General features: G+C 66.7%; 52 protein-coding genes and 2 pseudogenes (2 of these 54 cut by a window edge). 23 read left to right on the top strand and 31 right to left on the bottom strand.

Features of this window, described 5'->3' with window-relative positions; genetic code table 11:
- Positions 1-282, bottom strand: the 5' end (the start) of a protein-coding gene (locus tag KXV01_RS06285) for a M3 family metallopeptidase (protein ID WP_263467602.1). 1749 nt of this gene lie to the left of the window's left edge; 282 of the gene's 2031 nt are visible here — the first part of the coding sequence; it begins with the start codon at positions 280-282; the stop codon falls past the left edge of the window.
- Between the two features lie 164 nt (positions 283-446).
- Between KXV01_RS06285 and KXV01_RS06280 the strand changes: the two genes are divergently transcribed.
- Positions 447-851: a hypothetical protein gene (locus tag KXV01_RS06280; protein ID WP_005419475.1), complete on the top strand. Its 405-nt coding sequence runs from the start codon at positions 447-449 to the stop codon at positions 849-851.
- A gap of 47 nt (positions 852-898) precedes the next feature.
- On the opposite strand, the gene KXV01_RS06275 is transcribed toward KXV01_RS06280, so the two are convergent.
- Positions 899-2011 (bottom strand): PLP-dependent cysteine synthase family protein, encoded by a 1113-nt coding sequence (locus KXV01_RS06275; protein ID WP_263467601.1) that lies wholly within the window; start codon positions 2009-2011, stop codon positions 899-901.
- A 127-nt stretch (positions 2012-2138) separates the two neighbouring features.
- Between KXV01_RS06275 and gloA the strand changes: the two genes are divergently transcribed.
- The gene (gloA, locus tag KXV01_RS06270) at positions 2139-2657 is read left to right on the top strand and encodes a lactoylglutathione lyase (protein ID WP_049411085.1); all 519 of its coding nucleotides are present in this window, start codon (positions 2139-2141) and stop codon (positions 2655-2657) included.
- A 125-nt stretch (positions 2658-2782) separates the two neighbouring features.
- Entirely contained in the window at positions 2783-3211 is a 429-nt protein-coding gene (locus tag KXV01_RS06265) for a VOC family protein (RefSeq protein WP_005419481.1), read from the top strand.
- A gap of 67 nt (positions 3212-3278) precedes the next feature.
- On the opposite strand, the gene KXV01_RS06260 is transcribed toward KXV01_RS06265, so the two are convergent.
- Together KXV01_RS06260 and glmS are read right to left on the bottom strand one after the other, a co-directional pair.
- On the bottom strand, positions 3279-3710 hold the full coding sequence (locus tag KXV01_RS06260) for a CBS domain-containing protein (RefSeq protein ID WP_005411115.1): 432 nt from the start codon (positions 3708-3710) through the stop codon (positions 3279-3281).
- A 447-nt stretch (positions 3711-4157) separates the two neighbouring features.
- Positions 4158-5996: a glutamine--fructose-6-phosphate transaminase (isomerizing) gene (gene glmS / locus KXV01_RS06255; protein WP_134709721.1), complete on the bottom strand. Its 1839-nt coding sequence runs from the start codon at positions 5994-5996 to the stop codon at positions 4158-4160.
- 203 nt (positions 5997-6199) lie between these two features.
- On the opposite strand from glmS, the gene KXV01_RS06250 reads away from it, so the two are divergent.
- From KXV01_RS06250 to KXV01_RS06220, 7 genes and pseudogenes are all read left to right on the top strand, one after another.
- Entirely contained in the window at positions 6200-7477 is a 1278-nt protein-coding gene (locus KXV01_RS06250; RefSeq protein WP_049411094.1) for an efflux RND transporter periplasmic adaptor subunit, read from the top strand.
- A 35-nt stretch (positions 7478-7512) separates the two neighbouring features.
- On the top strand, positions 7513-8235 hold the full coding sequence (locus KXV01_RS06245; protein ID WP_049411097.1) for an ABC transporter ATP-binding protein: 723 nt from the start codon (positions 7513-7515) through the stop codon (positions 8233-8235).
- Positions 8236-8245: 10 nt separating this feature from the next.
- Positions 8246-9544, top strand: a complete 1299-nt coding sequence (locus KXV01_RS06240) for an ABC transporter permease (protein WP_005419489.1) — start codon at positions 8246-8248, stop codon at positions 9542-9544.
- A gap of 20 nt (positions 9545-9564) precedes the next feature.
- A complete protein-coding gene (locus tag KXV01_RS06235; protein WP_049411099.1) occupies positions 9565-10782 on the top strand; it encodes an FtsX-like permease family protein in 1218 nt (405 codons plus the stop codon).
- Between the two features lie 16 nt (positions 10783-10798).
- A complete protein-coding gene (locus KXV01_RS06230) occupies positions 10799-11179 on the top strand; it encodes a PDZ domain-containing protein (protein ID WP_192839722.1) in 381 nt (126 codons plus the stop codon).
- A 123-nt stretch (positions 11180-11302) separates the two neighbouring features.
- Entirely contained in the window at positions 11303-12649 is a 1347-nt protein-coding gene (locus tag KXV01_RS06225) for a sigma-54 dependent transcriptional regulator (RefSeq protein ID WP_049411106.1), read from the top strand.
- Positions 12574-13998, top strand: a pseudogene (locus KXV01_RS06220) (ATP-binding protein); the annotation flags it as partial. The gene KXV01_RS06225 and the pseudogene KXV01_RS06220, both read left to right, overlap by 76 nt.
- 56 nt (positions 13999-14054) lie before the next feature.
- On the opposite strand, the gene KXV01_RS06215 reads toward KXV01_RS06220, so the two are convergent.
- Both KXV01_RS06215 and glmU read right to left on the bottom strand, forming a co-directional pair.
- Entirely contained in the window at positions 14055-14588 is a 534-nt protein-coding gene (locus tag KXV01_RS06215) for a GNAT family N-acetyltransferase (protein ID WP_263467600.1), read from the bottom strand.
- Entirely contained in the window at positions 14557-15924 is a 1368-nt protein-coding gene (gene glmU, locus KXV01_RS06210) for a bifunctional UDP-N-acetylglucosamine diphosphorylase/glucosamine-1-phosphate N-acetyltransferase GlmU (RefSeq protein ID WP_049411114.1), read from the bottom strand. Before glmU ends, KXV01_RS06215 begins: the two co-directional genes overlap by 32 nt.
- Before the next feature lie 83 nt (positions 15925-16007).
- Between glmU and KXV01_RS06205 the strand changes: the two genes are divergently transcribed.
- Positions 16008-16391 (top strand): GtrA family protein, encoded by a 384-nt coding sequence (locus tag KXV01_RS06205; RefSeq protein ID WP_049438999.1) that lies wholly within the window; start codon positions 16008-16010, stop codon positions 16389-16391.
- Between the two features lie 215 nt (positions 16392-16606).
- Here the strand turns inward: KXV01_RS06205 and KXV01_RS06200 are convergent, their stop codons facing one another.
- The 9 genes from KXV01_RS06200 to KXV01_RS06160 all read right to left on the bottom strand — a co-directional run bounded on the left by KXV01_RS06200 (position 16607) and on the right by KXV01_RS06160 (position 23823).
- Entirely contained in the window at positions 16607-17029 is a 423-nt protein-coding gene (locus tag KXV01_RS06200; RefSeq protein ID WP_005419509.1) for a F0F1 ATP synthase subunit epsilon, read from the bottom strand.
- Positions 17030-17142: 113 nt separating this feature from the next.
- Complete coding sequence (gene atpD / locus KXV01_RS06195) at positions 17143-18549, bottom strand: F0F1 ATP synthase subunit beta (RefSeq protein ID WP_005419510.1); 1407 nt, start codon at positions 18547-18549, stop codon at positions 17143-17145.
- A gap of 37 nt (positions 18550-18586) precedes the next feature.
- Positions 18587-19450 carry a F0F1 ATP synthase subunit gamma gene (gene atpG / locus KXV01_RS06190; RefSeq protein ID WP_005411129.1) on the bottom strand — a complete coding sequence of 288 codons (864 nt, stop codon included), beginning with the start codon at positions 19448-19450 and terminating at the stop codon, positions 18587-18589.
- Between the two features lie 97 nt (positions 19451-19547).
- Positions 19548-21095 (bottom strand): F0F1 ATP synthase subunit alpha, encoded by a 1548-nt coding sequence (atpA, locus tag KXV01_RS06185; protein WP_005419511.1) that lies wholly within the window; start codon positions 21093-21095, stop codon positions 19548-19550.
- A 44-nt stretch (positions 21096-21139) separates the two neighbouring features.
- Positions 21140-21667 (bottom strand): F0F1 ATP synthase subunit delta, encoded by a 528-nt coding sequence (locus KXV01_RS06180; RefSeq protein ID WP_005411131.1) that lies wholly within the window; start codon positions 21665-21667, stop codon positions 21140-21142.
- A gap of 2 nt (positions 21668-21669) precedes the next feature.
- Entirely contained in the window at positions 21670-22140 is a 471-nt protein-coding gene (locus KXV01_RS06175) for a F0F1 ATP synthase subunit B (protein ID WP_005419512.1), read from the bottom strand.
- A gap of 106 nt (positions 22141-22246) precedes the next feature.
- Positions 22247-22552 carry a F0F1 ATP synthase subunit C gene (gene atpE, locus KXV01_RS06170; protein WP_005411133.1) on the bottom strand — a complete coding sequence of 102 codons (306 nt, stop codon included), beginning with the start codon at positions 22550-22552 and terminating at the stop codon, positions 22247-22249.
- A gap of 73 nt (positions 22553-22625) precedes the next feature.
- Positions 22626-23426: a F0F1 ATP synthase subunit A gene (gene atpB, locus KXV01_RS06165; RefSeq protein ID WP_005411134.1), complete on the bottom strand. Its 801-nt coding sequence runs from the start codon at positions 23424-23426 to the stop codon at positions 22626-22628.
- Between the two features lie 31 nt (positions 23427-23457).
- Positions 23458-23823, bottom strand: coding sequence for a hypothetical protein (locus KXV01_RS06160; protein ID WP_014648497.1), 366 nt, complete (start codon positions 23821-23823; stop codon positions 23458-23460).
- 456 nt (positions 23824-24279) lie between these two features.
- Between KXV01_RS06160 and KXV01_RS06155 the strand changes: the two genes are divergently transcribed.
- Entirely contained in the window at positions 24280-25098 is an 819-nt protein-coding gene (locus tag KXV01_RS06155; protein ID WP_010481314.1) for a hypothetical protein, read from the top strand.
- A 444-nt stretch (positions 25099-25542) separates the two neighbouring features.
- On the opposite strand, the gene lpdA is transcribed toward KXV01_RS06155, so the two are convergent.
- From lpdA to KXV01_RS06140, 3 genes are all read right to left on the bottom strand, one after another.
- Positions 25543-27351, bottom strand: a complete 1809-nt coding sequence (gene lpdA / locus KXV01_RS06150) for a dihydrolipoyl dehydrogenase (protein ID WP_099495706.1) — start codon at positions 27349-27351, stop codon at positions 25543-25545.
- 106 nt (positions 27352-27457) lie between these two features.
- Positions 27458-29170, bottom strand: a complete 1713-nt coding sequence (gene aceF, locus KXV01_RS06145) for a dihydrolipoyllysine-residue acetyltransferase (protein ID WP_111096761.1) — start codon at positions 29168-29170, stop codon at positions 27458-27460.
- Positions 29171-29337: 167 nt separating this feature from the next.
- The gene (locus KXV01_RS06140; RefSeq protein ID WP_049413246.1) at positions 29338-29853 is read right to left on the bottom strand and encodes a DNA-deoxyinosine glycosylase; all 516 of its coding nucleotides are present in this window, start codon (positions 29851-29853) and stop codon (positions 29338-29340) included.
- A 186-nt stretch (positions 29854-30039) separates the two neighbouring features.
- Between KXV01_RS06140 and KXV01_RS06135 the strand changes: the two genes are divergently transcribed.
- From KXV01_RS06135 to glpK, 3 genes are all read left to right on the top strand, one after another.
- Positions 30040-30675, top strand: a complete 636-nt coding sequence (locus KXV01_RS06135) for an OmpW family outer membrane protein (protein WP_005419535.1) — start codon at positions 30040-30042, stop codon at positions 30673-30675.
- 210 nt (positions 30676-30885) lie between these two features.
- Positions 30886-32370, top strand: a complete 1485-nt coding sequence (gene glpD / locus KXV01_RS06130) for a glycerol-3-phosphate dehydrogenase (RefSeq protein WP_099485365.1) — start codon at positions 30886-30888, stop codon at positions 32368-32370.
- A 137-nt stretch (positions 32371-32507) separates the two neighbouring features.
- Positions 32508-34007 carry a glycerol kinase GlpK gene (glpK, locus tag KXV01_RS06125; protein ID WP_049413243.1) on the top strand — a complete coding sequence of 500 codons (1500 nt, stop codon included), beginning with the start codon at positions 32508-32510 and terminating at the stop codon, positions 34005-34007.
- Positions 34008-34184: 177 nt separating this feature from the next.
- On the opposite strand, the gene KXV01_RS06120 is transcribed toward glpK, so the two are convergent.
- Positions 34185-34979 (bottom strand): MetQ/NlpA family ABC transporter substrate-binding protein, encoded by a 795-nt coding sequence (locus KXV01_RS06120; RefSeq protein ID WP_049413241.1) that lies wholly within the window; start codon positions 34977-34979, stop codon positions 34185-34187.
- A gap of 26 nt (positions 34980-35005) precedes the next feature.
- Positions 35006-35977 carry a YafY family protein gene (locus KXV01_RS06115; RefSeq protein ID WP_005419539.1) on the bottom strand — a complete coding sequence of 324 codons (972 nt, stop codon included), beginning with the start codon at positions 35975-35977 and terminating at the stop codon, positions 35006-35008.
- 80 nt (positions 35978-36057) lie between these two features.
- On the opposite strand from KXV01_RS06115, the gene KXV01_RS06110 reads away from it, so the two are divergent.
- Positions 36058-36660, top strand: coding sequence for a hypothetical protein (locus tag KXV01_RS06110; RefSeq protein WP_099485363.1), 603 nt, complete (start codon positions 36058-36060; stop codon positions 36658-36660).
- A gap of 106 nt (positions 36661-36766) precedes the next feature.
- The gene (locus tag KXV01_RS06105) at positions 36767-37543 is read left to right on the top strand and encodes a DUF481 domain-containing protein (RefSeq protein WP_049413237.1); all 777 of its coding nucleotides are present in this window, start codon (positions 36767-36769) and stop codon (positions 37541-37543) included.
- A gap of 117 nt (positions 37544-37660) precedes the next feature.
- On the opposite strand, the gene hemC is transcribed toward KXV01_RS06105, so the two are convergent.
- The 5 genes from hemC to mdoH all read right to left on the bottom strand — a co-directional run bounded on the left by hemC (position 37661) and on the right by mdoH (position 43633).
- The gene (gene hemC, locus KXV01_RS06100) at positions 37661-38572 is read right to left on the bottom strand and encodes a hydroxymethylbilane synthase (protein WP_111096195.1); all 912 of its coding nucleotides are present in this window, start codon (positions 38570-38572) and stop codon (positions 37661-37663) included.
- Between the two features lie 636 nt (positions 38573-39208).
- Positions 39209-39940 (bottom strand): LytTR family DNA-binding domain-containing protein, encoded by a 732-nt coding sequence (locus KXV01_RS06095; protein ID WP_111096733.1) that lies wholly within the window; start codon positions 39938-39940, stop codon positions 39209-39211.
- Positions 39941-39950: 10 nt separating this feature from the next.
- A complete protein-coding gene (locus tag KXV01_RS06090) occupies positions 39951-40994 on the bottom strand; it encodes a sensor histidine kinase (RefSeq protein WP_181452450.1) in 1044 nt (347 codons plus the stop codon).
- A 3-nt stretch (positions 40995-40997) separates the two neighbouring features.
- The gene (locus KXV01_RS06085) at positions 40998-41657 is read right to left on the bottom strand and encodes an alpha/beta hydrolase (RefSeq protein WP_263467599.1); all 660 of its coding nucleotides are present in this window, start codon (positions 41655-41657) and stop codon (positions 40998-41000) included.
- Between the two features lie 50 nt (positions 41658-41707).
- Positions 41708-43633 (bottom strand): glucans biosynthesis glucosyltransferase MdoH, encoded by a 1926-nt coding sequence (mdoH, locus tag KXV01_RS06080; RefSeq protein WP_111096734.1) that lies wholly within the window; start codon positions 43631-43633, stop codon positions 41708-41710.
- Positions 43634-44129: 496 nt separating this feature from the next.
- Between mdoH and KXV01_RS06075 the strand changes: the two genes are divergently transcribed.
- A complete protein-coding gene (locus KXV01_RS06075; protein WP_111096735.1) occupies positions 44130-46178 on the top strand; it encodes a TonB-dependent receptor in 2049 nt (682 codons plus the stop codon).
- A gap of 60 nt (positions 46179-46238) precedes the next feature.
- Here the strand turns inward: KXV01_RS06075 and KXV01_RS06070 are convergent, their stop codons facing one another.
- Entirely contained in the window at positions 46239-46409 is a 171-nt protein-coding gene (locus tag KXV01_RS06070) for a hypothetical protein (protein WP_005419553.1), read from the bottom strand.
- A gap of 214 nt (positions 46410-46623) precedes the next feature.
- Here KXV01_RS06070 and KXV01_RS06065 point away from each other — a divergent pair, with 214 nt between their 5' ends.
- Positions 46624-47010, top strand: a complete 387-nt coding sequence (locus tag KXV01_RS06065; protein ID WP_049415323.1) for a DUF2628 domain-containing protein — start codon at positions 46624-46626, stop codon at positions 47008-47010.
- Between the two features lie 77 nt (positions 47011-47087).
- Here the strand turns inward: KXV01_RS06065 and KXV01_RS06060 are convergent, their stop codons facing one another.
- The 3 genes from KXV01_RS06060 to KXV01_RS06050 form a co-directional block, all read right to left on the bottom strand.
- Entirely contained in the window at positions 47088-49619 is a 2532-nt protein-coding gene (locus KXV01_RS06060; protein WP_099494901.1) for a methyl-accepting chemotaxis protein, read from the bottom strand.
- Between the two features lie 212 nt (positions 49620-49831).
- On the bottom strand, positions 49832-50725 hold the full coding sequence (locus KXV01_RS06055; RefSeq protein ID WP_049411964.1) for an NAD(P)-dependent oxidoreductase: 894 nt from the start codon (positions 50723-50725) through the stop codon (positions 49832-49834).
- A gap of 98 nt (positions 50726-50823) precedes the next feature.
- Positions 50824-51735: a S41 family peptidase gene (locus KXV01_RS06050; RefSeq protein WP_099494900.1), complete on the bottom strand. Its 912-nt coding sequence runs from the start codon at positions 51733-51735 to the stop codon at positions 50824-50826.
- Positions 51736-51785: 50 nt separating this feature from the next.
- Between KXV01_RS06050 and KXV01_RS06045 the strand changes: the two genes are divergently transcribed.
- The 3 genes and pseudogenes from KXV01_RS06045 to KXV01_RS20005 form a co-directional block, all read left to right on the top strand.
- A complete protein-coding gene (locus KXV01_RS06045; protein WP_049411958.1) occupies positions 51786-52250 on the top strand; it encodes a MarR family transcriptional regulator in 465 nt (154 codons plus the stop codon).
- A gap of 314 nt (positions 52251-52564) precedes the next feature.
- Positions 52565-52870, top strand: coding sequence for a KGG domain-containing protein (locus KXV01_RS06040; RefSeq protein WP_111096736.1), 306 nt, complete (start codon positions 52565-52567; stop codon positions 52868-52870).
- Positions 52871-53053: 183 nt separating this feature from the next.
- Positions 53054-53179: pseudogene (locus KXV01_RS20005) on the top strand (TetR/AcrR family transcriptional regulator); the annotation flags it as partial.
- Between the two features lie 15 nt (positions 53180-53194).
- Here the strand turns inward: KXV01_RS20005 and KXV01_RS06035 are convergent.
- Positions 53195-53545, bottom strand: coding sequence for a VOC family protein (locus tag KXV01_RS06035; protein WP_049411953.1), 351 nt, complete (start codon positions 53543-53545; stop codon positions 53195-53197).
- 104 nt (positions 53546-53649) lie between these two features.
- Entirely contained in the window at positions 53650-53850 is a 201-nt protein-coding gene (locus KXV01_RS20000; protein WP_049411972.1) for a hypothetical protein, read from the bottom strand.
- A 399-nt stretch (positions 53851-54249) separates the two neighbouring features.
- Here KXV01_RS20000 and KXV01_RS06030 point away from each other — a divergent pair, with 399 nt between their 5' ends.
- On the top strand, positions 54250-56612 hold the 5' portion of the coding sequence (locus KXV01_RS06030; protein ID WP_099494899.1) for an autotransporter serine protease. It continues 988 nt past the right edge of the window; the window shows 2363 of its 3351 coding nt (coding positions 1-2363); it begins with the start codon at positions 54250-54252; its stop codon lies off the right edge, out of view.

Raw genomic sequence — 56612 nt, 5'->3', positions numbered from 1 at the left:
CACCCGCGGCAGATTGCTGTTGTAGGCCTCGCGCAGCTCCGGGGTGTTGACCACGCCCTGCAGGTGGCCGACCAGGCCCCAGGCGCGCCACAGGCGCTCGGTGGCATCGTCCAGCGGGGCGACGAAGGTCTCCCAACGCACCGGCTGCACCTGCTCGGCTGCGCTGACGGCGGCTTCGGCCTCGGCCAGCAGCACATCCAGCGCGGGCGCCACGTGCTCGGGGCGGATCGCCTCGAAGCGCGGCAGGCCGGAAAAATCGAGCAGGGGGTTGGCAACGGTCACGGCAGGTCTCCAGGGTACGGGCCCGGCAGGCGGGCAGCCCGGTAGATATGGCGCTGCCAGGCATCGCTGACAAGGGGCACGGCATTCACATCGGCCTTACGCGCGCCCCCCGAAGCTCTGGATGCGGGGGAGTCCGCAGCGACACGTACCGAACGAGGCCCCACATGGAAGGTCTGGCTGCAGTTGCATCCGCCTCACCGGCGCGGTCGCTGGCACTGTCTGCCAGCGCGGCCGAACTGGCCTGGATCGCCGCGCTGTGCGATGCCGGCGACGACGCCCCGCGCCACCTGCAGCAGTTGCAGGCGGTGCTGCAGCAGGGCGGCACGTTCAATGAAAGCCAGGAGTGGTACCCGTTCGAAGTGGTCGAGCGCGGCGCCAGCCAGCTGCAGTTGGGCCATGAGCGCGAGTTCGTGATCTGCGTGCTGCTGTGGTTGCAGGCATTGGCCCAGGGCCGCGCCAGCATCCTGGATCCCACCCTGCACCTGGATGACCGCGCGATGGACATCGAGGCGTTGCCCGATGCACTGCGCGACGCGGTGCTCGACGCCTTCACCGCGGCGGGGTACTGAGACACCGTCGCGGACGCCGGCATGGCCCGGCGCGAGCGTCGTCCGTGCTACAGCGCTTCCAGGCTGCACCACGGCAGCTCGGGCAACCCCTGCCCGGCCACCGCAGCGGCCAGCTGCGCATCGGCGGCGTCGACATCGATGCCCTGGCGCGCATACCACGACGGGTCGTAGTAGCTCTGTGCGTAGCGCTCGCCGCTGTCGCACAGGATGCTGACGATGCTGCCCTGGTGCCCCGCCTTGCGCATCCACTGCGCCGCCTGCAGCACGCCGATGAAGTTGGTGCCGGTGGAGCCACCGACGCGGCGGCCGAGCTGGCGGCTGACATGGCGCATCGCGGCCAGGCTCAGCGCATCGGGCACCTTCACCATCGCATCGACACTGGTCGGGATGAAGCTCGCCTCTACCCGCGGCCGGCCGATGCCATCCACGCGCGAGCCACCGCTGCAGGTCAGGTCGCGCCAGTCCTGCTCACCGGCCACGGCGGCTTTGTAGCCATCGAAGAACACCGACACTTCCGGGTCCGCGCACAGAATGCGTGTGTCATGACGGCGGTAGCTGACATAGCGCCCCAGCGTGGCGGCGGTACCGCCGGTGCCGGGACTGCACACGATCCATTCCGGAACCGGGCTGGGCTCTTCGGCCATCTGCTTGAAGATGGACTCGGCGATGTTGTTGTTGGCACGCCAGTCGGTCGCGCGCTCAGCGTAGGTAAACTGGTCCATGAAGTGGCCACCGGTTTCACGGGCCAGCTTTTCCGAATCACAGTTGAGGTCGCAGGCACGTTCGACCAGATGGCAGCGGCCGCCTTGGAACTCGATCGCGGCGATCTTTTCAGGCGAGGTGGTGGCCGGGATCACCGCAATGAACGGCAGGCCGAGCAGGCGCGCGAAATAGGCTTCGGACACCGCCGTCGAGCCGCTGGAGGCCTCGATCACCGGTCGCCCTTCACGCAGCCAGCCATTGGCCAGCGCATACAGGAACAGCGAGCGCGCCAGCCGGTGCTTGAGGCTGCCGGTGGGATGGCTCGACTCATCCTTCAGGTACACATCGATGCCCTCGAACCCGGGCAGCGCGAGCGGGATCAGGTGGGTATCGGCGGAGCGGTTGAAATCGGCTTCGATCTTGCGGATGGCGGCGGCCACCCATTCACGCTGCGACATGGCGGGCAATCGTTGTCAGGACGGAACGGTGCGATCCGGCCATTGTACGTCGCGGTGCCGTCAGGTGCTGGCCGGTAGAATGCCCCCATCCGGCCGGCAACGGCCCTGTCTGAAGGACCTCCCCCCCATGACCATTCCCGCCCTGCGCGATGTCCCCGGCGTCGCTGCCCAGGCCCCGGCCGAAACCACCGGCTTCGTGTTCAACCACACCATGCTGCGGGTGAAGGACATCACCGCCTCGCTGGACTTCTACACCCGCGTGCTCGGCTACCAGCTGATCGACAAGCGCGACTTCCCCGAGGCCCAGTTCAGCCTGTACTTCCTGGCCTATGTGCCGGCGGGCGCGGTGGTGCCGGAAGACGACAGCCAGCGCCGCGTGTGGATGGCCGGCCTGCCGGGCGTGCTGGAACTGACCCACAACCACGGCACCGAAACCCAGGACGGCGCGGTCTACCACGACGGCAACAGCGACCCGCGCGGCTTCGGCCACATCTGCGTGTCGGTGCCGGACATCGAGGCGGCCTGCCAGCGCTTCGAAGACCTCGGGGTGACCTTCCAGAAGCGCCTGACCGACGGCCGCATGAAGAACCTGGCCTTCATCAAGGATCCGGACGGCTACTGGGTCGAGATCATCGCCAACGTCTGACCCGGAAAGGGGCACAATTCCGGTAGCGCCGGGCCATGCCCGGCGGCCTTGAGCAGGCCGCGCTGCGCGCTCGCCGGGCACGGCCCGGCGCTACCGACTCCGTCCCCTTTTTCTGTGAGGTTCGTATGGAAACGATGGAACTGCACCGTGGCCGCCTGATCGACCACATCCAGCTGGTGGTGCGTGACCTGGCCGCCAGCCGCCGCTTCTACCAGGCAGTGTTCGATACGGTCGGCATCCCACTGGGCGGCGAAGGGCCAGACTTCTTCTGGGCCGACGAGCTGTTCATTTCCAGCGCCAGCAGCCGTGCCGCCGCTGGCCAGCTGACCGGCCGCCACCATCTCGCCTTCCAGGCCCGCGACAGCGCAACTGTTGATGCCTTCCACACTGCCGCGATCGCCGCTGGCGGTACCGACAATGGCGCGCCAGGCGAACGCCCCTACCACCCGGGCTACTACGGCGCCTTCGTGCTCGACCCCGATGGCAACAACATCGAAGTGGTCTATCACGGGCCGGCGAACTACAGCGCCGATTCGGTGAAGGTCACTTTCTGATATCACCGGCGCCGTGAACGAAGAAGCCGGGCAATGCCCGGCTTCTCTGCTTCCAGCGCTGTGGCCCTCAGTGGGCGGCCATGTAGATGTCCTGCAGCACCGCCTTTTCCAGTTCCAGCTCGCCCAGCAGGTTCTTCACGATATCGCCCAGGCTGAGGATGCCGACCAGGCGGGTGCCTTCGGTGACCATCAGATGACGGCGCCGCGAGTACGTCATCAACGACATGGCCTGTTTCAGCGTGGCTTCCGGCGCAATGCCCTCCAGACCGGTGGACGGCAGGCTGGAAATCACCCGGCGGCCGGCCTGCGGGCCGTCGTCGGCCAGGGTGCGCACGATGTCCTTCTCGGAAATGATGCCGACCGGGGCATCGTCCTTCATCACCACCAGCGCAGCGATCCTGTTCGCGCTCATCTTGTGGGCGGCGGCACCGATCGTGTCTTCGGCATCGATGGTGATGACAGCTTCTTTCTTGGATTGCAGGAGTTCGCGGACGTTCATTCTTGTTTCCTGGTGCAGGTCACTGAAGTCAAAAAAGTGTGCTCTTCCGATACGCCCCCTCCCCGGGAACAGACCTTTCAGCGCACGTCTGGCGCACCCGGCCGCCGCTTGGAATGACTCGGCAGACGATGTGCTGCAACGCGAACGAGGCGGGTTCAATCGCTCAACCCGAACCTCGGCCAGATCGATTCTACGACTGCGACCCTCGGTCACTACCGGCATCGATAGGACAGTTCGTCGTGGGAACCAACTGACGATCCAGAGAATGGCACCGCGGCTGAAACCGCCGCTGAATACAGGCGGCTTCGCGCATTAAAGAATGATTACCTGCTGCCGACGACGGACAGAACGCCCGACGGCTGTCCCACTTCGCACTGCGTCCGGCACAAACGAAAGGGGCCTCGCAGGCCCCTTTCGCATGCAGCATCCCACAGCTCCGGGACTGCCTTACTCCACCGTCACGCTCTTGGCCAGGTTGCGCGGCTTGTCCACGTCGGTGCCGCGTGCCAGCGCGGTGTGGTAGGCCAGCAGCTGCACCGGGATGGTGTGCACGATCGGGCTGAGCACGCCGGCGTGGCGCGGGGTGCGAATCACGTGCACGCCTTCGGACGCGTTGAAGTTGCTGTCCTGGTCGGCGAACACGAACAGCTCGCCGCCACGCGCGCGCACTTCCTGCATGTTCGACTTCACCTTTTCCAGCAGGCTGTCGTTGGGGGCGATCACCACCACCGGCATGTCCTCGTCCACCAGCGCCAGCGGGCCATGCTTCAGCTCACCGGCCGGGTAGGCCTCGGCGTGGATGTAGGAAATCTCCTTGAGCTTGAGCGCGCCTTCCAGCGCGATCGGGTAATGCAGGCCGCGGCCCAGGAACAATGCGCTGCTCTTGCGCGCGAAACGCTCGGCCCAGGCGGCGATCTGTGGTTCCATGTTCAGCGCGTGCTGCACGCTGCCCGGCAGGAAGCGCAGCTGCTCCAGGTAATCCGCTTCCTGCGCCGCGTCGATGCGGCCATGCAGCTTGCCCAGCACCACGGTCAGCTGGAACAGTGCCGCCAACTGGGTGGTGAAGGCCTTGGTCGAGGCCACGCCGATCTCGGCGCCGGCGCGGGTGTAGCAGACCAGTTCGCTGGCGCGTGGAATCGCACTTTCCGGCACGTTGCAGATCGACAGCGTGTGCTTGTGGCCCAGCGATTTGGCGTACTTCAGCGCTTCCATCGTATCCAGCGTTTCGCCGGACTGCGAGATGGTCACGATCAGATGCTTGGGGTTCGCGTAAGCCGCGCGGTAGCGGTACTCGCTGGCGATCTCCACGCTGCACGGCAGGCCGGCGATGGCTTCGATCCAGTAGCGCGCGGTCAGGCCCGAGTAGTAGCTGGTGCCGCAGGCGATGATCTGCACGCCTTCGATGCCCGACAGCACCGCTTCGGCGTTCTTGCCGAACAGCTCGGCGGGGAAACCACCGGCATCGATCGCCGCCTCGATGGTGTCGCCCAGCGCGCGCGGCTGCTCGTGGATTTCCTTCTGCATGAAGTGGCGGTACGGGCCCAGCTCCAGCGATGCCAGCGACACGTCGGACAGATGCACGTCGCGCTCGACCGGCTGGTCGTGCTCGTCGAAGATGCGCACGCCATCACGCCGGATCTCGGCGGTGTCGCCCTCTTCCAGGAAGATCACCTTGCGCGTGGCCGAGATCACGGCCGAGACGTCGGAGGCGACGAAGTTCTCGCCCTCGCCCAGGCCGACCAGCAGCGGGCAGCCCATGCGCGCGCAGACGAAGCGCTCCGGCTCGGCGCGGCTGACCACGGCCAGCGCGTAGGCACCGGTCAGCTCCTTCACCGTGTGCTGCAGCGCCACCAGCAGGTCGTCGCCGCCCTTCAGGTGATGGTGGATCAGGTGCGCGATGACTTCGGTATCGGTCTGCGATTCAAACGTGTAGCCCAGCGCGCGCAGCTTCTCGCGCTGCTCTTCGTGGTTCTCGATGATGCCGTTGTGCACCAGCGCCACACCGTGGCTGATGTGCGGGTGTGCATTGGCCTCGGTGACACCGCCGTGGGTGGCCCAGCGGGTGTGGCCGATGCCCAGCACCGCATTGAAGCCCTCGGCCTCGGCCGCCGTGGCCATTTCCGACACTCGACCGGTACGACGGACGCGACGGACTTCGGGGCGCTCGGCGTGGTCGATCACCGCGATGCCCGAGGAGTCGTAACCACGGTACTCGAGCCGCTTCAGGCCTTCGATCAATACCGGCACCACATCGCGATCGGCGATTGCACCCACGATTCCACACATGTCACGCGATTCCTTGGAGACGATCGGCGCATTCTAGCCCGCCTGCCCGGCTTCCCCCTCCTGTCCGCTTAATGAAAGTGTCCGGAAAGGTGTCCGCGGACACCCGGACACTTTCCCGAGACTCCCAACTCATTGACCTGAAAGGAAATAAAGTTGGCACGCTACGTGCTTCGTATCGGCTACCACCGTCAGGCACGCACCCGATGATCCGCGACACTTCCGCACAGGACCAGATCGTTTCCTCCGCCCCGGCCGGCACCACCCGCGCAAGCTGGCACCGCTACCGCTGGCCGGCGCTGGGCGCCATCGCGCTGCTCGCCGGCATCGGCTGGGCGGTCCATGCCTGGTCCAATGCCAGCCGCTCCTTCGACAGCAGCCGCGTGCGCATCGCCGAGGTGAAGCGCGGCGACCTGGTCCGTGACATCGCTGCCGACGGCCGCGTGATCGCCGCCAACAGCCCGATCCTGTACGCGATCTCGGCCGGTACGGTGGACCTGAAGGTCGTCGCCGGTGACGTGGTCAAGAAGGGCCAGGAGCTGGCGATCATCGACAGTCCGGAACTGCGCAGCAAGCTGGCCCAGGAACAGGCAACGCTGGCCGGCCTGGAAGCCGAGGCCAGCCGCGCCGCGCTGGACGCGACCCTGGCCCGTGCCAGGTCACGCAAGGAAACCGACCAGGCCACCATCGAACGTCAGGCCGCCGACCGCGACCTGCAGCGCTACCAGCGCGGCTACGACGGCGGTGCGGTGCCGCAGATCGACCTGGCCAAGGCCAAGGACTCCCTGAAGAAGGCCGACATCACCCTGGCCAACGCCACCACCGACGCGCGTCTGCAGAGCCAGGGCGCCGACCTGGATGCCCGCAACAAGCGCCTGCTGGCCGACCGCCAGAAGGCCGTGGTGGCCGAAGTGCAGCGCCAGGTCGATGCACTGACCCTGCGCGCCCCGTTCGATGGCCAGGTCGGCCAGGTCCAGGCGGTGCAGTCCACCAACCTGGCCGCCAACGCGCCGGTGCTGGGCGTAGTCGACCTGTCCAAGTTCGAGGTCGAGATCAAGGTGCCGGAGAGCTTCGCCCGCGACCTGGCGATCGGCATGCCTGCACAGCTGACCGGTGGCAACGGCCAGCCGTTCCCGGGCGAGATCAGCGCGGTATCACCGGAAGTGGTCAACGGCGAGGTCAACGCCCGCGTGCGCTTTGCCAGTGCGCAGCCGGAAGGCCTGCGCCAGAGCCAGCGGATGTCGGTGCGCGTGCTGCTCGATACCCGCAAGGATGTGCTGAAGGTCGAGCGCGGCCCGTTCGTCGAACAGGGCAACGGCATGGCCTACGTGATGGATGGCCGCACCGCCGTGCGCCGTCCGGTGGAACTGGGCGTCAGCAGCCTGGGCGAAGTGGAAATCAAGTCGGGCGTGCAGCCGGGCGACCGCATCGTGGTCTCCGGCAGCGACCTGTTCAAGGACGCCGAACGCGTCTCCGTCAACTGATACCTGATACCTGAATCCTGGAGAGAGGACACCCCATGTACATGCTCGAAATGCGTTCGGTCGCCAAGGTCTTCCGCACCGAACAGGTGGAAACCCACGCGTTGCGCTCGCTGGAACTGCAGGTCAAGGAAGGCGAGTTCGTCGCGGTCACAGGTCCGTCCGGCTCTGGCAAGACCACCTTCCTCAACATCGCCGGCCTGCTGGAAACCTTCACCAGCGGCACCTACATGCTGGACGGGCAGGATGTGAGCACGCTGGGCGATGACGCCCGCAGCCGCCTGCGCAACCAGAAGATCGGCTTCATCTTCCAGGGCTTCAACCTGATCCCCGACCTGAACCTGTTCGACAACGTCGACGTGCCGCTGCGCTACCGCAAGATGAGCACCAACGAGCGCCGCGAACGCATCGAGAAGGCGCTGACCCAGGTCGGCCTGGGCTCGCGCATGAAGCACTACCCGAATGAGCTGTCCGGCGGCCAGCAGCAGCGCGCGGCCATCGCACGCGCCCTGGCCGGCAGTCCGCGCCTGCTGCTGGCCGACGAACCGACCGGCAACCTGGACACGCAGATGGCGCGCGGCGTGATGGAACTGCTGGAGGAGATCAACGCCGCCGGCACCACCATCGTAATGGTCACCCACGACCCGGAACTGGCCGCGCGTGCGCAGCGCAACGTGCACATCGTCGATGGCCAGGTCACCGACCTGGTGCGCGAGCCGGTGCTGGCCACGCCGCGCCACATCGTCGCCGTCAACGAGTGAGGGCCCGGCCATGTTCGCCTACTACGCCCGACTGGCGGTACGCAGCTTCCGCCGCAACAAGGTCCTGACCGCGCTGATGGTGGTGGCCATCGCGCTCGGCATCGGTGCCTCGATGACCACGCTGACCGTGTTCCACGTGCTGTCCGGCGACCCGATTCCCGGCAAGAGCGACCGTCTGTTCTACGTGCAGCTCGATGCCGCGACCGGCGCCTATGTCGCGGGCGAGGAACCGGAAACCCAGTTGACCCGCTTCGACGGTGAAGCCCTGCTGCGCGAGGCCAAGGGCGAGCGCCAGGCGCTGATGAGCGGCGGTGGCGGCACCATCGAACCGGACAACAGCACCCTCAAGCCCTTCAGCATCGACACCCGCTGGACCTCGGCCGATTTCTTCCCGATGTTCGAGGTGCCCATGCAGTACGGCCGCCCCTGGACGCGCGAGGACGATGAAGGCCGCGCACGCGTGGTGGTCATCTCCAAGGCGCTCAACGACAAGCTGTACCAGGGCGCCAACAGCGTGGGCCGCGACCTGCGCATGGAAGGCCAGAGTTACCGCATCGTCGGCGTGATGAAGGAATGGAGCCCGGAGCCGCACTTCTACGACCTGACCACCGGCAGCTACGGCAAGAACGAGGACCTGCTGCTGCCGATCTCCACCTCGTTCGACCTGAAGCTGGGCAGCAATGGCAACATGAACTGCTTCGGCGAGAATCCCGATGGCAACAGCTACTCGCTCAACGCACCCTGCGCGTGGCTGCAGTACTGGGTGGAGATGGACCCGGCCAAGGCCGCCGACTACCGCCGCTACCTGGAGAACTATTCGAGCCAGCAGCGCCAGGCCGGCCGCTTCAAGCACCCGCCGAACGTGCGCCTGCGCACCGTGATGGAATGGCTGGACTTCAACGGCGCGGTGCCCAGCGACGTGCGCCTGCAGCTGTGGCTGGCACTGGGTTTCCTGGGTGTCTGCCTGGTCAACACGGTGGGCCTGCTGCTGGCCAAGTTCCTGCGCCGCAGTGGAGAGATCGGCGTGCGCCGCGCACTCGGTGCCAGCCGTGGCCAGATCTTCCTGCAGTGCCTGGTGGAAGCCGGCGCGGTCGGCGTGGTCGGGGGCGTGCTGGGCATCGGCCTGGCCCTGCTCGGCCTGTTCGCGGTGCGCCAGCAACCGGTGGAGTACGCAAAGCTGGCCCACCTGGACGGCAACATGCTGCTGCTCGCGCTGGGCCTGACCCTGTTCGCCAGCCTTGCCGCCGGTTTCCTGCCTGCCTGGCGCGCCATGCAGGTCACTCCGGCCATCCAGCTCAAGTCGCAGTAAGCAACCGAACGAGGACTCCCATGGACATCCGCCCCATCCTCAGCACGCTGCGCCGGCACAAGACTGCCGCTGCCCTGATCGTGCTGGAAGTCGCACTGACCTGCGCCATCGTCTGCAACGCGCTGTTCCTGGTCAGCCAGCGCGTGGAGAAGATCAGCATGCCCAGCGGCATCGCCGAGAACGAACTGGTGATGCTCCGCGTCAGCGGCATCGGCAAGCAGACCGATGCCATGTCCCGCACCCGTGAGGACCTGGCGTCATTGCGTGCGCTTCCCGGCGTCAGCAACGTCACCATCATCAACCAGGTGCCGTTCCGCAACGGCTCGTCCAGCAGCAGCATCTCGCGGGAGATCGACCAGGAACGGCCGACCACCAATGCTTCGATGTACACCCTGTCCGAGAACGGGCTGGCCACGATGGGCATCAACCTGATCGCCGGCCGCGATTTCCTGCCCGGCGAGTACCAGAACTTCGAAGACGCCAGCAAGGGGGGCGCCAAGCAAAACGCCATCCCGGTCATCCTCACCCAGGCCACCGCCGCCAAGATGGAACCCAACGGCAGCGCGCTGGGCAAGACCTACTACATGGGCAAGCAGCCGCTGCATGTGGTCGGCATCGTCGACACGCTGAGCACGCCCAACGGCTGGAATGACAACTGGACGAACTCCATGCTGCTGCCCATGCGGCGCACCTTCGACGAGGGTGGCACCTATGTGCTGCGCACTTCGCCGGAACGCCGCCAGGAGGTGCTTGATGCGGGGGCTGCTGTACTGGAGCGCAACGACCCCAACCGGCTGATGCGCGACAAGCTGACCTATGAAGACCAGCGCAAGGACTTCTTCAAGAACGACCGCGCGATGGTTGGCCTGCTGATCACCGTCAGCGTCTCGCTGCTGGTGGTCACCGCACTGGGCATCATCGGCCTGGCCAGCTTCTGGGTGCAGCAGCGCAGCAAGCAGATCGGCATTCGCCGCGCACTCGGTGCCACCCGCGGGCAGATCCTGCGCTACTTCCAGACCGAGAACTTCCTGCTGGCCTCGCTGGGCATCGTGCTGGGCATGCTGGCGGCCTACGCGATCAATCTGGCACTGATGAACCTGTACGAGCTGCCACGCATGCCCCTGTACTACCTGCCGCTGGGCGCGCTGCTGCTGTGGGTGCTGGGCCAGGTCGCGGTGTTCGGGCCGGCCCGGCGCGCGGCAGCGGTCCCGCCCGCAGTTGCCACGCGGGGCGCGTGAGATGCGTGCCTGCCGGATGCTGTTGATGGCACTGCTGCCACTGCCGGCGCTGGCCGGCGGTGGCAGCTCGCAGACGCTGGAATGGCGCCAGGATGATGCCCGCCTGGCGCTGCGCTCGACCGAGGGCCAGGTACGGGTGGAAGCCGCGCGTCCGGAAGCCCGCTTCGGCGTGCGCAGCGGCGACCGCATCCTGCGCCTGGACGATACGGCTGTGCGGCGGATCGAGCATCTTGCCGATGCGCTGCGGCATTCCAGTGCCCCGACTGCGTACCTGTTGCTGCGCCGCGACAAACGCGAGCTCACCGTCCCGGTGGACGCCACCTCGTGGCGGCTGGCGCTGGTCGCTCCGCCATCGCCGCCACCGCCGGCACCACCGCCGCCACCAGCGCGGCGCTGAAACCAGCCCGCCCTCGTCGCCACGGCTTTGGCTATGCTTGATGGGTGGCGCCGGGCTCTCCCGGCGTATGGATACGAACACGGCTCCACCGGCGCCGCCCATCCCTTTCTGCAGAACTGCTTGATGCCTTCGATCCTGATCATCGACGACAATGCCAGCGTGGGCACCGCGCTGGACGTGCTGTTCTCCCTGCATGACATCGACACCCTGCAGGCGCAGAGCCCGGCCGAAGGGCTGGCCCTGCTCGAGTCGCAGCCGGTCGACCTGGTGATCCAGGACATGAATTTCAGCGAGGACACCACCTCCGGCGAAGAAGGCGAAGACCTGTTCGCACAGATCCGCGCGCGCCACCCGGACCTGCCGGTGATCCTGCTCACCGCCTGGACCCACCTGAGCAGTGCGGTGGACCTGGTCAAGGCCGGTGCCGCCGACTACCTGGCCAAGCCCTGGGACGACCGCAAGCTGCTGACCACGGTCAACAACCTGCTCGAGCTGTCCGAGGCGCGGCGCGAGCTGGACCGTCGCCGCAGCCGTGAGCTGCGCCAGCGCAATGCGCTGGAAGAAAAGTACGAGCTGTGTGGTGCGGTCTTCGCCGATCCGGCCAGCGAGCGCATCATCGCGCTGGCCTGCCAGGTCGCGCGCTCCGAACTGCCGGTGCTGATCACCGGCCCCAACGGGGCTGGCAAGGAGAAGATCGCGCAGATCATCCAGGCCAATTCACTGGTGGCCAAGGGCCCGTTCATCACGGTCAACTGCGGCGCCCTGCCCTCGGAACTGATCGAGGCCGAACTGTTCGGTGCCGAAGCCGGCGCATATACCGGCGCCAACAAGGCACGCGAGGGCAAGTTCGAAGCCGCCGACGGCGGCACGCTGTTCCTGGATGAGATCGGCAACCTGTCGCTGGGCGGCCAGATGAAGCTCCTGCGTGTGCTGGAAACAGGGCGCTTCGAGCGTCTTGGCTCCAATCGCGAGCGCCAGGTCAAAGTCCGCGTGGTCAGTGCGACCAATGCCGACCTGCCGGCGATGATCCGCGACGGCACCTTCCGCGAAGACCTGTACTACCGCCTCAATACGGTCGAACTGGTACTGCCACCATTGGCCGAGCGCCCGGGCGACATCGTGCCCCTGGCCGAGCGCTTCCTGACTGCCGGCAAGCCACTTTCCAGCGCCGCCACCGCGGCCCTGCAACGGCACCCCTGGCCCGGCAACGTGCGCGAACTGCGCAACGTGATCCAGCGGGCCGAGCTGCTGGCGACCGGCAACCGCATCGAAGTGGCCGACCTGAACCTGCCGCGTGCCGCACCTGCTCCGCGACCGGCACCCAGTGCCGGCAATGATCCTGACCGTGCGCGCATCGAGGATGTGCTGGCGCGCAACCACGGCGTCATCGCCCAGGCCGCCGCCGAACTCGGCCTGAGCCGCCAGGCACTGTACCGGCGCATGGACCGGCACGGCATCCCACGCGAATGAAACGCCGCTCGTTCACCTTCCGCCTGTTCCTGCGCCTGCTGCCGGTGCTGGCGCTGGCCGCCGCGTTGCCGTGGCTGCTGGCCTACTGGATGGACCACGGCTGGGTAGTGACCACGGTGTCGGCGCTGATCCTGCTGTCGCTGATGTGGTGGACCCTGCGCCGTGCCACCGCGCCGGTACGCTCATTGATGCGCGCCTTGGCCGGCACCACCAGCAGCTACCGCGACGGCGAGTACAACTTCGGTGTGTACTGGCCGGGCAACGACGAACTGGGCGACCTGGTGCAGGCGCACCGCGAACTGGGCGACGTGCTGCGCGAGCAGCGGCAGGGCCTGGTGCAGCGCGAACTGCTGCTGGACACCATGGTGCAGAACACCCCGGTGGCGATGCTGCTGATTGCTTCCGGCGGCGATGGCATCGCCCGCGTTGTGTTCTCCAACCTGGCCGCGCGCAAGCTGCTGCATGGCGGCTGGAAGCTGGAAGGCCAGCGCCTGGAAGAGGTGCTGGAACAGGTGCCGGTGGAGCTGCGCGATGCCATCGCCCGTGGCGGCGACAGCCTGTTCGCGGTGCATGCGGAAGGCGAAGACAGCGACGAGGACGACGAACAGGTCTATCACCTCTCACGCCGATCATTCCAGCTCAACGGCCGCCCGCACGACCTGTTGCTGGTACGCCTGCTCACCGCCGAACTGCGCCGCCAGGAAGTGCAGACGTGGAAGAAGGTGATCCGGGTGATCAGCCACGAGCTCAACAACTCGCTGGCACCGATCGCCTCGCTGGCCCATTCCGGCAGCGTGCTGGTACAACGCGAGCGCTTCGATCGGCTGCCGGAGATCTTCACCACCATCGAAGACCGCGCGCGCCACCTGGAAGGATTCATCCGTGGCTATGCGCGCTTCGCCAAGCTGCCGCAACCGCAACTGCAGACCGTGCACTGGGCGCCCTTCCTGTCCAGCCTGCGCCAGCAGATTCCGTTCGGCATGGAACGTGAACCGGACGAGGAACTGAGCAGCCGGATCGACATCGCGCAGTTCGGGCAGGCGCTGTTGAACCTGCTGAAGAACGCGCATGAAGCCGGCGCCGAAGCCGATCCGCCCAATGATGATGTGCAGGTGCAGCTGACGCGGTTGCCGCAATGGCTGCGCCTGGATGTGCTGGATCGTGGCAAGGGCATGAACGAGCAGGTGCTGCAGAACGCGCTGATGCCGTTCTATTCGACCAAGCGCAACGGTACCGGGTTGGGACTGGCACTGACCCGCGAGATCGTGGAGGCGCACGGTGGGCGGGTGTCGCTGCAGAACCGCGGTGATGGCGGGCTGTGCGTGTCGATCCTGTTGCCGGTGGGGTGAGCGGGCCGATCGGCTAGATCCACGCCATGCGTGGATGTGCCGACCAGGGTCGGCACCTACCAGACCCGCCGCATCGCCACCCGCAGGTGCATCGGAAACCCGAGCGCAGCCTCTTCGGCCATGACGGCGCGCAGGCCATCGTTCCACTCCGCCTCCGGCACTTCAACGAATCCTTCGCTGGCGTAGAAGGCTGCATTCCACGGCACATCGCTCAAGGTGGTCAGCACCGCTGCAGCAAAGCCGGTGGCCCTGGCCTGCGCCAAGGCATGCCGCAGCAATGCACGGCCATGGCCACGACGCGCGTGCGCTGGATCCACATCCATCTGCAGGACATGGAACTCGCCTGCCAGATCGCCGGCCAGCAGGTAGCCGGCAATGCCGCCGCCGGCGCCATCCACCACCCAGAGCTGTCCACGCTCACGGCCTTCCTGCAGCGTCGGCAGGTCCAGGCCGTGGCCGGCAAAGACCGGATAGGCCTCGTGGCCCCTGAGCAGTTCACCGGCACGCTGTTCGATCGCCGGCAGCGCAGCCAGCTCATCGGTGCGCGGAACCCGTGGCTCAGGACTTCTTGACCGGGCGCTTCCAGCCATCGATGGTTTCCTGGCGTGAACGTGCCAGCGTCAGCTTGCCGTCCGGCGCGGTGCGGGTGATGACCGACCCGGCAGCGATGGTCGCGCCCTCGCCGATGGTGATCGGCGCCACCAGCGAGCTGTTGGAGCCGATGAAGGCGTTGTCGCCGATGGTGGTGGTCGACTTGTTCACCCCATCGTAGTTGCAGGTGATGGTGCCGGCACCGATGTTCACCTTGCTGCCGATCACCGCGTCACCCAGGTAGGTGAGATGGTTCGCCTTGCTGCCGACGCCGAGGGTGACCTTCTTGGTTTCGACGAAGTTGCCGACGTGCACGCCATCGGCCAGCACGGTACCCGGCCGCAAGCGTGCGAACGGGCCGATCTGCGCAGCACCTTCGGTCACCACGCCTTCCAGGTCGCAATGCGCGCGCACTTCGGTGCCGGGCCCCAGGTTGACGTCCTTCAGCCGGTTGAACGGACCCACGGTAACGCCGTCACCGAGCACGACGTTGCCTTCAAGAACAACGTCGACATCGATCAGCACATCGCTGCCCACGGTGACGGTGCCACGGATATCCAGGCGTGCCGGGTCGCGCACGCGCGCGCCCTGGGCGCACAGTGCACGCACCGCACGGCGCTGCCAGGCGCGTTCCAGCTGCGACAGCTGCCACGGATCATTCGCGCCCTCAGCCTCCTGTGCATCGGCGACCAGGGCCATCTCGGCCGGGGTGTACTCATGCGCGGCGAACGCGAACACATCGGTAAGGTAGTACTCGCCCTGCGCATTGCTGTTGGACAGCTGCGACAACCAGCGGCGCAGCGCGGTCGACTCTGCGGCGATGATGCCGGTGTTGATCGTGCGCACGCGCAGCTGGTCGTCGGTGGCGTCCTTCTGCTCGACGATGGAGCCCACCTTGCCCTCTGCATCGCGCAGCACCCGGCCGTAACCGGTCGGGTCATCGACATCGGCCACCAGCACTGCCAGCCGCCCCGGCTGCGCCAGCAGGTCGCGCAGGGTCTGCGCGCGGATCAGCGGCACATCGCCATACAGCACCAGCACCTGCGCGGCATCGGGCACCTGCGGCATTGCCTGCGCCACTGCGTGGCCGGTACCGAGCTGCTGGGCCTGTTCTGCCCACTGCAGGTCGGGCTGGCCGGCGAAGTACTGACGCACCGCCTCGCCACCATGGCCGTAGACCACGTGGATGGCCGCCGGCTGCAGCTCGCGGGCCGCATCGATCACGTGCGCCAGCATCGGCTGGCCGGCGATCGGCTGCAGCACCTTCGGCAGCACCGACTTCATGCGCTTGCCGGCGCCGGCGGCGAGGATGATGACGTGCAGGGCTTGGGTCATGGGAGCAGCAGTCCGTAGTTCGTTGCCGGTGATTCTAGAGCGTGGGCCGTTAACATGGGCATCCCTCCTCCTTCACCATGCCGATGAGCCTGCTCCGCCAAGGAGGCACCTACCTCGTGATCGGGCTCGTGCAGCTGCTGGTCGATTGGCTGGTGTTCGTGGTCGCCACCGCGCTGGGCATGCCGGTCGCGCCGGCCAACATCGCCGGTCGCCTGGCCGGCATGCTGCTGGGCTTCTGGCTCAACGGCCGCTACACCTTTGCCGAGGCCGGTGCCGGCAAGCTGGGATGGAAGCGCTTCGCACGCTTCTTCGGGCTGTGGCTGCTGCTGACGGCAGCGAGCACGCTGCTGGTCAGCCTGGTCGACCAGGCGCTGGGCCTGCAGTACACGTGGCTGGCCAAGCCGCTGGTGGAAGGCGGGCTGGCGTGCGTGTCGTTCCTGTTGATGCGCCATGTGGTGTATCGCTGAGACGGCGGGATTCGGGATCCGGGATGCCGAATCGGGATCGGGATCGGGATCGGTAGAGTCGACTGTCGGTCGACTGCTCTTCCTCGACGCCGCGAAAATCCCGCGCTGCGCGCGATGGTCGGGTGACAGTCGACTCTACCCAGTCGGCGCTGCCCCGCCAGCACAAACAAAAACGCCGGCACTGGGCCGGCGTTCTCGTGGGTGCAGCGCGAACCTCAGTGCTTGAGATTCTTGCGCAGGCGTTCCAGGGCCTGCAGCTGGACGACGGCTTCAGCCAGCTTCTGCTGGGCTTCGGCCACTTCCATCGCTTCGCCGCGGTTGGCCAGGATGCGTTCGGCTTCTTCCTTGGCCTTGCGGACCGAGGCTTCGTCGATGTCCTGCGCGCGGATCGCGGTGTCGGCCAGCACGGTCACCACCTGCGGCTGCACTTCCAGGATACCGCCGGAAATGGCGAAATCCAGCTGCTCGCCGTTCGGCGTGGTCACCACCACCTTGCCCGGCTTCAGGCGGGTGATCAGCGGCGCGTGCTTGGGCGCGATGCCCAGTTCGCCCAGCTCACCGGTGGCCACGACCAGGGTCGCTTCGCCACGGAAGATTTCCTGCTCGGCGCTGACGATGTCGCAACGGATCGTGCTCATGCAAATCTCTTCGCTGTTCGCGGCGGCGCAATGCCACCGTGGGGGTCCACCGGCGCGGGCGGTTGCCCGGCGCCGGCGTCAGGTCGGGCAGGATCGCTCCCGCCCGTCCCGGATCAGGCCTTCTCGGCCATCTTCTTGGCCTTCTCGACCGCTTCTTCGATGCCGCCGACCATGTAGAACGCCTGCTCCGGCAGGTGGTCGTACTCGCCATCGACGATGGCCTTGAAGCCACGGATGGTGTCCTTCAGCGGCACGTACTTGCCCGGCGAACCGGTGAACACTTCGGCCACGTGGAACGGCTGGCTGAAGAAGCGCTCGATCTTACGGGCGCGCGACACGGCCTGCTTGTCCTCTTCGGACAGTTCGTCCATGCCCAGGATCGCGATGATGTCCTTCAGTTCCTTGTACTTCTGCAGGGTCTGCTGGACGCGCTGGGCGGTGTCGTAGTGCTCGTGGCCGATGACCAGCGGGTCCATCTGGCGGCTGGTGGAGTCCAGCGGATCGACGGCCGGGTAGATACCCAGCGAGGCGATCGAACGCGACAGGGTGACGGTCGAGTCCAGGTGGGCGAAGGTGGTCGCCGGCGACGGGTCGGTCAGGTCGTCCGCGGGAACGTAGACGGCCTGGATCGAGGTGATCGAGCCGTTCTTGGTCGAGGTGATGCGCTCCTGCAGGACGCCCATTTCCTCGGCCAGGGTCGGCTGGTAACCCACGGCGGACGGCATGCGGCCCAGCAGTGCCGACACTTCGGTACCGGCCAGGGTGTAGCGGTAGATGTTGTCGACGAACAACAGGACGTCCTTGCCCTTGCCGTTTTCGTCCTTCTCGTCGCGGAAGTACTCGGCCATGGTCAGGCCGGTCAGCGCGACGCGCAGGCGGTTGCCCGGCGGCTCGTTCATCTGGCCGTACACCATCGCCACCTTATCCAGGACGTTGGAGTCCTTCATTTCGTGGTAGAAGTCGTTGCCCTCACGGGTACGCTCACCCACGCCGGCGAACACGGACAGGCCGCTGTGCGCCTTGGCGATGTTGTTGATCAGCTCCATCATGTTGACGGTCTTGCCGACGCCGGCGCCGCCGAACAGGCCGACCTTGCCGCCCTTGGCGAACGGGCACATCAGGTCGATGACCTTGATGCCGGTTTCCAGCAGCTCGGTGGCCGGGGACTGGTCTTCATACGACGGCGCAGCGCGGTGGATTTCCCAGTTGTCGCTGGCAGCGACCGGGCCGGCTTCGTCGATCGGACGGCCCAGCACGTCCATGATGCGGCCCAGGGTGCCGGCGCCGACCGGCACCGAGATGCCGCGGCCGGTGTTGACGGCAACCAGGTTGCGCTTCAGGCCGTCGGTGGAACCGAGGGCGATGGTACGCACCACGCCGTCGCCCAGCTGCTGCTGGACTTCGAGGGTGATCTCGGTGTTTTCGACCTTCAGTGCGTCGTACACCTTCGGCACCGATTCACGCGGGAATTCGACGTCGACGACCGCGCCGATGATCTGAACGATCTTGCCCTGACTCATTGCTGCATCCTCTAATGTGTGCTTTGAACGAACGCGGTCAGACTGCTGCCGCGCCGCCGACGATTTCGGAGATTTCCTGGGTGATCGCTGCCTGGCGCGCCTTGTTGTAGACGAGCTGCAGGGTGCCGATCAGCTTGTTGGCGTTGTCGCTCGCCGCCTTCATCGCAACCATGCGTGCGGCATGCTCGGAGGCGACGTTTTCCAGCAGTGCCTGGTACACCAGCGACTCGATGTAACGCGTCATCACGTGCTCGAGCACGGTCGCGGCATCGGGTTCGTACAGGTAATCCCAGTCGTGGTGAGCGACCTGCTTCTCAGCCGGCGGCAGCGGCAGCAGCTGATCGAAGCTGGCCTTCTGCACCATGGTGTTCACGAAGCGGTTGTAGACCAGGTACACGCGGTCGATCTTGCCTTCGGTGAAGGCGTCGAGCATGACCTTGATCACACCGATCAGCGATTCCAGCTTCGGCACGTCGCCGATGTGGGTCACGCTGCCGACCATGTTGACCTTCACGCGGCGGAAGAAGGTCGAAGCCTTCTGGCCGATGGTCACCAGGTCCACTTCGGCACCCTTGTCCTGCCATGCCTTGGCTTCGCCCAGCATCTTGCGGAACAGGTTGTTGTTCAGGCCGCCGGCCAGACCGCGATCGGAGGAGATCACGATGAAACCGACCCGCTTGACCTGCTCGCGCTCGACCAGGAACGGATGCTGGTAGTCGGTGCTGGCCTGGGCCAGATGACCGATCACCTGCTTCATCGCCTGCGCGTACGGACGCGAGGTCTTCATCCGATCCTGCGCCTTGCGGATCTTGGAGGCCGAGACCATTTCCAGGGCGCGCGTCACCTTGCGGGTGTTCTGCACGCTCTTGATCTTGGTTTTGATTTCGCGTCCGCTTGCCATCTCTTGTTTCCCGTGGCGCGGGGCTGATGCCCCGCGTTGTTCAACCGTTTGTCATCTGGTCCAGCGGAGCCGGAGGCTCCGCTCTACAGGACCGCGATTACCAGCTGCCGGTGGTCTTGAACTCGGCGATGCCCTTCTTGAAGGCACCTTCGATGTCGTTGTCCCAACCGCCGGTGGCGTTGACCTTGCTGATCAGCTCGCCCTGGGTGTTGGCGAAGTGGGCGTGCAGGCCTTCTTCGAACGCCAGCAGCTTGTTGACCGGCACGTCGTCGAGGTAACCCTCGTTGACGGCGTAGATCGACAGCGCCTGGTTGGCGATCGACATCGGCGCGTACTGCTTCTGCTTCATCAGCTCGGTGACGCGCTGGCCACGCTCCAGCTGCTTGCGGGTCGCTTCGTCCAGGTCCGAGGCGAACTGCGCGAAGGCAGCCAGCTCACGGTACTGGGCCAGCGAGATACGGATACCGCCCGACAGCTTCTTGATGATCTTGGTCTGGGCCGAGCCACCGACGCGCGACACCGAGATACCGGCGTTCACGGCCGGGCGGATGCCGGCGTTGAACAGGTCGGTTTCCAGGAAGATCTGGCCGTCGGTGATCGAGATCACGTTGGTCGGAACGAACGCGGACACGTCGCCGGCCTGGGTTTCAATGATCGGCAGCGCGGTCAGCGAACCGGTCTTGCCGGTGACCTTGCCTTCGGTGAACTTCTCGACGTACTCCTCGGACACGCGGGCAGCGCGCTCGAGCAGACGGGAGTGCAGGTAGAACACGTCACCCGGGTAGGCTTCGCGGCCCGGCGGACGCTTCAGCAGCAGCGAGATCTGGCGGTAGGCGACGGCCTGCTTGGACAGATCGTCGTACACGATCAGCGCGTCTTCGCCGCGGTCCATGAAGTACTCACCCATGGTGCAGCCCGAGTAGGCGCTGATGTACTGCATGGCAGCCGATTCGGAAGCGGTCGCGGCCACCACGATGGTGTGGGCCAGCGCGCCATTCTCTTCCAGCTTGCGCACGATGTTGGCGATGGTCGACGCCTTCTGGCCGATCGCAACGTACACGCACTTGATGCCGGTGCCCTTCTGGTTGATCACCGCATCGATCGCCATGGCGGTCTTGCCGGTCTGGCGGTCACCGATGATCAGCTCGCGCTGGCCACGGCCGATCGGGATCATCGAGTCGACCGACTTGTAACCGGTCTGCACCGGCTGGTCGACCGACTTGCGCCAGATCACGCCCGGAGCAACGCGTTCCACCGGAGCGGTCAGGTCGGTGCCCAGCGGGCCCTTGCCGTCGATCGGCTCGCCCAGCGCGTTCACGACGCGGCCCAGCAGTTCCGGACCGACCGGCACTTCCAGGATGCGGCCGGTGGTCTTGGCGACGTCGCCTTCGCGCAGGTGCTCGTAGTCACCCAGGACCACGGCGCCGACCGAGTCGCGCTCCAGGTTCAGGGCCAGTGCGAAGGTGTTGTTCGGCAGTTCGATCATTTCGCCCTGCATCACGTCGGCCAGACCGAAGATGCGCACGATGCCGTCGGACACGCTGGTCACGGTGCCTTCGTTGCGCGATTCCGCGGCCAGCTTGACCTTCTCGATGCGGTTCTTGATCAGTTCGCTGATTTCGGAGGGGTTGAGCGTGGTTGCCATCGTCAAGTCCTAGTGCCGGCAGCGGGGCCGGACGTTAAATGAATTCAGTTAGCGAGCGCGGTCTGCAGACGGGCCAGCTTGCCCTTCAGCGAACCATCGATGACCACGTCGCCGGCGTCGATCACGGCGCCGCCGATCAGCGAGGCATCGACCGCGGTGGTCACGTCGACCTCGCGGTTGAAGCGCTTGCGCAGCGCGACCTTGATCGCGTCCAGTTCACCGGCCGACAGTTCGGCCGCCGAGGTGACGGTGGCCTTGACCACGTGCTCGGCTTCGGCGCGCAGGGCGTCGAACATGCCGGAGATTTCCGGCAGCAGCGGCAGGCGATGCGATTCGGCCAGGATGGCCAGGAAGCGCGAGTAGGTCTCGCCGTGGGACACCGGCGCCAGCAGGGCGACGGCGTCGTCACGACCCAGCTCCGGGTTGGCGAGCAGGGCCGCCACGCGCGGGTCGGCGGCGACGTGGGCGGAGAACGCCAGGGCGTCCGACCACGGCGCGAACGCGCCTTCGTCGCGCGCGGTCGCGAACGCGGCGCGGGCGTACGGGCGGGCAAGCGTGAGGGCCTGGCTCATCCTTAGATCTCCGAGGCCAGCTCGTCGAGCAGCGCCTTGTGGGCGTTGGCGTCGATTTCGCGCTTGAGCAGCTTTTCGGCACCGGTCACGGCCAGCGCGGACACCTGCTTGCGCAGATCTTCACGGGCACGGTTGGCGGCGGCGTCGATTTCAGCCTGGGCCAGTTCTTTCTGACGGGTGGCTTCGGTGATCGCTTCGTTGCGGGCAGCATCAACGATCTGGTTGGCACGCGCATGGGCCTGATCGATGATCTCGTTGGCCTTGGTGCGGGCTTCCTTCAGCGCTTCGTTGACCTTCTCCTGCGCCTGGGCCAGATCTTTCTGGCTGCGGTCGGCAGCAGCGAGGCCTTCAGCAATCTTCTGCTGGCGCTCTTCGATCGCGTTCATCAGCGGCGGCCAGATCTTGGTCGCGATGATCCAGATCAGACCAGCGAAGGCCAGCGCCTGCGCAAGAAGGGTGAAATTGATATTCATGGTTAGCTCGATCGCTGGTTTCGGGGTGGACGCGCCGCCGAAGCGGCACATCCGGCCTTCATCCGAAACCGGGTGCATCAGCACCCGGTCGTCTCAAACCGCTGTATCAGCCGGCCAGAGCCTTGGTGACGGCGCCAGCGAAGGCAGCCGACAGCGGGTTGGCGAAGGCCAGCAGCAGGCCAACGGCGACCGAGATGATGAACGCGGCGTCGATCAGGCCGGCGGTGATGAACATGCGGACCTGCAGGACCGGGATCAGTTCCGGCTGGCGGGCGGCCGACTCCAGGAACTTACCAGCCATGATGGCCAGACCCAGACCGGCGCCCAGCGCGGCCAGGCCGATCATGATGCCGACGGCAAGGGCGGTGGAGCTCTGAATCTGCGCGAAGTTGGTCAGGACGGCGAAGTACATGGTTATCTCCAGGAACTTAAGTTGCTAAGGGTGATGAAACGGATGAAGGTTGAAACGCGTTGAAGCTTGAAACTCAGTGAGCGTCTTCCGACAGGCTCAGGTACACGATCGACAGCATCATGAAGATGAAGGCCTGCAGCGGGATCACCAGCAGGTGGAACAGCATCCAGCCGAGGCCGAACACACCACCGGCAATGGCACCGAAGAAACCGGCACCACCCAGCACCCAGATCAGCAGGAACACGATTTCGCCGCCGAACATGTTGCCGAACAGTCGCATCGCCAGCGAGATCGGCTTGCTCAGCCACTCGACGATGTTGAGGATCAGGTTGAACGGCATCATCCACTTGCCGAACGGCGCCGTCAGGAATTCCTTGATGAAACCGCCCAGGCCCTTGGACTTGAGCGCGAAGAACAGCATCAGGAAGAACACGCTGATGGCCATGCCCAGGGTGGCATTGACGTCAGCGGTCGGCACCGGCTTCCAGTAGTGCACGCCCGCCCATTCCAGCGGCTTGGCGATGAAATCGGCCGGGATCATCTTCAGCAGATTCATCAGCAGAATCCAGAAGAAGATGGTGATGGCAATCGGCGTGACCAGCTTGCTCTTGCCGTGGTAGGTGTCCTTGGCCTGGCGGTCGACGAACTCCAGGCAGATCTCGACGAAGGCCTGCCACTTGCCCGGCACGCCGGCGGTGGCCTTGCGGGTCCCCAGCCAGAACGCGACAACGATCACCAGGCCCATCAGGACCGCAGTGAGGAAGGTATCGACGTGGATATGCCAGAACATACCCTCACCCTTGCCGACCGGCGCGGTCAGGTTGTGCAGGTGATGCTGGATGTAGCTGGTAGGGGTTAGAGCCTCGCCCGCCATGTGTCCGGAACCTTCAGTTAATTGAATTCTGTCAACGCCTGGCCATGGCCAGGACCTGGAACATCAAGCCGACGGCGATACCGGCCAACAGCGCCAATGCAGGCAGCTTGAAGACCAGGAACCCCACCAGCAGGACGCCGAAAACCACGACCCACTTGGCCACGATCGCAATGATCAGGCGAGCCATCGCCGATCCTGCGGCCACCGCACCACCCCCCAGCGCCATCCTTGCCGCCACCCAGCCACCGGCCGAAATGGCCACACCGGACGCCAGCGCGCCGAGGGCATATTTCGGACCGACCAGCAGGAAGGCCAGGGCCAGGACAGCGACCGCGGCCAGCGGGTAGACCGCGGCGCGCAGCATCAGTCGCCGACCCGCATCAACGGAGTTCAGCACAGGACGTCCCGCGTGGTTGCAAGTGGAAGGCTGAGGCGGCTACAGCAGGGGGGCCTCATCGAGCCGCCAAATTATAGCAATGGGACAATTTGCGAGACAACCGCTGCCTGTTCATCCCCGGAAGCCGCAAGTTGCGGTAACGGTTACATTTTTGCGTACCACCCGGGGGACAATGACGTCCGCATGATGCTGCACCGCAGTATTGAACTTTGGTCGCAGGCGAGGAACTTTCGCCGGATGCGCGGGTCCGATCTTTCGACCTGCCTGCAGCATCCTCGTCGGCTCCACCCCGCAGGTCCCACGATGGCCCCGAAGCCCGTCTCCGGGGCCATCTTTTTGCATCGTCGCGACAGCACTGAACCGTGCACATGCCGTGGACCATACGTTCACGGATGGTGGACGGGCCTGTCCCGCACAGTGGTCTTCATTCTGATGAACCACTGCAAGGACTCTTCGATGCGCCCCGTACCCACCCTGCTCGCTCTCTCCCTGCTCGCCGCCGGCGCCTCGTTCGCCACCGCCGCCCACGCCGCCGAAGGCGACGACCGCTTTGCCCTGCGCCTGGGTGCGATGAACATCGACTCGGACAACACGCTCCGCGGCAAGACCAATGTCGCCGGCCAGGACATCGGCTTCTCCGAGGACTTCAAGCTGGGTGGCAAGGAGTGGGAGCCGCGCATTGACGGCATGTTCCGCATCAGCAACCGCCAGCGCCTGCTGTTCAACTATTTCAAGTACGACAAGGATCGCCGCGAGACCCTCGGCCAGGACATCTCCTTCGGTGACGTCAACGTGCCGTCCGGCAGCTTCGTCAAGGGCGAACTGAAGTACCAGGTGGCCAGCCTGGTCTATGACTACTCGGTGGTGGACACCGATACGTTCGACCTCGGCCTGCAGCTGGGTGCCGAGTACGCCAAGGTCAGCACCAAGGCCTACGCCGATCTGGGCACCGTGTACGAAGGCCAGTTCCTCAACGAGAAGACCGACGGCGTGGCGCCGGTGGTCGGTGCGCGATTGAGCTTCACCCCGTCCGAGAAGTGGATGATCACCCTGCAGGGCCAGTACCTCAACACGCGCTGGGGCAGCTTCGATGACTACAAGGGCGATCTGAGCCGCGCCAACGCAATCGTCGATTACCGCTTCACCAAGAACTTCGGTGTGTTCGCCGGCTACGACTGGTTCAAGCTCGATGCGGACAAGAAGGGCAGCGACGGCACCATCGGCCTGAAGCAGGAATTCAAGGGCCCGGTGGCCGGCGTCAGCTTCGTGTTCTGATCCCTCGTCCCTTCCACGCTCTCTCTCTCCTGGCGCGGCCTCCGGAACATCGGGGCCGCGCTTTTTTGTGGCATCGTCGAGCAGAGAAGCAGGTTGGTCGAGCGCGGGGGGAGAGGGGTTTGCGTGCGAATGTCCCCCGGCGCCGGCCTGCGGCCGTCACCTCCTCCTTTACTTCGCACGCAAGCTCCTCTCCCCCCGCGTGTCAGGCATCCGGGCGGCTTTGGCACTGGCTCTTACTATCCGCAAGCCGAGCCGCTGCGCGGGTGGCAGGCGTTTGGACAAAGTAAAGGAGGAGGCGACCGCCACAGGCGGGCGACGGGGGACATTTGTCCAAATGCCTGCCACCCGCGCTGCGGCCCGAACGCTCGCAATGAGAGTGATCGAGGCTCAACAAAAAAACCCCGGCAAATGCCGGGGCTTTTCATTTGGAACGGCGCAGGCGCCTTACTTCTTCTTCGGCATGTACAGATCGGTGATCGTGCCGTCGTAGATTTCCGAGGCCATCGCCACCGATTCGCTCAGCGTCGGGTGCGCATGGATGGTGTGGCCGATGTCTTCGGCTTCGGCACCCATCTCGATCGCCAGGCCGATCTCGGCCAGCAGGTCACCGGCATGCACGCCGACGATCGCGCCGCCGATGATGCGGTGGGTCTCCTCATCGAAGATCAGCTTGGTGAAGCCCTCGGTGCGACCGATGCCGATCGCGCGGCCACTGGCGGCCCACGGGAACTTGGCCACGCCGACCTTCAGGCCCTTGGCCTTGGCTTCGGTCTCGGTGACGCCGACCCAGGCGATTTCCGGGTTGGTGTAGGCCACCGACGGAATCACCCGGGCCACCCACTCCTTCTTGTGGCCAGCGGCCACTTCGGCGGCCAGCTTGCCTTCGTGCGTGGCCTTGTGGGCCAGCATCGGGTTGCCGACGATGTCGCCGATGGCAAAGATGTGCGGCACGTTGGTGCGCATCTGGCGGTCGACCGGGATGAAGCCTCGCTCGGTGACCTGCACGCCGGCCTTCTCGGCATCGATCTTCTTGCCGTTCGGCGAACGCCCGACGGCCACCAGCACACGGTCGAACGTGCCTTGCGCCAGCGCCGGCGACTGGCCTTCCTCGGCCGCTTCGAAGGTCACGGTGATGCCCTTGGCATCGGCGGTGACGCCGGACGCCTTGGTCTTCAGGTGCACGTCGATGCCCTGCTTCTTCAGGCGGTCGGCCAGCGGCTTGACCAGGTCCTTGTCGGCGCCCGGCATCAGCTGGTCCATGAACTCGACCACGGTGACCTTGCTGCCCAGCGCGCTGTACACGGTGGCCATTTCCAGGCCGATGATGCCGCCGCCGACGACCAGCAGCGAGCCCGGCACTTCGGCCAGCTCCAGCGCGTCGGTGGAATCCATCACGCGCTTGTCGTCCCACGGGAAGTTCGGCAGCTTCACCGCCTGCGAACCAGCGGCGATGATGCACTTCTGGAAGCGCAGCAGCTGGGTGCTGCCGTCTGCGGCGGTGATCTCCAGTTCGTTGGCAGAGATGAACCTGCCGACGCCCTGCACGTTGCGGACCTTGCGCTGCTTGGCCATGCCGGCCAGGCCCTTGGTCAGCTGGTTGACAACCTTTTCCTTGTACTGGCGCAGCTTGTCCAGGGTGATGGTCGGCTTGCCGAACTCGACGCCGAAATCGCCGGCGTGGGCCACTTCGTCGATGACCGCGGCGGCGTGCAGCAGCGCCTTGGACGGAATGCAACCGACGTTGAGGCAGACGCCGCCGAGGCTGGCGTAGCGCTCGACCAGCACCGTATCCAGGCCGACGTCGGCGGCGCGGAAGGCGGCGGTGTAGCCGCCCGGGCCGGAGCCCAGCACGACCATTTCGCATTCGATGTCGGCCGGCTTGCCACTGGACAGCGCCGGCTTCGGTGCCACCGGCTCGGCCGGGGCGCGGTGCGAGGGGGTCACCGGCGGCTTGCTGGCCGGAGCGGCCGCAGCCGGAGCCGGCGCAGCGGCCTTGGCCGGGGCATCGGCGGCGCCTTCAGCGTCCAGCACCACGACCACGGCGCCTTCGGACAGGGTGTCGCCCAGCTTGACCTTGATTTCCTTGACCACGCCGGCCGCCGAGGACGGCACTTCCAGGGTGGCCTTGTCCGACTCCAGGGTCACCAGGCCCTGGTCCTTCTTCACCGTGTCGCCGACGGCGACCAACACTTCGATCACCGGCACATCGCTGTAATCGCCGATGTCGGGAACCTTGACTTCAATCGTGGCCATGGTGGTTTTCCTTGTGCCCGGCCGGCATGGCCGGCGGGCTGTCACTGCATCTGTTCACGCGGCCGCGCCAGGGGCAGCGGCCGCACGGTGGGGGCGAAGCGATGCCTTACAGCAGCACGCGGCGCATGTCGGCCAGCACCTGCGACAGGTACGTGGTGAAGCGTGCGGCCAGGGCGCCGTCGATGACGCGGTGGTCGTAGCTCAGCGACAGCGGCAGCATCAGCTTCGGCGCGAATTCCTTGCCATTCCAGACCGGCTGGATGGAGGACTTGGACACGCCCAGGATGGCCACTTCCGGCGCGTTGACGATCGGAGTGAACGCGGTGCCGCCAATGCCGCCCAGCGAGCTGATCGAGAAGCAGCCGCCGCTCATGTCGGCCGGGCCCAGCTTGCCGTCGCGCGCCTTCTTGGCCAGCTCGCCGGTTTCCTGCGCGATCTGCACCACGCCCTTCTTGTCCACGTCGCGGATGACCGGCACGACCAGGCCGTTCGGCGTATCGGCGGCAAAACCGATGTGGAAGTACTTCTTCAGGGTCAGGTTTTCACCGCTGGCATCGAGCGAGGCGTTGAACTCCGGGAACTTCTTCAGCGCCGCGGCGCTGGCCTTGATCAGGAAGGCGAGCATGGTCAGCTTGATGCCGGCCTTCTCGTTCTCCTTGTTCAGTGCCACGCGCAGGCCTTCCAGGTCGGTGATGTCGGCCTGTTCGAACTGGGTGACGTGCGGGATCATCGCCCAGTTGCGGGCCAGGTTCGCGCCGGAGATCTTCTTGATGCGCGACAGCGGCTGGACTTCGGTCTCGCCGAACTTGCTGAAGTCGACCTTCGGCCACGGCAGCAGGTTCAGACCACCACCGGCGGCGACGGCAGCACTACCGGCAGCCGGCGCGCCACCGCTGAGCGCGGCCTTGACGAACTTCTGCACGTCAGCCTTGGTGATGCGGCCGCCCTTCTCGGTGCCGTTGATCTGCAGCAGGTCCACGCCGAGCTCGCGGGCGAACACGCGCACCGCTGGGGTGGCGTACGGCACCTTGGCCGGCAGCACGCCATCGGCGTTGAACTGTACCGGCGGGCTGGACGGGGTGCCGGCCGAGGCGATCTCACGGGCCGCCAGCTTGTCCGGCTGCGCCGGCACAGCGACCGGCTCGACCTTGGTGGCGGTTTCGGCGGCGGCCGGGGCAGCAGCAGCGGCGGCCTTGCTCGGGGCCGGCGCCGCAGCACCCTCGGCCTCGATGATGGCGACCACGGCACCCTGCGACAGGGTGTCGCCCACCTTGACCTTCAGTTCCTTGACCACGCCAGCGACCGAGGACGGCACTTCCATGGTCGCCTTGTCGCTTTCCAGCGTCACCAGGCCCTGGTCCTTCTTGACCGTGTCGCCCACGGCGACCAGCACCTCGATGACCGGGATGTCGGTGTAATCGCCGATGTCCGGCACCAGCGCTTCCACTGCGCCACCGCTGGCGGCCGCAGCGGCCGGCGCAGCAGCGGCCGGGGCCGGCGCGCTCTGGGTGGCGGCAGCCGGGGCAGCGGACTTGGCCGGTGCCGGTGCGGCGGCGGCCGGCGCGGCGGCTTCGCCTTCGGCCACTTCGATCAGCGCCACGACCTTGCCTTCGGACAGGCTGTCGCCGACCTTGACCTTCAGTTCCTTGACCACGCCTGCCACCGAGGACGGCACTTCCATGGTCGCCTTGTCGCTTTCCAGCGTCACCAGGCCCTGGTCCTTCTTGACCGTGTCGCCGACGGCGACAAGCACCTCGATTACCGGGATATCGCTGTAGTCACCGATATCGGGGACAAGTGCTTCCTTGATTTCGGCCATGGGGATAACTCCGGCAATCTGGTGTAGGGAAACGTCTATTGTGCGGCCAGCGGGGTCCAGCGCCAACCGTTACAGGTGTTTTCAGTACGCACGCAGCCGGGACAGGCTGTTGCCCACGGGTCCCGGCCGCGACCAGTCGGTAGCGTATTGTCCGGACGATGTCCGCTTCATGTCGCCAGTGCGTCTGCAACCGGCTGCCAGGCCTGGCGCAGGCGCGGCAACGACCACGCCGCATTGGCCGGGCTGGTCGAGGGCAATGCAACCACCTGTGGCGGGGCCTCCAGCCGCGGCAGCACCCAGCGCTGGAACGCCTGCCATGATGCACCGCCATTGCAGCCGATCAGCGTCAGCTCAGGCAACGTGGCGATCAGTTCCGGCAGTGCATTGGCCACTTCCGTGCCACGCACGATGTCCGCATCCAGGCTGCCTCGACGCTCGCAGCGACCGATCACATCCCACAGACCGATGCCCGCGGCATTCAATGCCTGCAGCCGCGCGGCGTAGGCCAGATCCGCGTCGAAACCACAGATGTCGGCCATCAGCGGCCAGAAGCGGTTGCGCGGATGGGCGTAATAGCGCTGCTCCTGCAGGGACGCCACGCCCGGCATCGAGCCCAGCAGCAGCACCCGGCACTCCACGTTCACCTGCGCTTGCAGGCCGATGCACAACGTTGCTGCGCTCACATCTTCTCCAACTGCATGAATGTCCCCGGGAGCCAAAAACCCCATGAATAAAGGCGTTCCGTACCCGTCGCTGAACAAGGAAAACTATTTTTTAACGTGCGTCGGATTCGATTCATGTTGGGGCGACTACGGTGTGCTCGCCCCGCAACCGGGGGCCCAAAACAAGAAACATTAGGAGATACCCCCATGCGCTCCATCCGTATCCTGAGTCTCGCCCTGCTGACCTCCGCCGCCTTCGCGCCGGCCGCTTTCGCCCAGGACAGCAGCAGCACCGACACCGCGTCGGGCAAGCATTTTGCCGTTGTTGGCGGCATCTCGCTGCTGGAACCGAAGAACGACCCGATCTCCGGCGTGAAGAAGACCGATGGTGGTCCGGCGCCGACCGTCAGCTTCAGCTACTACATCAACGACAACTGGGCCGTTGAACTGTGGGGCGCCGCTGACAAGTTCGACAACAAGTTCAAGGGCCCGAACAACGCCCGCCTGGGCTCGGTCGAGCAGCAGCCGGTCGCGCTGAGCGGCCAGTACCACTTCGGCCAGGCTGACAACGTGTTCCGTCCGTTCGTGGGCGTCGGCTACTACCAGTCGAGCTTCAGCAACGAGAAGCTGGGCAACGGCGCTGACACCGACATCCGCTTCAAGGATGCCAAGGGCGTGATCGGCACCGTCGGCGTCGACATGAACATCAACTCCACCTGGTTCGCCCGTGCCGACGCCCGCTACATGCGCGCCCGCCCGGACATCAAGGTGGGCGGCGAGAAGATCGGCGAAGCCAAGATGGATCCGTGGACCGTCGGCTTCGGCATCGGCGCCCGCTTCTGATCCAGGCAGCACCTGCTTCACTGATGCAACGCGACGGGCCCTTCGGGGCCCGTCGTCGTTTCCGTCGCCGGCGTTCTGTAGAGTCGAGCCAAGCCCCCTATCCCGAGTCGAGCGGCGGGCTCCGCGCGCATTGCGATGCGTGACGTTCAATGGCGCCCACGGTCAATGGTGGCGCGGCTCGGCTCTACACAAACAGGGTGCGAAGGCGCGATGGAGGAAGTCGACCTGCTGGTGATCGGTGGCGGCATCAACGGTGCCGGCATCGCCCGTGACGCCAGCGGCCGCGGCCTGCGCGTGCTGCTGTGCGAGCAGCACGACCTGGCCGCGCATACCTCCAGTGCCAGCAGCAAGCTGATCCACGGCGGCCTGCGCTACCTGGAACAGGGCGAGCTCGGGCTGGTGCGCAAGGCGCTGGGCGAACGAGAGGTGGTACGCCGGCTGGCGCCCCATCTGGTCCATCCATTGCGCTTCGTGCTGCCGTGGCAGCCCCATCTGCGCCCGCGCTGGATGCTACGCGTGGGACTGTGGCTGTATGACCACCTGGGCCGTCGCAGCCCGGCATTTCCCGCCTCGCGCGCCCTGGACCTTCAGCGCGATCCGCTCGGCCCCTGGCTCTCCCCGGATCTGCGGCAGGCCTTCAGCTACGCCGACGCGCAGGTCGATGACGCGCGACTGGTGCTGCTCAACGCCCTGGATGCCGCGCAGCGGGGCGCACAGGTGCGTGTGCGCACCCGCTGCATCGACCTGCAGCCCTTGCAGGGCCGGTGGCAGGCCGTGCTGGAATCCGCTGATGGCCAGCAGCAGGTGACCGCGCGCGCCGTCGCCAATGCGGCGGGGCCGTGGGCCGGCGACCTGCTGGAACGGATGGAGGCACGCAGCGGCGGCTCCGCGCTGCGGCTGGTACAAGGCAGCCACATCGTCCTGCGCCGGCCCTGGCCCGATGACAGCGCGTGCCTGCTGCAGCAACCCGATGGACGCGTGGTGTTCCTGCTGCCCTTCGCCCATGACCACCTGCTGGTTGGCACCACCGACACCGACTATCGCGGCGACCCGGCGCGCTGCAGCGTGCTGCCTTCAGAGGTGGCGTACCTGTGCGAAGCGGCCAATCGCTACCTGCATGAACCCATCGCGCCGGAAGATGTGGTCTGGCAGTTCGCCGGTGTCCGCCCGCTGCTGGCTGATCCCGATCCGCGCGCGGCGAGACTCAGCCGCGATTACCGCCTGCAGCTGCAGGTGGACCCGGCACCGGCACTGCATGTGCTGGGCGGCAAGCTGACCACCTACCGGGTGCTGGCCGAGGAAGCGCTGGAGCTGCTGCGGCCCGCCCTGCCGCAGATGGGAGCGGCGTGGACAGCAAACGGAGACCCGCTGCCAGGCAGCGACTGGGGCGACGCCGCGCAGGCGGGCGCGCATCTGCAGGTATCGGCACCATGGTTGCCCGCAGGTATCGCGCGACGCTGGGCCGGGGCCTATGGCAGTCGCAGTGCGGAACTGCTGCAGGGGGTACGGGGCCTGCACGATCTTGGCGAGGGGTTTGGCGGCGGTCTGCATGCCCGGGAAGTGGTCTTTCTACGCGAGCATGAGTGGGCGCGCACTGCCGAGGACGTGCTGTGGCGAAGGAGCAAGCTGGGGTTGCGGCTGGACGCTGCGCAGGTGACACGGCTGCAGGCGTGGATGGAGCGATCCACCGCGTAGGGCCGAGCCATGCTCGGCCGCATTGTGCAGCTGCAAGCGGGTATGGCCCGACGGTTTCCGCGTACAGCAGCCGAGCACGGCTCGGCTCTACAGAAAGCTGAGGTACGTTACCCTGACCGTTCTACCGGAGACGCTGCATGACGCCCCGCTACGTGCTGGCCATCGACCAGGGCACCACCAGTTCGCGCGCGATCCTGTTCGACCGTGCCGGCGACATCATCGGCAGCGCGCAGCGCGAGTTTGCACAGATCTTCCCGCAACCCGGCTGGGTCGAGCATGACCCGCGCGAGATCCTCACCAGCGTCTATGCCACGCTGACCGAACTGCTCAGCCGCGGGCAGATCGACCCGCGTCATATCGCCGCACTGGGCATCACCAACCAGCGCGAAACCACCGTGGTCTGGGACCGTGCGACCGGCCAGCCGATCCACAACGCCATCGTCTGGCAATCGCGGCAGAGCCACGCCATCTGTGAACGACTGAAGTCCGAAGGCCATGAAGCGCTGATCCGCGAGCGGACCGGCCTGCTGATCGATGCCTATTTCTCTGCGACCAAGGTGCGCTGGATCCTCGACCACGTGGAAGGTGCGCAGCAGCGCGCCGAACGTGGCGAGCTGCTGTTTGGCACCATCGACAGCTGGTTGGTGTGGAACCTCAGCGGTGGCCAGGCGCATGTGACCGACTACAGCAACGCGGCGCGCACGCTGTTGTTCAACATCCACACGCTGGACTGGGATGACGATCTGCTGGCCCTGCTCGACATCCCGCGCGCGATGCTGCCGCAGGTGCGCGACTCCAGTGCGGTGTATGCACACACCCGGCCGCAGTTCTTCTTCGACCACCCGATCCCGATCGCCGGCATCGCCGGTGACCAGCAGGCGGCACTGTTCGGCCAGGCCTGTTTCCAGCCGGGCATGGTCAAGAACACCTATGGCACCGGTTGCTTCATGTTGATGCATACCGGCGCGCAGGCGGTGCGGTCGCGCAACGGCCTGCTGACCACCATTGCCTGGGGCCTGGACGGGCGCGTGGAGTATGCGCTGGAAGGGTCGATCTTCATCGCCGGCTCGGTGGTGCAGTGGCTGCGCGACGGACTGCGCATGATCGAACGTGCCAGCGACAGCCAGGCACTGGCCGCGCAGGTGCCCGACAGCGGCGGCGCCTATCTGGTGCCGGCGTTTGTCGGCCTGGGTGCGCCCTATTGGCGCAGTGATGTGCGCGGTGCGATGTTTGGATTGACCCGTGGCACGCGCAAGGCGCACTTCGTGCGCGCCGCGCTGGAAGCGATGGCCTACCAGACCCGCGACGTGCTCGATGCAATGCAGTCCGATGCAGGTATCGCGCTGACCGAACTGCGCGCCGATGGCGGTGCGATCGGCAACGACTTCCTGGCCAGCTTCCAGGCAGACATCCTCGGTGTGCCGCTGCTGCGGCCGCGGTTGACCGAAACCACCGCGCTCGGTGCGGCTTATCTGGCCGGCCTGGCCGTCGGGTTCTGGTCCAGCCGCGAACAGATCGCTGCACAGTGGGGCCTGGACCGGCGCTTCGAGCCACAGATGGAGGTGTCCCGGCGCGAGAAGCTGTATGCGGGATGGCAGCAGGCGGTTGCCGCCACCCTCGCCTTCCACGTCGATTGAAACTGCAATGCCCTGCCCTGCTGCGGCACGTGGAGTGACACTGTAGAGCCGAGCCATGCTCGGCTGCCGCTGGCGAAATGCCGGAAACTGCAGAGCCGAGCGTGGGCTCGGCTCTACAGGGAAGGCAGTGTCGACCAAGGTCGACACCCACCATTCAAATCAACAGATCAGCCGCAATCAGAACGCCGGCAGCACCGCGCCCTTGTACTTGGTCTCGATGAAGGCCTTTACCTGCGGGCTGGTCAGGGCCTTGGCCAGCTTCTGCACACGGGCGTCGTCCTTGTTGTCCGGGCGCGCGACCAGGAAGTTCACGTACGGCGAATCCTTGCTCTCGATCGCCAGCGCATCCTTGGTCGGGTTGAGGCCGGCGTCCAGCGCGTAGTTGGTGTTGATCAGGGCCAGATCGACCTGGTCCAGCACGCGCGGCAGCATCGCCGAGTCCAGCTCGCGGAACTTCAGGTTCTTCGGGTTGGCGGTGATGTCACGCTGGGTCGACAGCGCGTTGGCCGGGTCCTTCAGTTCGATCACGCCGGCCTTGTGCAGCAGGATCAGCGCGCGGCTGTTGTTGCTCGGATCGTTCGGGATCACCACGTCGGCACCGTCGCGCAGCTCGGCCAGCGACTTGACCTTGCGCGAGTACGCACCGAACGGCTCGATGTGCACGCCGATCACCTTCACCAGGTCGGTCTTGCGGTCGCGGTTGTAGGCATCCAGGTACGGCTCGGTCTGGAAGTAGTTGGCGTCCACCTGCTTCTGCACCAGCTGGTCGTTGGGCTGCACGTAGTCGTTGAATACGCGCACGTCCAGGTCCACGCCTTCCTGTTTGAGGATCGGCTTGACCACCTCGAGGATCTCGGCATGCGGCACGGCCGTGGCGGCCACCACCAGCTTCTGCGAGGGCTCGCCGGACTTGCCGCAGGCGGTCAGGGCCAGCGCAGCGGCGAGCAGGGACAGCAACAGGGTCTTCTTCATGGGGGACGGGGTTCTCGGGGGGAGTGTCAGGATTTTTCGTAATTGCTCAGGGCCAGCTCAAGCAGCGCCTTGGCCTGCTCGCGCAGCATGATCGGCTCGATGATCTCGGCATCCGAACCATAGTGCAGCACGTCCATCAGCAACTCACGCGAGACGCTGTACGGCACCTTCAGTTCGTAGCGGCCATCGGCCAGGAAACGACCCTGCTGCTTGGAATGCCAGTGCTCGTCGGCCACCCAGCGCGCAGCCTTGGCGCTGAACAGGATGGTCGCCCAGCCCTTCGGCGCACCCGAAAAAATGCCATAGCTGGCGCCGAGCTGCTCGTCCAGCTCGCTGTCTGCGACATCGCGGGCGGCACTGTCGATTACCCGTGCCTTGTGGATGCGGTCCACCGCGAAACTGCGCAGCGCCTCGCGGTCATGGTCCCAGGCGTCCAGGTACCAGTTGTCGCGGTAGTGGGTGAGGCGCTGCGGCGAGACGGTGCGCTTGGTCGGCTCATCGGTGGAGCGGGCGCGGTACTCGAACGCCAGCTGGCGGCGCTCCAGCACCGCCGAGGCCACGCTGCGGAAGCTGCCTTCGTCGAACTTGCGGCCACGGTGCGGAATCACCCGCACGCGGTCGACCGGCCAACTGGAAACACCGGCCTGCGCCGCCAGCAGGCTCTCGATGCGCTGCTGCAGCGGTGCCAGCACCGACGACAACACGCCACCGCCGGTGCGCGCCAGCAGGTGTTGCGAGGCCAGCAGGGCATGCAGCTCCTCCGAGCTGAGCCACAGGCCGGGCAGCTCGAAGCGGTCGCTCTCGTCGGCCTGGTAACGGAAGCCCGCCTCGCCGTCGCCCTCGATCGGTGCCATCAGCGCATCGCGCAGGAAGGCCAGGTCGCGGTAGACGGTGGCACGGGAACAACCGAGCTTGTCCTGCAGGGTCGCCACCGTCACCGGATAGCGCGCGGACTTGAGCAGACGATGCAGGGCGGTGATGCGTTCGTATCGGTCCATACCCCCGATTATGTCCGAGTCGCGGGTCTTGTGTGGGACGTTTGGGCTATCGTGGTCGCCCCCACCCCATGGAATGCCCGATGCGCCGGTTGCCTGCCCTGTTCCTGCTGGCCTGCCTGCTGCTGGCTGCCTGCGATCGCGCACCGGCGCCGGCGCGCACCGAGGCCCCGGTACCCGCCGCCGATCCGGCACAGGCGGTGCTGGGCGCCAGCCAGCGTTTCGCCGCCCTGCGCAGCTTCCACGCCGAACTGGAGGTGCTGGGCGCGCCGCAGCCGGTACGCAGCGCCATGGACTTCGTTGCACCCGACCGTTTCCGGGTGGAGACCCCGGCCGGGCCGCAGACCATCATCGGCGACACCCTGTTCCTGCAGGCCGACGGTGCGATCCGCCAGGTGCCGGCCCCGCCCGGCCTGCTCGAGCAGTGGCGCAACCCGCTGCCGGCCGACGCCCTGCCCGCCGACCTGAAGGCCGAAGACCTCGGCCGCCAGGCGCTGGACGGGGTCGAGACCCGTCACTACCGGCTGCGCGGCAGCCAGCCCGGCGAACGCCTGGAGTACTGGGTGGACGCCCAGGGCCTGCCACGCCAGATCGTGCGCAGCGGCAGCAGCAATGGCCGCAGCTTCCAGCTCCGCCTGCGCTATTCGCGCTTCAACGACCCCGCATTGCGTGTCGATCTGCCCTGAATAGGCGATCGCGGCAACGTTCGCTGAAGCACGCTTTGGATCGATTCGGACCGCCATCACGCTTCCAGTATCATCACCGGCTGTTAACCGTTCCGGAGAAGCCTCGATGTCCCTGCGCGTGTCCCTGCTGATCCCCCTGCTGCTGTGTGCACCGCTCGCATACGCGCAGGATGCCTCCGAACTGGCGGCGATGTCCTCGCCGTGGAGTGGCAGCGGCGGCGAGCTCGGCTTTGCCTCGGCACGTGGCAACAGCAGCACCGAGAGCTTCAACGGCCGCCTGCGCCTGCGCTACACCGACGGCGACTGGGTGCACAGCATGGACCTGTTCGGCCTGCGCTCCAGCTCCAAGGTGACCGAGACCAACGACGACGGCACCACCACCCGCCGCAGCAACACCACCGCCAACCGCTACACCGGCAGTGCGGGCAGCGCGCTGCAGCTGGGCGAGCACCGCCAGCTGACCGCCACGGTGCGTACCGAGCGCGACGACTTCGCCACCTACGACCGCCAGAGCTCGTTCGGTCTGGGTTACGGCACCCGCCTGTGGAACACCGAGCGCTTCTCGTTCGACGCGCAGATCGGCCCCGGCGTGCGCCGTACCCACAGCACCGAGGATGACCGCACCCGTACCGGCATGATCGGCCGTGGCTTGTTCGACCTGAAGTACTCGCTGACCGACAACACCGACCTGGTGAACACGCTGCTGGTCGAGTCCGGTTCGTACAACACCTTCGGCCAGAACGACTTCGGTGTCTCGGTGAGCATGAACGAGCACCTGGCGCTGAAGGCCGGTTGGCAGGCGCGTTACAACAGCGACGTCGCTGTCGACAAGCGCAAGACCGATACGCTGACCACGATGAACGTGGTCTACAAGTTCAAATAAGCAGAACGGGCGCCCAGGGCGCCCGTTCTTCTTTCGGTAGTGCCGGCCGCTGGCCGGCAACTGCACTCAATCGGGGCAAGAGGTTGCCGGCCAGTGGCCGGCACTACCCGCGATGGCTCAGACGTTCAGCAGTTCGCCAGCACCATCGTCCAGCAGCAGCCGCGCCACCTGCTGGCCCAGCGCCTCCGGATCCCGGGCCGGGCCCACCGCTTCGGCACGCACGGCGCGGCCATCACTGGCGCTGCCGACCAGGCCCTGCAGGTGCAGGTCGTCGCCCTGCCACTGCGCGATCGCCGCCACCGGCACGTGGCAGCTGCCATGCAGCGCACGGTTCATCGCCCGCTCGGCTTCCACGCAGGCGCGCGTAGCAGCGTCATCAAGCGTGGCGAACAGCGCCATCAGGCGCGTATTGCCTCCGTCGCACTCTACCGCCACCGCGCCCTGCGCCGGCGCCGGCAGCCATTGTGGCGGCTGCAGGCGTGCGACGATGCGCTCGCCCAGGCCCAGGCGCTCCAGGCCGGCCACGGCCAGCACGATGGCGTCGTAGCCACCGTTGTCGAGCTTGGCCAGGCGGGTGTTGACGTTGCCACGCAGATCCAGCAGTTCCAGGTCCGGGCGCAGCGCGCGCAGCTGGGCCTGGCGGCGCAGCGACGACGTGCCGACCCGCGCGCCGATCGGCAAGGCGTCCAGCGAGGCATACAGGTTGGAGACGAAACCATCGGCCGGGTCGTGCCGGGTCAGCATCGCCGGCAGTGCGAAGGGCACGTCCAGTTCCATCGGCACATCCTTCAGCGAGTGCACGGCGCAGTCGGCCTCACCCCGCAGCATGGCCAGCTCCAGTTCCTTCAGGAACAGGCCCTTGCCACCGATGGCGGCCAGCGAGCGGTCCAGCACCTCGTCACCGCGGGTGCTCATCGGCACCAGTTCCACATGCAGGCCAGGGTGGGCCTGGCGCAGCCGGTCGGCGACGTGTTCGCTCTGCCAGAGGGCGAGCGGGCTCTTGCGGGTAGCGATGCGGACAGTTTCCATCCGGTCATTATCGCGCCTTCGGCGCGGATACGGCCAACGGCGGAGCCCCTCGTGGCTGGTGCATCGGCTGGATCTATCGCGCTTGGCCGGGCGGGGTGGGTTCGCGGGGGACGCCGTGAATCCGTCCGTGGAGGCTTGGCCGCGGCATCCATGCCGCGGACACCCCCGCGAACCCACCCCGCCCGGCCTTTGACAGTTTCCGTGTGCGCCAGCCACGGAAGATCAAAAAAAAAGAGTGCAGAAGCAAAGGCAACAGTCGACGGCTTCCGGGGTCAGATCCCTTTTCCGCAGGAAAAGGGATCTGACCCCTCTTCCCCCCTCGATAACAACAATGCCCTTGCCGTCCGTCACCGGGAAATTCGCGAGGGTGAGGCGGGATGGGCGGGCGAGACCGTTGGCGCCATGGGCCCGAGGCATGCCTCGGGCGGGTTGGGCAGGACGCCCAACCCCGGTCTTGCCGTGTGCGCAGGACAGCGCACACGAGCAAGGCGCCATCGAGCCCCCAGGGATGGGTTTACGGCGTGTCCCGCCTGCCCATCCCGCCTCACCCAACACGCAACAACACAGAGCCGACAACCCGCTGTTGCTGTTGCTGTTGATTTCACAGCAGTCGCGGCCGCAGGCCGCGCGGACCACTCACAGATGCCGCAGTTCCTGCTTCAGCATCGCCACGCACCGGCGGCTGACTTCCAGCGGCTGCTTGCCATGCCGCAATACCGCCTGCACCTGCCCGCCCGAGCCTCGACGCAGCTCCACCAGCTCGTGGCGTGCCACCAGGCAGTTGCGATGGATGCGGATGAAACGACTGGCGAACTCTTCTTCCAGCGACTTCAGCGATTCCTCGATCAGGTCCTCGCCGCGCGCGTGGTGCACCACCACGTACTTCTCCTCGGCCTGCAGGTAGTGGATATCGTCCAGCGGAATCAGGCGCAGGCTGCCGCGCAGGCGTGCGCACAGCACGCTGCGTGCCTGCTGCCCGCTGTGCTCCTGTGGCTGACCATTGCGGCCGGCCAGGAACGTGCGCGCACGTGCGATCGCCGCCGCCAACCGTTCGGCACGCACTGGCTTCATCAGGTAGTCGATCGCCGCAGCCTCGAACGCCGACAGCGCATGCGCATCGTAGGCGGTGCAGAACACCACCGCTGGCCGGGGTTCGAAGCTGGCCAGGTGGCGGGCCGCTTCCAGGCCATCCAGCCCGGGCATCGCGATATCCAGCAGGACCAGGTCCGGCTGCAGCGCCGCGCACGCGTGCAGGGCCTGCTCACCGTTGCCGGCCTCGGCCACCACGTCCACGCCGTCCTGTGCCGCCAACAGGCTGCGCAGGCGCTCGCGCGCCAGTGGTTCGTCATCGGCGATGACTACCCTCACGATCGTTCCCTCACTGGATCGGCACTGTCACCTGGCAGGCATAGTAGCCCTCGCTCCAGCCAGCCGTCATCCGCGCGGCGCTGCCGAAGCGCCAGGCCAGCCGATGGCCGATGCTGTGCTGGGCATGGCCGGCGCCGCGTGCCAGCGCCAGCCCCGGCGCCTGCGGATCGGGTGCCGGGTTGCGTACGCGGATCTGCAGCTCATTGCCCTCGCGCGCCAGCTGCAGTTCGATGGTGCCGCCGTCGGGCAGGCGCGAGATGCCATGCAGCACGGCATTTTCCACCAGCGGCTGCAGTACCAGCCTTGGCAAGGGCAGGTCCCATGGCAGCGGCTCGTCGCGCTGCCAACGCACCTGCAGGCGTTCGCCCAGGCGCAGCGATTCGATCGACAGGTAGCGCTCGGCCAGCTCGCATTCGTCGCGCAGGGTGGAATCGCCCTCGCCCGCCCCCAGCGCGGCACGGAACAGATCGGACAGGTCCAGCACCGCGCGCTCGGCGACTGCCGGGTCACGATGCAGCAGGCTGGCGATCAGGTTCATGCTGTTGAACAGGAAGTGCGGGCGGATACGCGCCTGCAGCGCGTCGGCCTGCGCGCGCGCGTTGGCCTGCACCTGCGCGGCCCAGCGATCGCTTACGTAGAAGTAGCGCAGCGCCAGCGCGGCGATCAGCGCCGTGGTTGCCGCGCTGCCGAGGGTGAAACGCCAGAAGCTGATGCCACTGGCGAAGTTGTCGCCCAGCACCGCGTACAGCGCGTGCACGATGCCGGCGCAGACCACCGCGATCAGGGTGGCCAGCACGGTCGCCGCAATGGCGCCCAGCACCGGCGGCAGCCGCGACAGGGCCTGCCGCAGCAGGCAAAGGCTGGCGGTCACCGCCAGCGCCAGCCACAGCGCGAATCCGCTGGCCGACAGCAGTTCGCCGAAGGTCCAGTGACGGCTGCCGTCCGGCGCCAGCGCCAGTACCACCACCACCAGCTCGGCCAGGCCGAGCATCGCCGCCAGCCGTGGCAGGCGGCACAGTTCCGGCATCCACGGCGGTGTGCTGGCCGGCGACATGGCTCAGGCGGCGCCCAGGCGTTCCTGCAGCCAGTCAGCCAGTGCCTGGATCTCCTCGGCACAGACCTGGTGGGCCATCGGGTAACTGTGCCACGCCACGTCCAGGCCCAGCGTACGCAGCACCTGCGCGCTGTGCGCGGCGACGGCCTGCGGGATCACCGGGTCGCCACTGCCATGGGCCATGAACACCGGCACCTGCACCGCGCCGTCAACACGCGTGGCGCTGTCGGCTTCGGGCAGATAGGTCGACAGCGCGATCAGGCCGGCCAGTGGCGCGGTACGCGACAGCGCGGCAGTCAGGATGATCGCCCCGCCCTGCGAGAAGCCTGCCAGGAAGATCTTCTCCGGCGCGATGCCGCGCTCGATCTCGCGCGCGATCAGTGCGTCCAGCTGCACCACCGATTCCTGCACGCCGGCCATGTCGGCGCGCGAACGGAAGTCCATGCCCACGATGTCGTACCAGCCGCGCATCGGCACGCCGTTTTTGATCGTGATCGGCCGCACGGGTGCGTGCGGGAACACGAAGCGCAGCGCCGGCCAGTGCGGCCGCACCAGTTCCGGCACGATCGGCGCGAAATCATGGCCGTCGGCGCCGAGGCCGTGCAGCCAGATCACCGACCACTGCGGCGAGGCGCCGGTTTCCTGTTCCACCGTTTGCAGCATGATGCGGCTCCTTCAAGTTCGAGCCGCATTATGCCGCCGGCGCGGGGCAATCAGTACAGCGGCGGTTGCTCGGCCGCTTCCCGCCGCAGCTGCGCGGCGCGTACCAGCACCGGTGGCGGAATGTTCTCTTCGGGAATATCGAGCAGGCCGAGGCGATGCAGGAAAGCACCGGGGCCGCGCGAGGAGGTCAGCGCCACCACCGGAACGGCCAGAACCATGCCGATCACCACCGGCGCCATCCAGGCCGCCAGCGACGGCGATACCGCCCAGGCCAGCACGCCCATGAAGGCGCCGAACACACCCAGGCCACCGTAGCCACGGATCAACGCCATCCACGAGATGCCGCCGTCGTCACGCTGCTGCGCATCCCAGCCGGAATCGCGCCCGGACAACACTTCGGCCACGCCGCGTGACTGCACGTACATCACCACCGGCGCCATCAGCGCGGCCAGCACGGTTTCCACCAGCATCGATACGAAGGCACGGATCGGACCGCCACAACCGCGGCGGTCGACCGGGTCCAGCAGCATTGCCAGGTAGCCGAGCACCTTGGGCAGCAGCAGCACCGCCATGGTGGCGGCGAACAGGCGCACCACCTGCTCTTCATCCTGTGCGCGCCAGTACACGCTGGGCGACAGGTGCAGCAGGGCGTTGAAATCAATGCCTTCCTGGAACAGCGGGATGGCGATGCCGATCAGCATCAGCATCGCCCACATCGGTGCGGTGAAATAGTGGCCGATGCCGATCAGCATGTGCGTGCGGCTGATCCAGTGCAGGCCGCGGCTGCCGACCACCTTGCCGTGCTGCAGGTTGCCCTGGCACCAGCGGCGGTCGCGCACCAGCAGGTCGGTCAGCGTCGGCGGGCCTTCCTCGTAGCTGCCACCAAGGTAGGGCACCATGTGCGCGGCCCAGCCGCCACGGCGCATCAGCGCTGCTTCGACGAAGTCGTGGCTGAGCACGTGGCCGCCGAACGGCTTGCGCCCCGGCAGCGCCGGCAGGCCGGCGTGGTCGGCGAAGGCGCGGGTGCGGATGATCGCGTTGTGGCCCCAGTAATTGCTTTCGGCGCCATGCCACCACGCCACGCCACGGGCGATCACCGGCCCGTACACGCGGCCACCGAACTGCTGCATGCGCGCGAACAGGGTGCGGCCACCGATCACCGACGGCAGGGTCTGGATCAGGCCGACGTCGGCGTTGTGCTCCATGCCGGCCACCAGGCGCACGATGCTGTCGCCGGTCATCAGGCTGTCGGCGTCAAGGATCAGCATCTGCGGGTAGGCACCGCCGAAGCGGCGGACCCAGTCGGCGATGTTGCCGGCCTTGCGCCCGCTGTTGTCACCACGGCGTCGATAGAACAGGCGCGCCTGCCCCTCCGGCACACGCTCGCGCAACTCGGCGAACACCTGTTCCTCGGCAGCAGCGATGTCCTCGCGGCGGGTGTCGCTGAGCACGAAGAAGTCGAAGCGGGCGAGCTGGCCGGTGGCCGCCACCGACTCGTAGATCGCCTGCAGGCCCGCCAGCAGGCGGCGCGGGTCTTCGTTGTAGGTCGGCATCAACAGCGCAGTACGGCTGTGCACGGCCGGCAACGGCTTGTCCGGGTCGATGCCGAGCCGATAGCCCCGGTCGAACACCGCGGTCAGGAAGCCGGCCAGGGCGCTGGCAAACGAGAGCGCGATCCAGGCAAACAGGCCGACGAACAGCACCAGCAGGCAGGCTTCGAGCACGCTGATGCCATTGGCCGACAGCACCCGCCACATCATCCGCGTAGCCACCGCGGTCATGCCGAGCGTGCCACCAAACAGGTACAGCCGGCGCAGGCCGATCAGGCGCGGCGAGGTGCGATGCCGCCGGACCTTCAGTGCGCCTTCGCGCAGGGTCTGTTCGGGCATCGGCAACGGCGATTCAGCGGGCAGCAGCGCCCAGCCGGCATCGAGCCGGGGCGTTCCTGCTTCCGCATGGATGGTCTGCACCCCCATCGTCGCTTACTCCGCGCCGTCGGCACGGCCGGCCATCCCGGCCGGGCTGCATGCACCAAGGTTCCCGGCGCGCTTTCCCGGCGCCCGCACTTGTCCTGGCTGTGTCGGCCTCACGCCGCACAGTCGATGTCTGTCACTACCGGAACCCACACGATCTCCAACGGGGCGGAATCGAAAATGCGGCCCAGTCTAGGGCCCAGAATGTAAGCCGGGTGCGAAGGTCTACACCGGGATTTGTCCCCATTCAGCAAGTAGCAGGCGATCACGCCAGGGCATGGCCAGATGTCACGGCATCGCCCCCGATACTGGATCGTAACAAACGCGAACGGTTATCATTTCATTAACCAGGCAGGTCACCGTCTTCCGCACGGCCGCGACCCACCCAGCTGCGCCGGTCCAGACCGCGCACCCGATGACCCACGGAAGGGGTGGCTGCCTGCTGTCTACCTGCGCCTGCTGCTTCCACCGGGTCACCCCACCCCCCATGGAAGCCGTCATGTCCCTGTCGTCCCGTTCCCGTTCCGCGCGCCTGCCGCGCACCCGCCTGGCCACCGCCCGCCTGGCCACCGCCTGCCTGCTGGCCTTGCCCGGCCTGGCCGCCGCAGAGGCCGCCGCCGATGCCTCCACCAAGGACCTGGATACCGTGGTGGTCACGGCTTCAGGCAGCCAGCAGTGGATCAAGGATGCCCCGGCCAGCATCAGCGTGATCGGTCGTGAGGACATCGAGCGCCAGCCGGTACCGGACCTGGCCGCCCTGCTCAGCCGCGTACCGGGCGTGACCGGCGGCCTCAGCGCCGTCGGCGAGCAGTCCAAGATCAAGCTGCGTGGCATGCCGTCCAACTACACGCTGGTGCTGGTGGACGGCAAGCGCATCGGCAGCTCGGCCTCGACCCACTATCGCCCCGACCTCGGCCGCCAGGACCTGAACTGGATCTCTCCGGACCAGATCGAGCGCATCGAGGTGGTGCGCGGGCCGATGTCGTCGCTGTATGGCTCCGATGCGATGGGCGGGGTGATCAACATCATCACCCGGCGCATCGGCGACGAATGGAACGGCAGCGCCACCCACAGCTACACCCGCCCGGCTGACGGCAAGCGCGGCGATACCCAGCAGATCGGCGCCACTTTCTCCGGACCGCTGGGCGAACGCTTCGGCCTGCGCATCGGCGCCAACAGCATGCGCCGCGATTCGGACCGCTCCAACGGCGGTGTCTACGGCAATGCCTATGCAGGCGAGAAGGATCGCAATGTCGATGCGCTGCTGCAGTGGAAGCTGAGCGACGCACAGGAACTGTCACTGGAAGCCGGGCACGGCGTGCAGCAGGCCTTCATCGATGCGTCGCTGGAAAAGCAGGACGAAGGTGCCTGGGGTGCCAGTGAGCTCAAGCGCAGCTCGCTGGCGCTCAACCACGATGGCAGGTGGCGCTTCGGCAATTCGAAGATCAGTGCGTACTGGACCGAGTACAAGAACGACATCGGTGCTGCCGGCCGTTCCGAAGCGACCGATACGATCATCGAGGGCAGCCTGACCATGCCGTTCACCCTCGGCGTTGAGCACCAGTTCGCCGCAGGCGGCCAATGGAAGCGGCAGGAGCTGACCAACACCGACACCATCGGCCGCGCGCCGATCGACTATGCCGGCAACGCGGTCAGCGGCTCCACTCTGGACGTGGACACCTGGGCGCTGTTTGCCGAGGACGAGCTGAAACTGCACCGCACCCTGGCCCTGACCGTGGGCGCGCGCCTGGACCATCACGAGCAGTTCGGCGGCCACGTCAGCCCGCGTGCGTACCTGGTGTGGCACCCTGCCGAACAGTGGACGATCCGCGGTGGCGTCTCCAAGGGCTTCCGTGCGCCCAGCCTGACCGAGAATTCGGCCAGTGCCGCTACCCAGTCCGGGGGCCGCGGCTGCACCTCGCTGATTCCGCTGGGCTACACCCGCGGCGGGTGCTACATGGCCGGCAACCCGGACCTGGATCCGGAGACCAGCACCAACCGCGAGATCGGCATCAGCTTCGACAATGACCTGATCGATGTCGGCGTGACCTATTTCCACACCGACTTCCGGAACAAGATCGAATACGCACCGCTGGGCCGGTTCAATGGCATCTGGTGGACGCGCATGAGCAACGTACAGCGCGCGCGCACCCGCGGCATGGAAGGCAACCTCAACGTCCGCTTCGGCGAGCAGTGGCGCTGGCGCACCTCGGCGACCTGGATGAAGGAAGCCAAGAATCTGACCACCGGCCGCAACCTGATCGATACGCCGGAGTTCTCCGGCTATTCGTCGCTGGACTGGACGCCCAGCACGGTGTTTTCCGGCAGCCTGTCGGCGCAGTACACCGGCAAGCAGACCGGCACCGCCACGACCTTCCTCAAGGCCTATACCCTGTATGACCTGACCGCGGCATGGAACGTCAACCAAGTGCTGACCCTGCGCGGTGGCGTCAGCAACCTGGCCGACAAGAAGCTGTATGCGGAAGGCTCCACCGACTACTTCGTCGCCGGGCGCAGCTACTTCCTGAGCATGACCGCGCGGTTCTGACCGGCGGCACGCGCCGTGATCGCGCTGGCGACATGCCAGCGCGATCGACGGTGTTGCCGGTTACTCGCTTTCCAGCGCGGCCGGTGCCGCATCCCGCGTGGCGGCCGTGCGCGCACGGTCCATCGCCACCGCCAGTTGCTGGCGTGCGAGCAGTTGTTGTGCCTGCACCACTTCAGGTGTCGGCAGGAGCACCGGTCCCGGTGCGTTTTCCGGTGTAGCAGGTGTGGTCATGCAACCTCCATGGACATCCCGCCGCCGCACGGGTTCAGCCGGGGCGGCAGCGGAACTGCGCACCCTATCCTAAAAACAAGGCGGGTGGGTGACGGCGCGGCGCTTGGCCGCAGGCGCGGGAACAAGGCAGGCGTCACATTCTTGACGGTAGCGCTTGGATCCTGAATAGGACTTGTCCTATCATGAAAACGTTTTCTCACAGGGATGTTTCCCAATGAATACCACTGACCTTTCCCAGTTCAGCCCCAAGTGGCAGTTCCGCTTCAACTTCTTCCGCCAGCACGGCGCCCCCAAGAACCCCGGCTTCAAGCAGGCCTGGAAGGCACTGTCCTTTGGCGACCGCCTGAAGATCAACCTGAACTTCTTCGCGTTGTTCTTCGGTGCCATCTACCTGCTGATTCTCGGCATGTGGCGCAAGGCACTGGTGGTGATCGGCATCAACATCGCGCTGGCCATTGTCACCATGTTCCTGCCGGACATCGTCGGGCGCATGTTGTTCATCGCCATGAACCTGCTGGTCGCCTCCAGCACCAACTACAGCTACTACCTGGAAAAGGTGGAAGGACGCGCCAGCTGGAATCCGTTTGAAGGAATGTTCTGAGCCATCAGACCTGCGCAGGATGCGCGGCAAGGATGCATCCGACGCCCGGCACTCGCCGGGCGTCTTCGTTTCCGGCATCAGGCCGCGCGGCGGGCCATGCCCTCCGGCTCGGCCTGCAGGCGGAAGCGCGACACCGCCACCGCCAGCTGCTCGGCCTGCTCCTCCATCGCACGGGCGGCGGCACTGGCTTCCTCCACCAGCGCGGCGTTCTGCTGGGTGGTTTCGTCCATCTGCACCACGGTCTGGTTGACCTGCTCGATGCCGGCCGACTGTTCGCGCGACGCGGCCGAGATCTCGGCCATGATCTCGTTGACCCGGCCGACCTGACCGACGATGTCCTGCATGGTGCGCCCCGCACCGTGCACCAGCTGCGCACCGGCACCGACCTGGGCCACCGAGGCGTCGATCAGCTCCTTGATCTCCTTGGCAGCACCCGCCGAGCGCTGCGCCAGCGCCCGCACTTCACTGGCCACCACTGCGAAGCCACGGCCCTGTTCACCGGCGCGCGCCGCTTCCACTGCGGCATTCAACGCCAGGATGTTGGTCTGGAACGCAATGCCGTCGATCACCGAGATGATCTCGGCGATGCGCTGCGAAGACGCCTCGATCTGCTCCATGGTGTGCACCACCTGGCTGACCACCTGGCCGCCTTCGCTGGCCACGCCCGCTGCGGAACCGGCCAGCGTGTTTGCCTGCAGCGCATGGTCGGCATTCTGGCGCACGGTGGAGGTCAGTTCTTCCATCGACGCGGCGGTTTCCTCCAGGTTGGCGGCCTGCTGTTCGGTGCGGCGCGACAGGTCGCTGTTGCCGGCCGCGATCTCACCGGCGGCCAGGCGGATGCTGGCTGCCGACTGCTGGATCTGGCCCACGATCTGGGTCAATTGCTGCACGGTGCTGTTGGCATCGTCGCGCATCACCGCAAACACCCCGTGGAAGTCGCCCTGCATGCGGGTACTGAGGTCACCGGCGGCGATCGCGCGCAGCAGCGTCGACAGTGCCGCCAGGTTGTGGTCGCTGACCTGCATCATTGTGTTCAGGGTCTCCACCATGCGGCGGAAATCATGGTCGAAGCGCAGTGCATCACCGCGCACGGCGAAGTCACCGGCGGCGGCGGCGGCGGCCAGCTGCTGGATCTGCTCGTTGATCGCAGCCAGGTTGCGCTTGGTGGTCGCCATTGCGGCAGTGAACACCGCCTTCTCGCCCGGCAGCGCTTCCATGTCCACGCTGAGGTCGCCCACGGCATAGCACTGCATCACTTCAACCAGGCGCTGGGTGACCGCATTGCTGGAGGCCACCAGCTGGTTGCTGTCGGCCACCATGCGGCCGTACTCGCCCGGGAAGGCCGCAGCATCCATGCGATAGCTGAGTTCACCGGCATCGTGGCGGCGCGCCATTTCGGCCTGCGCAGCCATCACCGACTGCAACTGCCCACGCATGCCCTGCATCGCGTCCAGCAGGCGCCCCACTTCGTCGTTGCTGCGCGCCGGCAGCGTGCTGTCCAGCTTGCCGGCGGCGACATCCCCGGCCACGCGCACCGCTTCGGCCAACGGGCGGATTGCCAGGCGGCGCAGCAGCACGTAGACACCGGCGCTGAGGGTCAGCGCGGCGATCACGCCGACCAGCAGGGTCAGCCACAGCAGCTGGCGTGCCTCAGACACGATCACCGCATGCGGCATCACCACGCCCAGCGCGAAGCGTTGCGGGGCTTCGCCCACGCGCAGCGGCACGTACACGCGTACGTTGCCGGCCGCGTCGGGGCTGAAGGCCTCGAACGGACGGTCGGCGGCGATGTCGGCCAGCATGCTGCGGGTCAGCGCATCGTTGCGCGGCTTGCCGATCTCGGCGGCATTGGCCGAGGCCAGCACCACGCCCTTCGGCGACAGCAGTTCGACGCGGCCAGCCCCCATCGGCTTCAGCGTTGCCAGATGCTTCTGCAGCGCTGCCAGCGAGAAGTCGACGGTGAATACACCGAGGAACCTGTCGTTCTCGATGATCGGCGTGCTCAACGTGCTCATCAGCACCTGCTGCCCGGCGATGTCATACGCATAGGGTTCGCTGACCTTGGGCAGCTTGTCGCGGCTGGGCACCATGTACCAGTCACCGGAACCGCTGGCAGTCTCGGTGTAGTCGGTCATCACCGACTGCTGCGGTTTGCCGTCTTGCCAGGCCCAGTAGCTCATGTAGCGGCCGGTGGCATCGTGTGCTTCGGTATTGACGAACTCCGCATCCTTGCCGTCGAAGGCATCGGCCTCCCACATGGTGCTCTTGCCCAGCCATTGAGGATGAGCACGCAGCTGTTCGCCGAGCACCGCCGCCAGGCTGGCGCGGTCGGGGATGTCACCACGGGCACGCTGGGCCAGCACGGCCTCGACCATGGCGTCATTGCTGGCGAAAGCGGTGCCCAGATCAGCCGCCACCTGGCGCGCCTCGGCGTTGGCCTCGCTGGTCATGGTCTGGCGCGAGGCGCTGATCAGACTGGCGCTGGCCTGCCGGTAGATCAGGAAGGCGGTCAGGCCGAAGCACAGCAGCGCGATCACGGCGGTGCCCAGCATCAACTTGTGGGCGATGCTGCCCGGGCGTTGGGCAGTGGCAGAGCGGGAAGAAGACATGGGAGGGTCCGCAGGGCAGTTCAGGACGACCGGCACCACGAGGGCACCGCGCAGGCGCGCGATCCGTCGCGCAGGCCACCGGCCGCCGGGGCGCGCCCGGCGCTGGAAGCGCACTGGGTTAGCGGCCGCCCGCCAACGAGGTTGAGGCGGTAGGCCTGCACATTCCTGAATCCGCTCAGGGTCGGCTCAGCGCCCCCCCCCTCGCGATGCCCTCACTCGGCCACGCGGTCCTTGATCCACTGTGCCCGCGGCAGTACCTCGATGCTGCCGACGGCATACTGCTGAAGCACGTCGTCCGGCCCGAAGCACGGTTTCCAGCCCAGCGCGCCGCGCAGGCGGGCACTGTCGTAGACACGGTCGATGCTCAATGGCAGCGGCCAGCCACGGCGTTCGAATTCGGCCAGCAGCTGCGGCGCGCGACGGGCCAGCACGCTGCGCGGGTGGGTGGCCAGCTCCAGGCAGTCCTCGCGCCGGAACGGCGTCGGCGCACAGGCAAGGTAGCGCGCGAACGGGGCGCCTTCGTCGAGCAGCAGTGCAGCATGTGCGCTGGCCACATCGCGGGCGTCGATGCCGCGGTGCAGGCGGAACATCGCCATCCGTTCGGGCGGTTCCGGGAAACACCGGCCCATGCGCAGCACGCGAACGCTGAAGCCCGGCGTAGCGGCGGCTTCGGCCAGGGTCTCTGCCTGCAGCTTGGTACGGTGGTAGATCGTGCGCGGCAGCGGCTCGGTGTCTTCGTCGATCCAACGGCAGCCACCGGCCACCACGGCATGGCCATACAACGCAGTGGTGCTGGTCAGCACGAAGCGCCGTGCACCGGCTTCGCGTGCCGCCTGCAGCAGGTGCGCCGTGGCATCCACGTTGATCTGCTGGAACACCGCATCCGGCACCAGGCCGACATGTGGGGCATGCAGGGCCGCGGTATGGATGACCGCATCCACGCCCTGCATCGCGCGCGCGACGGCCTGCCGATCGCTGACATCGGCAATGATGCGCGTGGTGGCAAAAGGGCTGCGGTCCAGCCCCACCACTTCGTGGGCGGCCGCCAACGCACCGAAGATCGCGCGCCCGATGCGGCCGGAACTGCCGGTCAACAGAATCTTCATTGAGTCCATTCACTCGAAGCGCCCGGGAACTACCGGGATGCTTCGATTCTAGGCATGCAATCGCGCATCCGCGATAGGACAGCCATGCAATCGTGCGTTCATCTTGACGACTTCGCAGGCGCCAGCAGTTGCCGCGCGATGAACAGCGGATCGTCGCCGCCGGCCACATCAGGCCTCACGCCAGTACGTTCCCAGTTGCCACCGGTGCGCAGATTGATGGGTTGCCGGTCGGGAATACTGATCTGATAGCCATCGGGCAGAAGCACAGGATCACCAAACATATGCGCGGCACCGCCACTGCGCGTGCCGACAATCCGCGCGCGGCCCAGTGCCTGCAGCGAATAGGCGACGAATTCGGCCGCCGAAGCGGTGCGGCGGTCGATCAGCACCACCAGCGGTTTCAGGTACGCAGGCAGGCTGGCAGGCGGCAGCGGTACCGGCGTGCGCCGGCCGCGCTGGTCCAGCTGCTGCACCGCGTCGATCTTCGCGTCCAGCAGCGTGCGTACCAGCAGGTCGGCACTTGCATCGTCGCCGCCCCCGTTCTGGCGCAGATCCAGCACCAGGCCATCGGTGTCAGCCAGCACGGTAAGGGCCGCAGCGAACTTCGGGCGCGCCAGATCCAGCGGATAGAAGGTACTCAGTCGCAGGTAGCCAATGTTGCCCTCCATCACCCGCACCTCGCGCACGCCGGCACCATTGCTGCGGGCATCGGCGCGCCAGGCCATCAACCAGTCGTCCTGGCCGGCCGCTGCGTCCACGCGTTCAACGTGGAAGTGGCCATCGAACATGTCCAGGTCCTGGTTCAGGCGTGCGCTGAACGCAACCGGATCCGAACAGCTGTCCGCATAGCGCTGCTGCATCGACCAGGTGCGCAGGGCATCGGCGATACGGGCGCCCTCCGCCTCGTCAAGGTACTGCGCCTGCACGGCGGTGGCCGCCGCGCGCAGCACTCCATCCTGCGCCGGGCAGGCCGCTACCAGCAACGCACCGAGCATCCAGGACACTGCCATCAACCACCTCCGCGTTGAAGATATATAAGCACTTATATATCATCCCGGTCATGGATCTCCAACACGCCACGCTCGGCACGTTGCTGCGCGCCCTGCTCGACCAGCTGGACCCGGCGGTCGAGCAGGCCTACCGGGACCTGCAACTGGACTACCGGCCCCGCTACACACCGGTGCTGCGCACGCTGATGGCGCGGGGCCCCTGCCGGATCAAGGACCTGGCATCGGCCTGCGGGCTCAGCCATTCGGCGCTCAGCCAGACCGTGGCGGCGATGGTGCGCGATGGCTGGCTGCACGCGGCCAGCGGCGACGATGGACGTGAACGCATCCTGCAGCTGAGCCCGCGCGCGCAGCGGGCGCTGCCTGCGCTGCAGGCGCAATGGCAGGCCACTGCCGTAGCGGCGCGCAGCCTCGATGCCGATCTGGGGCAGCCGCTGGAGCAGGTACTGCGCGAAGCACTCGCCGCGCTCGAACAGCGCCCCTTCACCCAGCGCCTGCAGGACGCGCGCCGGCGCTGACGCGCTCCTGCTCGGCGGCCATCTCGATTTCGCTGACGAAGGTCCAGCTGCCGTTGGTCACGCGCAGTCCGCCTGGGCCGGCGCAGCGCAGGCCAGCAAGACAAGCCATCCGAATCTGTGGATGGTCCTTCCCTGTGCGGGCAGCCAACCCCATGTTCGCCCGCCCTGGCCAAGCAGGGCGGTGCGCGCAGCAGGGTACTTGCGCCGTGAAAGGCAGCACGGTGCGGCGTGAAGGCAGCAACGCCGGTGCGGACACTCCCTTAGCCGGGCAGCGGCAAGGATGAGCTTCCCTTCCATGCAACGGGAGACTTCCCATGGCCGACCAGCACCACGGCACTTCCCATCGTGGCTTCGCCTCGATGGACCAGGACAAGCAGCGTGCGATCGCCGCAAAGGGGGGACGCGCCGCGCATGCGTCCGGCAATGCACATGAGTTCAGCCCGGCCGAGGCACGCGTGGCCGGCCGCAAGGGCGGCGAGGCGATCAGCCGCAACCGCCGGCATATGGCAGCGATCGGTCGCGAAGGCGGGCACGCTCGCCATGCCAATGCACGGCAGCAGCAGCGGCAGGGGGCCGAAGCGACGCCAACGAGGGACGGTCCACAACGCCAGCAGGGCTGACCGCGGCGCGTTCAGGCGCGTCTGCGCTGCCGGAGCAGCCCGGGTGCCGCGAGCAGGGCCAGCACGCCGGAGACGGTCATCGCCCAGCCGGAGCCGCTGGCCATCGCGCCGCGATGCCAGGCCAGCGTCTACGTCCCGGGCAGGGATGACGGCGGCTGCAGGATCAGCGCGCGCGCCTGCGTGGCCACCGATGACCTGATCGCTGCGCCCGCGCAGGACGCGGACACCTTCATTGCGGCGGTGGTGGCCGATTGCCTACGCATGGTTGGCGTGTCACCTCGCCCCGCGCGCGCCACCAGGCGCGGCTGAGGCACTATCCACCGCTCAGGCGTGGGCGAGGATGTTCAGCAAGCGACCGAACGGATCGCGGACGAAGAAGCGCCGCACGCCCCAGGGTTCGTCGGCCGGGCCATATTCCAGCGCAATGCCCGCCGCGCGCATGCGCTCCAGCACGTCCTGCAGATTGTCCACTTCGATCGACAGGTCCGGCACTGGCGTGCCGGAGCCTCCTTCACTGGCGAAGCTGACCTGCGCCAGCGCACTGCCCTGCCCGCCGTGGGTGACGATCCAGCCATGGTCCATCACCACCGGCATGCCGAGGAGCTCGCCATAGAACGCCGCGGCACGTGCGGGATCGGGCGTGGCGATGTTGGCGACGACACGCTTGACGGCCATGTTCCACTCCAGCAGGAAGAATGCGTCGAGACTGCCCGACCTCGCGCACGAACAGAAGAGCCCCGCCACGGACGGGGCCCGTCTTCAGCCGAGCATGGCCGGGCTTACACCGCGCCGCAGCGCTCCATGACACATCGATCGTATTCGTACTGGCATTCCATGGCATCACCACCACCGGATACACACGCCTGGTAAGCCTTCCAGCAGGGCAGATCGCAGGGCTGGACCGGTCCGGCCACGGCCACCGAGCCGCTGCAGGCCAACGCGAACACAGCACCGGCGATCACTTTCCTGAAAGTACGCATCGACATCACTCCTTGATAAGCCTGGTGAGCCCAGGCCAGGCCACCATAGCGCTGCACACAGGACGCCGGGTGAAGGCGGCTGCGGCTCGACGCAGTGTTGCAGCAGACCCAGCACACGCAGCGGCGCGGCCAGCTCATCCCGGCTGCGCCACGGCAGGATCGGGGAATTGCCGCGCTCGTCCGGCGGGTTGTGCGGCAGCGCGTCGGACCCGCCACCGGCCCCGGCAAGACGGCTCCAGCGCCTCGGAAAGAGGTCACGGTGCGCTGCCCGGCGGAGCCGCCGCAGATGCCCGTCACAGAAAATTAACGCGTTCATAAAATTGTCTTCACATCACTGGGGGATGTCGCCTTGCCTTGCCGTTAACGGCCTTGATGTCCGTCAACCAAGGAAGTTGTCCGATGAATCACCCGCTGTATGGCCGTTCGTCCCGCTCCCTGTCGCACCGCCCGCTGGCGCTTGCCGTCGCCAGCTCGCTGCTGCTGGCCACCGCCCTGCCAGCCATAGCCAGCGAATCACTCGAGGCCTGGCAGCAGCAGCGCCAGCTGCAGGCCGCGTGGGCGCAGCCCGCTGCCATTACGGCACCCGCAGCGACAACCGCTGCACCTGCCGCCAGCAGTACCGCCGTTCTTGGCACCGCCGGCGATCCCGCCAGCTGGCGCAGCGATGAATTCAACGCCGATTGGGGCCTGGGCGCGATGGGCGCGGACTACGCCTATGCACGCGGCCTGACCGGCAAGGGCGTACGCCTGGCGCTGTTCGACTCGGGCTCCGCGCTGGCGCATCCGGAGTTTGCAGGACGCAATACCTCCAGCATCACCATCGGTGCCGACTGTGCGACGCCGGGTGTGGTCGCCGGGACCGGTGCCTGCGGGCAGACGCGCGGCGAACAGCCCGGCTACAACTACTACGGCCTCGGTGCCGGCGTTCCGGCCGCACTCGCGGCACGTCTGATCGCCGCCGGCCAGCCCTATGGCTTCAGCTATGCCGACCACGGAACGCATGTGCTTGGCACCATCGGCGCCAACCGCAATGGCAACGGCATGCATGGCGTGGCCTTTGGTGCGGATCTCACCGCTGCCCGCGTGTTTGGCGACACCTACTATGAGTGGCGCCTGGATCCGGACAACTACTATCGCCCGCGCGCGGTGTACCGCACCGATCCGGATGACGCCGCCACGCTGGACATGTATGCACAGATCCAGGCGCAGGGCGTGCGTGCCATCAACCACAGCTGGGGCATTTCCACGCGCAACATGACCGCCGCCGCGCTGGACCAGCAGTACGCCAGCATCGGTGCCGACTACGGCGTGTACGGCAGCATCTACGCCAGCAATGGCGATACTCCGGGCTCCACCCTCATCCAGGTGTGGTCGGCTGGCAACGGCAGCGGCGCCGTCGCCGGAATCACGGCCGCCATGCCGCGCTGGAAGCCCGAACTGGAACCGTACTGGCTGGCGGTCGCCAACGTCCGCCGGCCCAACGCCGCTGCGGGCGAAACGGACTACGTGATCGATGGCAGTTCCAGCATCTGCGGCGTTGCCGCCAACTGGTGCATCTCGGCACCCGGTACCGACATCGTCAGCACCATCGTTTCCGGTGATATCCAGGGCCGCATCGAAAACACCTCCGCCTACGTGCGGCTGATCATCGACAGCGAGAACACCCAGTATGTCTATGGCACCAAGACGGGTACGTCGATGGCGGCGCCGCACATTACCGGCGCGCTCGGCCTGCTGATGGAGCGCTTCCCCTATCTGGACAACGCCCAGGTCCGCGACGTACTGCTGACCACCGCACGCGACCTGGGTGCAGCAGGCATCGATCCGATCTACGGCTGGGGCATGGTGGATCTGAAGAAGGCCATCGAAGGCTATGGCTCGCTGCGCGTGGACACCAACGTGGTGATGAACCAGAAGGCCGGCGGCCTGAAAGTCTGGGAAGGCGATGCCTGGGACAACTGGACCAACGACATCGGTGGCCTTGGCAAGCTGACCAAATCCGGTATCGGCTGGCTGCGCCTGAGCGGCAACAACAGCTTCAACGGCGCGGTACTGCAGGACGGTACGCTGGAATTGAACGGCGCCAACACGCTTGCCTCGGCGGTCGAAGTACAGGGCGGTCAGTTGCTGCTCAACGGCAGCCTGGTCTCCACCGCACTGACCACTACCGGTGGCGTGAGCACGGTCAGCGCCAGCGGCGTGCTGAACAACAGCAACCTGGTGATCAACGGCGGCGTGGTGTCCTTCAACGGCACGCAGGCCGGCGGCACCACCACGGTCGGTGCCAATGGCCTGCTGAAGGGCGTCGGCACGCTCGGCAATACCCGCGTGGACGGCATCATCGCGCCGGGCAACTCGATCGGCACGCTGACCATCAACGGCAACTACGTGCAGGGCGCAACCGGCGTCTATGCCGCCGAGCTGGCCCCGGGTGGCCGCAGTGACCAGTTGCACGTGACCGGCACCGCCACCCTTGGCGGCACGCTGGTCGCGCTGCCGGAACCGGGCGTGTACTACCTGGGCGAGCAGTTCAACTTCCTGCGGGCCGACGGAGGCGTCAACGGGCAGTTCGCCAGGACCGACTTCAGCGCGTTCTCCCCGTTCCTGCAGTTCAGCCTGGCCTACGGCGCCAACGGCACGCGCATCGATGTGGCCCGTGGTGCATCGCTGACCACCGCCGCGCACACGCCCAACCAGCGTGCCGTGGCGGCCGCCGCCGACCTGCTGCCGATCGCCCAGGGCCTGCCCAAACCGCTGACCCA

It is taken from the genome of Stenotrophomonas sp. Ps181 (assembly GCF_025697425.1).
GTDB lineage: Bacteria > Pseudomonadota > Gammaproteobacteria > Xanthomonadales > Xanthomonadaceae > Stenotrophomonas > Stenotrophomonas sepilia.
The sequence above is the reverse complement of the archived record's forward strand: the minus strand, read 5'-3'. Positions and strand labels throughout refer to the sequence as shown.

Bases quoted from the DNA above. Each gene is read 5' to 3' on its own strand.
- KXV01_RS06235 (WP_049411099.1), top strand. From the start codon at position 9,565: ATGGACATCCGCCCCATCCTCAGCACGCTGCGCCGGCACAAGACTGCC.
- KXV01_RS20000 (WP_049411972.1), bottom strand. From the start codon at position 53,850: ATGCGTACTTTCAGGAAAGTGATCGCCGGTGCTGTGTTCGCGTTGGCC.
- atpE (WP_005411133.1), bottom strand. From the start codon at position 22,552: ATGTACTTCGCCGTCCTGACCAACTTCGCGCAGATTCAGAGCTCCACC.
- atpB (WP_005411134.1), bottom strand. From the start codon at position 23,426: ATGGCGGGCGAGGCTCTAACCCCTACCAGCTACATCCAGCATCACCTG.
- KXV01_RS06275 (WP_263467601.1), bottom strand. From the start codon at position 2,011: ATGTCGCAGCGTGAATGGGTGGCCGCCGCCATCCGCAAGATCGAAGCC.
- KXV01_RS06085 (WP_263467599.1), bottom strand. From the start codon at position 41,657: ATGCTGCAAACGGTGGAACAGGAAACCGGCGCCTCGCCGCAGTGGTCG.
- atpD (WP_005419510.1), bottom strand. From the start codon at position 18,549: ATGAGTCAGGGCAAGATCGTTCAGATCATCGGCGCGGTCGTCGACGTC.
- atpG (WP_005411129.1), bottom strand. From the start codon at position 19,450: ATGGCAAGCGGACGCGAAATCAAAACCAAGATCAAGAGCGTGCAGAAC.
- KXV01_RS06200 (WP_005419509.1), bottom strand. From the start codon at position 17,029: ATGAGCACGATCCGTTGCGACATCGTCAGCGCCGAGCAGGAAATCTTC.
- KXV01_RS06110 (WP_099485363.1), top strand. From the start codon at position 36,058: ATGCGCCGGTTGCCTGCCCTGTTCCTGCTGGCCTGCCTGCTGCTGGCT.
- KXV01_RS06215 (WP_263467600.1), bottom strand. From the start codon at position 14,588: ATGGCTGGAAGCGCCCGGTCAAGAAGTCCTGAGCCACGGGTTCCGCGC.
- KXV01_RS06240 (WP_005419489.1), top strand. From the start codon at position 8,246: ATGTTCGCCTACTACGCCCGACTGGCGGTACGCAGCTTCCGCCGCAAC.
- KXV01_RS06090 (WP_181452450.1), bottom strand. From the start codon at position 40,994: ATGTCGCCGGCCAGCACACCGCCGTGGATGCCGGAACTGTGCCGCCTG.
- KXV01_RS06065 (WP_049415323.1), top strand. From the start codon at position 46,624: ATGAATACCACTGACCTTTCCCAGTTCAGCCCCAAGTGGCAGTTCCGC.
- KXV01_RS06230 (WP_192839722.1), top strand. From the start codon at position 10,799: ATGCTGTTGATGGCACTGCTGCCACTGCCGGCGCTGGCCGGCGGTGGC.
- KXV01_RS06060 (WP_099494901.1), bottom strand. From the start codon at position 49,619: ATGTCTTCTTCCCGCTCTGCCACTGCCCAACGCCCGGGCAGCATCGCC.
- KXV01_RS06250 (WP_049411094.1), top strand. From the start codon at position 6,200: ATGATCCGCGACACTTCCGCACAGGACCAGATCGTTTCCTCCGCCCCG.
- KXV01_RS06055 (WP_049411964.1), bottom strand. From the start codon at position 50,725: ATGAAGATTCTGTTGACCGGCAGTTCCGGCCGCATCGGGCGCGCGATC.
- glpD (WP_099485365.1), top strand. From the start codon at position 30,886: ATGGAGGAAGTCGACCTGCTGGTGATCGGTGGCGGCATCAACGGTGCC.
- KXV01_RS06260 (WP_005411115.1), bottom strand. From the start codon at position 3,710: ATGAACGTCCGCGAACTCCTGCAATCCAAGAAAGAAGCTGTCATCACC.
- KXV01_RS06135 (WP_005419535.1), top strand. From the start codon at position 30,040: ATGCGCTCCATCCGTATCCTGAGTCTCGCCCTGCTGACCTCCGCCGCC.
- KXV01_RS06155 (WP_010481314.1), top strand. From the start codon at position 24,280: ATGCGCCCCGTACCCACCCTGCTCGCTCTCTCCCTGCTCGCCGCCGGC.
- KXV01_RS06115 (WP_005419539.1), bottom strand. From the start codon at position 35,977: ATGGACCGATACGAACGCATCACCGCCCTGCATCGTCTGCTCAAGTCC.
- KXV01_RS06265 (WP_005419481.1), top strand. From the start codon at position 2,783: ATGGAAACGATGGAACTGCACCGTGGCCGCCTGATCGACCACATCCAG.
- KXV01_RS06205 (WP_049438999.1), top strand. From the start codon at position 16,008: ATGAGCCTGCTCCGCCAAGGAGGCACCTACCTCGTGATCGGGCTCGTG.
- glmS (WP_134709721.1), bottom strand. From the start codon at position 5,996: ATGTGTGGAATCGTGGGTGCAATCGCCGATCGCGATGTGGTGCCGGTA.
- KXV01_RS06070 (WP_005419553.1), bottom strand. From the start codon at position 46,409: ATGACCACACCTGCTACACCGGAAAACGCACCGGGACCGGTGCTCCTG.
- KXV01_RS06245 (WP_049411097.1), top strand. From the start codon at position 7,513: ATGTACATGCTCGAAATGCGTTCGGTCGCCAAGGTCTTCCGCACCGAA.
- KXV01_RS06280 (WP_005419475.1), top strand. From the start codon at position 447: ATGGAAGGTCTGGCTGCAGTTGCATCCGCCTCACCGGCGCGGTCGCTG.
- glmU (WP_049411114.1), bottom strand. From the start codon at position 15,924: ATGACCCAAGCCCTGCACGTCATCATCCTCGCCGCCGGCGCCGGCAAG.
- KXV01_RS06180 (WP_005411131.1), bottom strand. From the start codon at position 21,667: ATGAGCCAGGCCCTCACGCTTGCCCGCCCGTACGCCCGCGCCGCGTTC.
- KXV01_RS06225 (WP_049411106.1), top strand. From the start codon at position 11,303: ATGCCTTCGATCCTGATCATCGACGACAATGCCAGCGTGGGCACCGCG.
- KXV01_RS06035 (WP_049411953.1), bottom strand. From the start codon at position 53,545: ATGGCCGTCAAGCGTGTCGTCGCCAACATCGCCACGCCCGATCCCGCA.
- KXV01_RS06075 (WP_111096735.1), top strand. From the start codon at position 44,130: ATGTCCCTGTCGTCCCGTTCCCGTTCCGCGCGCCTGCCGCGCACCCGC.
- KXV01_RS06045 (WP_049411958.1), top strand. From the start codon at position 51,786: ATGGATCTCCAACACGCCACGCTCGGCACGTTGCTGCGCGCCCTGCTC.
- hemC (WP_111096195.1), bottom strand. From the start codon at position 38,572: ATGGAAACTGTCCGCATCGCTACCCGCAAGAGCCCGCTCGCCCTCTGG.
- KXV01_RS06120 (WP_049413241.1), bottom strand. From the start codon at position 34,979: ATGAAGAAGACCCTGTTGCTGTCCCTGCTCGCCGCTGCGCTGGCCCTG.
- KXV01_RS06040 (WP_111096736.1), top strand. From the start codon at position 52,565: ATGGCCGACCAGCACCACGGCACTTCCCATCGTGGCTTCGCCTCGATG.
- KXV01_RS06175 (WP_005419512.1), bottom strand. From the start codon at position 22,140: ATGAATATCAATTTCACCCTTCTTGCGCAGGCGCTGGCCTTCGCTGGT.
- mdoH (WP_111096734.1), bottom strand. From the start codon at position 43,633: ATGGGGGTGCAGACCATCCATGCGGAAGCAGGAACGCCCCGGCTCGAT.
- KXV01_RS06105 (WP_049413237.1), top strand. From the start codon at position 36,767: ATGTCCCTGCGCGTGTCCCTGCTGATCCCCCTGCTGCTGTGTGCACCG.
- gloA (WP_049411085.1), top strand. From the start codon at position 2,139: ATGACCATTCCCGCCCTGCGCGATGTCCCCGGCGTCGCTGCCCAGGCC.
- aceF (WP_111096761.1), bottom strand. From the start codon at position 29,170: ATGGCCGAAATCAAGGAAGCACTTGTCCCCGATATCGGTGACTACAGC.
- glpK (WP_049413243.1), top strand. From the start codon at position 32,508: ATGACGCCCCGCTACGTGCTGGCCATCGACCAGGGCACCACCAGTTCG.
- lpdA (WP_099495706.1), bottom strand. From the start codon at position 27,351: ATGGCCACGATTGAAGTCAAGGTTCCCGACATCGGCGATTACAGCGAT.
- KXV01_RS06050 (WP_099494900.1), bottom strand. From the start codon at position 51,735: ATGGCAGTGTCCTGGATGCTCGGTGCGTTGCTGGTAGCGGCCTGCCCG.
- atpA (WP_005419511.1), bottom strand. From the start codon at position 21,095: ATGGCAACCACGCTCAACCCCTCCGAAATCAGCGAACTGATCAAGAAC.